At 61.0% G+C, this 57671-nt stretch carries 41 protein-coding genes (1 of these 41 running past the window's edge); 25 read left to right on the top strand and 16 right to left on the bottom strand.

All coding sequences use genetic code 11. The features are described 5' to 3' along the window. From ppc to VL130_RS00945, 15 genes are all read left to right on the top strand, one after another. Positions 1 to 597, top strand: the 3' portion of a protein-coding gene (ppc, locus tag VL130_RS01015) for a phosphoenolpyruvate carboxylase (protein WP_325360175.1). The gene continues 2091 nt to the left of window position 1, outside the view; 597 of the gene's 2688 nt are visible here — the last part of the coding sequence; the start codon falls outside the window, past its left edge; it ends in the stop codon at positions 595 to 597. Positions 598 to 1012: 415 nt separating this feature from the next. Beyond that, on the top strand, positions 1013 to 2503 hold the full coding sequence (gene zwf / locus VL130_RS01010) for a glucose-6-phosphate dehydrogenase (RefSeq protein WP_325360171.1): 1491 nt from the start codon (positions 1013 to 1015) through the stop codon (positions 2501 to 2503). Continuing rightward, positions 2496 to 3299, top strand: coding sequence for a 6-phosphogluconolactonase (pgl, locus tag VL130_RS01005; RefSeq protein WP_325360168.1), 804 nt, complete (start codon positions 2496 to 2498; stop codon positions 3297 to 3299). Before zwf ends, pgl begins: the two co-directional genes overlap by 8 nt. 11 nt (positions 3300 to 3310) lie before the next feature. Beyond that, positions 3311 to 5125, top strand: a complete 1815-nt coding sequence (gene edd, locus VL130_RS01000) for a phosphogluconate dehydratase (protein WP_325360167.1) — start codon at positions 3311 to 3313, stop codon at positions 5123 to 5125. Between the two features lie 4 nt (positions 5126 to 5129). Continuing rightward, positions 5130 to 6146 (top strand): glucokinase, encoded by a 1017-nt coding sequence (locus tag VL130_RS00995; RefSeq protein WP_325360165.1) that lies wholly within the window; start codon positions 5130 to 5132, stop codon positions 6144 to 6146. 176 nt (positions 6147 to 6322) lie between these two features. Then, positions 6323 to 6955 (top strand): bifunctional 4-hydroxy-2-oxoglutarate aldolase/2-dehydro-3-deoxy-phosphogluconate aldolase, encoded by a 633-nt coding sequence (gene eda, locus VL130_RS00990; RefSeq protein ID WP_325360163.1) that lies wholly within the window; start codon positions 6323 to 6325, stop codon positions 6953 to 6955. Positions 6956 to 7152: 197 nt separating this feature from the next. Next, positions 7153 to 8220 carry a LacI family DNA-binding transcriptional regulator gene (locus VL130_RS00985; RefSeq protein WP_325360161.1) on the top strand — a complete coding sequence of 356 codons (1068 nt, stop codon included), beginning with the start codon at positions 7153 to 7155 and terminating at the stop codon, positions 8218 to 8220. Between the two features lie 758 nt (positions 8221 to 8978). Then, a complete protein-coding gene (locus VL130_RS00980) occupies positions 8979 to 11573 on the top strand; it encodes a glycoside hydrolase family 3 protein (RefSeq protein ID WP_414636193.1) in 2595 nt (864 codons plus the stop codon). A 298-nt stretch (positions 11574 to 11871) separates the two neighbouring features. Next, a complete protein-coding gene (locus VL130_RS00975) occupies positions 11872 to 13536 on the top strand; it encodes a sodium:solute symporter family transporter (RefSeq protein ID WP_325360159.1) in 1665 nt (554 codons plus the stop codon). A 260-nt stretch (positions 13537 to 13796) separates the two neighbouring features. Then, complete coding sequence (locus tag VL130_RS00970; protein ID WP_325360157.1) at positions 13797 to 15365, top strand: carboxylesterase/lipase family protein; 1569 nt, start codon at positions 13797 to 13799, stop codon at positions 15363 to 15365. Between the two features lie 206 nt (positions 15366 to 15571). Next, positions 15572 to 17794 carry a TonB-dependent receptor domain-containing protein gene (locus VL130_RS00965; RefSeq protein WP_325360155.1) on the top strand — a complete coding sequence of 741 codons (2223 nt, stop codon included), beginning with the start codon at positions 15572 to 15574 and terminating at the stop codon, positions 17792 to 17794. A 135-nt stretch (positions 17795 to 17929) separates the two neighbouring features. Continuing rightward, on the top strand, positions 17930 to 19441 hold the full coding sequence (locus VL130_RS00960) for an MFS transporter (protein WP_325360153.1): 1512 nt from the start codon (positions 17930 to 17932) through the stop codon (positions 19439 to 19441). Positions 19442 to 19462: 21 nt separating this feature from the next. Continuing rightward, the gene (locus tag VL130_RS00955; protein ID WP_325360151.1) at positions 19463 to 20551 is read left to right on the top strand and encodes a Gfo/Idh/MocA family oxidoreductase; all 1089 of its coding nucleotides are present in this window, start codon (positions 19463 to 19465) and stop codon (positions 20549 to 20551) included. Next, positions 20548 to 21600, top strand: a complete 1053-nt coding sequence (locus tag VL130_RS00950) for a sugar phosphate isomerase/epimerase (RefSeq protein ID WP_325360149.1) — start codon at positions 20548 to 20550, stop codon at positions 21598 to 21600. Before VL130_RS00955 ends, VL130_RS00950 begins: the two co-directional genes overlap by 4 nt. 1 nt (position 21601) lies before the next feature. Continuing rightward, the gene (locus VL130_RS00945; protein WP_325360146.1) at positions 21602 to 22588 is read left to right on the top strand and encodes an alpha/beta hydrolase; all 987 of its coding nucleotides are present in this window, start codon (positions 21602 to 21604) and stop codon (positions 22586 to 22588) included. Between the two features lie 125 nt (positions 22589 to 22713). On the opposite strand, the gene VL130_RS00940 is transcribed toward VL130_RS00945, so the two are convergent. From VL130_RS00940 to VL130_RS00920, 5 genes are all read right to left on the bottom strand, one after another. Further along, a complete protein-coding gene (locus VL130_RS00940; protein ID WP_325360142.1) occupies positions 22714 to 24405 on the bottom strand; it encodes a GMC family oxidoreductase in 1692 nt (563 codons plus the stop codon). A gap of 9 nt (positions 24406 to 24414) precedes the next feature. Next, a complete protein-coding gene (locus VL130_RS00935; protein WP_325360140.1) occupies positions 24415 to 24987 on the bottom strand; it encodes a gluconate 2-dehydrogenase subunit 3 family protein in 573 nt (190 codons plus the stop codon). A 2-nt stretch (positions 24988 to 24989) separates the two neighbouring features. Next, positions 24990 to 25793: a DUF1080 domain-containing protein gene (locus tag VL130_RS00930; protein WP_325360138.1), complete on the bottom strand. Its 804-nt coding sequence runs from the start codon at positions 25791 to 25793 to the stop codon at positions 24990 to 24992. Positions 25794 to 25833: 40 nt separating this feature from the next. Beyond that, a complete protein-coding gene (locus VL130_RS00925) occupies positions 25834 to 26247 on the bottom strand; it encodes a c-type cytochrome (RefSeq protein WP_325360134.1) in 414 nt (137 codons plus the stop codon). Between the two features lie 136 nt (positions 26248 to 26383). Beyond that, a complete protein-coding gene (locus VL130_RS00920) occupies positions 26384 to 27391 on the bottom strand; it encodes a LacI family DNA-binding transcriptional regulator (RefSeq protein WP_325360131.1) in 1008 nt (335 codons plus the stop codon). Positions 27392 to 27691: 300 nt separating this feature from the next. Here VL130_RS00920 and VL130_RS00915 point away from each other — a divergent pair, with 300 nt between their 5' ends. Then, on the top strand, positions 27692 to 29986 hold the full coding sequence (locus VL130_RS00915) for an alpha/beta hydrolase family protein (protein ID WP_325360129.1): 2295 nt from the start codon (positions 27692 to 27694) through the stop codon (positions 29984 to 29986). Positions 29987 to 30068: 82 nt separating this feature from the next. Continuing rightward, entirely contained in the window at positions 30069 to 31202 is a 1134-nt protein-coding gene (locus VL130_RS00910) for a M14 family metallopeptidase (protein WP_325360126.1), read from the top strand. Here VL130_RS00910 and VL130_RS00905 read toward each other — a convergent pair. From VL130_RS00905 to VL130_RS00880, 6 genes are all read right to left on the bottom strand, one after another. Further along, on the bottom strand, positions 31192 to 31719 hold the full coding sequence (locus VL130_RS00905; protein ID WP_325360124.1) for a hypothetical protein: 528 nt from the start codon (positions 31717 to 31719) through the stop codon (positions 31192 to 31194). The genes VL130_RS00910 and VL130_RS00905 overlap by 11 nt on opposite strands. 8 nt (positions 31720 to 31727) lie before the next feature. Then, entirely contained in the window at positions 31728 to 32450 is a 723-nt protein-coding gene (locus VL130_RS00900) for a C39 family peptidase (protein WP_325360122.1), read from the bottom strand. 10 nt (positions 32451 to 32460) lie between these two features. Further along, entirely contained in the window at positions 32461 to 32856 is a 396-nt protein-coding gene (locus VL130_RS00895; RefSeq protein ID WP_325360120.1) for a hypothetical protein, read from the bottom strand. A gap of 103 nt (positions 32857 to 32959) precedes the next feature. Further along, positions 32960 to 33886, bottom strand: coding sequence for a hypothetical protein (locus VL130_RS00890; protein WP_325360118.1), 927 nt, complete (start codon positions 33884 to 33886; stop codon positions 32960 to 32962). A 189-nt stretch (positions 33887 to 34075) separates the two neighbouring features. Continuing rightward, on the bottom strand, positions 34076 to 35443 hold the full coding sequence (locus VL130_RS00885; RefSeq protein WP_325360116.1) for a transporter: 1368 nt from the start codon (positions 35441 to 35443) through the stop codon (positions 34076 to 34078). A 4-nt stretch (positions 35444 to 35447) separates the two neighbouring features. After that, positions 35448 to 36122: a sigma-70 family RNA polymerase sigma factor gene (locus VL130_RS00880; protein WP_325360114.1), complete on the bottom strand. Its 675-nt coding sequence runs from the start codon at positions 36120 to 36122 to the stop codon at positions 35448 to 35450. A gap of 677 nt (positions 36123 to 36799) precedes the next feature. On the opposite strand from VL130_RS00880, the gene VL130_RS00875 reads away from it, so the two are divergent. Continuing rightward, positions 36800 to 38716 carry a glycine betaine ABC transporter substrate-binding protein gene (locus VL130_RS00875; RefSeq protein ID WP_325360112.1) on the top strand — a complete coding sequence of 639 codons (1917 nt, stop codon included), beginning with the start codon at positions 36800 to 36802 and terminating at the stop codon, positions 38714 to 38716. Continuing rightward, complete coding sequence (locus VL130_RS00870) at positions 38709 to 39515, top strand: betaine/proline/choline family ABC transporter ATP-binding protein (RefSeq protein WP_325360110.1); 807 nt, start codon at positions 38709 to 38711, stop codon at positions 39513 to 39515. The genes VL130_RS00875 and VL130_RS00870 overlap by 8 nt, the downstream gene beginning before the upstream one ends. Here VL130_RS00870 and egtB read toward each other — a convergent pair. Continuing rightward, positions 39499 to 41646, bottom strand: coding sequence for an ergothioneine biosynthesis protein EgtB (egtB, locus tag VL130_RS00865; RefSeq protein ID WP_414636187.1), 2148 nt, complete (start codon positions 41644 to 41646; stop codon positions 39499 to 39501). The genes VL130_RS00870 and egtB overlap by 17 nt on opposite strands. Positions 41647 to 41890: 244 nt before the next feature. Here egtB and VL130_RS00860 point away from each other — a divergent pair, with 244 nt between their 5' ends. The 3 genes from VL130_RS00860 (at position 41891) to VL130_RS00850 (ending at position 44874) form a co-directional block, all read left to right on the top strand. Further along, entirely contained in the window at positions 41891 to 43249 is a 1359-nt protein-coding gene (locus VL130_RS00860; protein ID WP_325360108.1) for an FAD-containing oxidoreductase, read from the top strand. After that, positions 43246 to 44610: an MFS transporter gene (locus VL130_RS00855; RefSeq protein WP_325360106.1), complete on the top strand. Its 1365-nt coding sequence runs from the start codon at positions 43246 to 43248 to the stop codon at positions 44608 to 44610. Before VL130_RS00860 ends, VL130_RS00855 begins: the two co-directional genes overlap by 4 nt. Before the next feature lie 96 nt (positions 44611 to 44706). After that, positions 44707 to 44874 carry a hypothetical protein gene (locus tag VL130_RS00850; RefSeq protein WP_325360104.1) on the top strand — a complete coding sequence of 56 codons (168 nt, stop codon included), beginning with the start codon at positions 44707 to 44709 and terminating at the stop codon, positions 44872 to 44874. Here the strand turns inward: VL130_RS00850 and VL130_RS00845 are convergent, their stop codons facing one another. The 3 genes from VL130_RS00845 to manD all read right to left on the bottom strand — a co-directional run bounded on the left by VL130_RS00845 (position 44875) and on the right by manD (position 51207). Further along, complete coding sequence (locus tag VL130_RS00845; protein ID WP_325360102.1) at positions 44875 to 47583, bottom strand: glycoside hydrolase family 3 C-terminal domain-containing protein; 2709 nt, start codon at positions 47581 to 47583, stop codon at positions 44875 to 44877. 102 nt (positions 47584 to 47685) lie between these two features. Then, positions 47686 to 49782 carry an alpha-glucuronidase family glycosyl hydrolase gene (locus VL130_RS00840; RefSeq protein WP_325360100.1) on the bottom strand — a complete coding sequence of 699 codons (2097 nt, stop codon included), beginning with the start codon at positions 49780 to 49782 and terminating at the stop codon, positions 47686 to 47688. 216 nt (positions 49783 to 49998) lie between these two features. Continuing rightward, the gene (gene manD, locus VL130_RS00835) at positions 49999 to 51207 is read right to left on the bottom strand and encodes a D-mannonate dehydratase ManD (RefSeq protein WP_325360598.1); all 1209 of its coding nucleotides are present in this window, start codon (positions 51205 to 51207) and stop codon (positions 49999 to 50001) included. A 616-nt stretch (positions 51208 to 51823) separates the two neighbouring features. On the opposite strand from manD, the gene VL130_RS00830 reads away from it, so the two are divergent. From VL130_RS00830 to VL130_RS00820, 3 genes are all read left to right on the top strand, one after another. Beyond that, positions 51824 to 54910 (top strand): TonB-dependent receptor, encoded by a 3087-nt coding sequence (locus VL130_RS00830; protein WP_325360098.1) that lies wholly within the window; start codon positions 51824 to 51826, stop codon positions 54908 to 54910. A gap of 127 nt (positions 54911 to 55037) precedes the next feature. Beyond that, entirely contained in the window at positions 55038 to 56678 is a 1641-nt protein-coding gene (locus VL130_RS00825) for a DUF5597 domain-containing protein (RefSeq protein WP_325360096.1), read from the top strand. A gap of 91 nt (positions 56679 to 56769) precedes the next feature. Beyond that, a complete protein-coding gene (locus tag VL130_RS00820; RefSeq protein ID WP_325360094.1) occupies positions 56770 to 57528 on the top strand; it encodes a FadR/GntR family transcriptional regulator in 759 nt (252 codons plus the stop codon). Position 57529: 1 nt separating this feature from the next. On the opposite strand, the gene VL130_RS00815 is transcribed toward VL130_RS00820, so the two are convergent. Further along, positions 57530 to 57671 (bottom strand): SDR family oxidoreductase (locus VL130_RS00815; RefSeq protein ID WP_325360596.1); only part of this gene is annotated, 142 nt, incomplete at its 5' end.

The raw sequence follows: 57671 nt of genomic DNA, 5'->3' as shown, positions 1-57671 counted from the left end.
CTCGACTTCTTCCATACGGTGACGCCGGTCGACGAGATCGGCAACCTCAAGATCGGCTCGCGGCCGGCCTCGCGCACCTCATCGGGCAAGATCGAGGATTTGCGGGCGATTCCGTGGGTCTTCGCCTGGTCGCAGACGCGCTTTATGCTGCCCGGCTGGTATGGCTTCGCGGCGGCGGTGCGGGAACTGAAGATCGCGGACAGTGTGCTGGAAGAGATGATCCAGTGGGACTTCTTCGACGTCTTCATCGCCAATATGGAGATGGCGCTGGCCAAGACCGACATGGAGATCGCGCGCCAATATGCCGACCTGGCCGGCGAGCCGGAAGAGGCCGACCGCATCTATGCTCGGATCAAGGCGGAGTTCGACGATACCGTGGCGCTGATCCTGCGCCTCCGCAAGGCGCCTTACCTGCTGTCGACGCATGAACGCCTGCGCAACCAGATCGAACGTGCCAATCCACTGCTCAATTCGCTCAATCGCTTACAGGTCTATCTGCTCGGCATCCGCCGCCACGGCAACCGCCATAAGCTGGTGCAACTGGCCATGCAACTGACGGTCAACGGTATTGCCAGCGCGCTGCGCAATACAGGATAAGGCACGGATGCCGCTGCGCGGCGACACGGATCAGCACGGATTTTGTGGGCGGCACGGGCTTCGCGGATGAGTGGAGCCTGTGCGGTTTTGCATGATTTGAATGACGGCTTCGCCGTCGAAAGCGGCCGGTTTATGCACCATTGCATGAAGATATCCTGAAATTCGTGCCTTTATCCGTGGTGAACCTTAACGATATCGGCAACAGACGCAACAGGGCGCTAAATCCCGCATCCGGCCTTGTTTTGGCAGGGGCTTTCATCCTATATGACCGGCTGGGATGGCGCTTTGGCTCCGTCCTCGATCACGCAGTTTATTTTCACGATTGACCTGCCGGAAAACAGAGGTTATGACAACGCTGTCATGACTAAAGCCCTGGGACAAAGGGCGGGTCACAGGTTCGGAACGAAAAGGTCTCATGTCGGCATCTTCTGCAAGTAATGGCGTGCGCCAACAGGTTTTTGTCCTTGTCGGGGGCACGGGCGATCTCGCCATGCGCATGTTGTGGCCTTCGCTGGCCATGCTGGATCAGGACGGATTTTTGTCCGATGACCTGCGTATTATTTCCGTCGCCCGCGAAGACTGCGGCACCGAGGCCTGCGTCGATCGTATCGGTGCGGCCGTGATGAGCCGGGTCGGCGAATGGGTCGAGCCGGCGGCGCTCAAGCGGTTCCGCAAGCGTATCGTTCACGTTGCGCTCGATGCCGCCCATGATAACTGGGGCGTCAAGCTGAAAGACGAACTCGGTGATGTTGACAAGCTCGATATCGTCTATTTCCTGTCGGTGTCGCCGTCGCTGTTCAAGCCGATCTGCGAGCACATCGAGAAGGCCGGCCTCAACAAGGCCCCCAATCGCGTCGTCATCGAAAAGCCGATCGGCCGCGACCTGGCGACCTCGAAGATCATCAACGATTCCGTCGCCCACGCCTTCGATGAAGCACGCACCTTCCGCATCGATCACTATCTCGGCAAGGAGACGGTGCAGAACCTGATCGCCCTGCGCTTCGGCAATATGGTCTTCGAACCGCTGTGGAATGCGCAGTCGATCGATCATATCCAGATTACCATCGCCGAAACGGTCGGGGTGGCGGACCGCCTTGGCTATTATGACGAATACGGCGCCATCCGCGACATGCTGCAAAATCACCTGCTGCAATTGCTCTGCCTGCTGGCGATGGAGCCGCCGTCTTCGCTGGCTTCGGATGCCCTGCGCGACGAAAAGGTCAAGGTGCTGCGCTCGCTCAAGCCGATCACTGCCGCCAATGTCGTCAATACCACGGCGCGCGGCCAGTATGGTCCCGGCTTCGCCGACGGTCATCCGATCGCCGGTTACGAGGCCGAAAAGGGTTCGCCGTCGAACACCGAAACCTTCGTCGCCATCAAGGCCGAGATCGCCAACTGGCGCTGGGCCGGCACGCCGATCTACATGCGCACGGGCAAGTGCCTGCCGTCGCGCGCCACTGAAATCGTTATCCAGTTCAAGCCGCTGCCGCACTCGATCTTCGGCGCCGAGGCGCACGCCAACCGCCTGCTGATCCGTTTGCAGCCGGACGAAGATATCTCGCTGACCCTGATGAACAAGGCGCCCGGCCTGACCGCCGAGGGGATGCACCTGCAACCGCTCGATCTCAGCCTGTCGCTGATCAAGGCGTTTGACGGCAATGATGACGGCAAGCCGCCCCGCCGCCGCATCGCCTATGAACGCCTGATCCTTGATGCGCTTAATGGCAACAACGCGCAATTCGTCCGCCGCGACGAAGTTGAGGCGGCCTGGACCTGGGTGGACGGCATCATCCAGGCGTGGACCGACACGCACATGAAGCCGCAGATGTATCCGGCGGGCACCTTCGGCCCGGTCAGCGCCTTCCGCCTGATCGAGCGCGACGAAGGGCGTGTATGGAATGACTGAGGCCGCGCATAAGCTGAACGTCTCGGAAGATGTTCTGACCTGGAACGCGCACGGCAAGACCGTAACCGTGCATTGCTTCGCCAATGCGGCGCGGGCCGGCACCTATATCGCCGACGCCATCGCCGAGGCCTTGCGCCATGCTGTTGATGTGCGCGGCCAGGCCGTGTGGATCGGCTGTGGCGGCACTACGCCGAAGCCGGTCTATCAGCACCTGATCCATGCCGAGATGGACTGGTCAAAGGTGACCCTGGCCCAGGTCGATGAACGTTTCGTGCCGATCGATGACGCCGCCTCGAATACGCGCATGATGCGTGAGGCTTTGGCGCCGGTTCTGGCTGATAGGGATCATTCCGGCCAAAAAAAGGGAATGACCTTCCTGACGCTTATTCAGGATATCGACGATCAGGCCGCCTGCGCCGAAAAAGCCGAAAAGACCCTGCGCGATCTCAATCACGGCGAGGCGCCGCGTTTCGATTTCGCCCTGATGGGGATGGGGCCGGATTCGCACTACGCCTCGATCTTTCCGCACAATCCGGTCAATGCCGAGGTCTATACGACCGAGCGCCTCGTCCTGCCGGTTCAGCCGCATACCGACGGCACCGAGCCGCAACTGCCGCGCATCACCCTTTCGGTGCCGGCCATCAACAATTCGCGCCGCATTCTGTTTTATATCACCGGTCAGGCCAAGCTCGACGCCCTGCGGGCATCGACCGAAGACACCGACCCCTATACCTCGCCGATCGGCGCGTTTATCGCGCAATGTCCGACCGACGTCGAATTCGTCTGGGCGGGCTAAGGACTAAAACCATGACTACATTGCATCCCGTAATCGCCGAAGTCACTGACCGCATCATCGCGCGCTCGAAAGATCTGCGGCAACAATTCATGGACCGCGCCGACCGCTACAAGGCGAACGAACCGCGCCGCAAGAAGCTGAGCTGCGCCAACTATGCCCACGTCGTGGCGGCGTCCACACCGGATGAAAAGCTCCAGGCCGCGCTCGACGCCGTGCCCAATATCGGCATCGTGACGGCCTATAATGACATGCTGTCGGCGCACCAGCCCTATCATGACTACCCGGAAAAGCTCCGCGGCATGGCGCGCAAGTTCGGCGCCACCACCCAGGTCGCCGGTGGCGTACCAGCCATGTGCGATGGCGTGACGCAAGGCCGTCCGGGCATGGAACTCAGCCTGTTCTCGCGCGATGTCATCGCCATGAGCACGGCCGTTTCGCTGAGCCATGACGCCTTCGATGCCGGTCTGATGCTGGGTATCTGCGACAAGATCGTGCCGGGCCTGGTTATCGGCGCGCTCAGCTTCGCCCACCTGCCGATCATCTTCGTGCCGTCCGGCCCGATGGGGTCCGGCCTGCCGAACCCGGAAAAGGCCAAGGTCCGCACGCTTTATGCGCTGGGCGAAGTTGGCCGTGACGCGCTGCTGGCCGCCGAAATGGCCTCGTATCATTCGGCCGGCACCTGCACCTTTTACGGCACCGCCAATTCCAACCAGATGCTGATGGAAATGATGGGGCTGCATGTGCCGGGCGCCGCCTTTGTGTCGCCGGGCACGCCTTTGCGTGACGCCCTGACGCAGTGCGCCGTCGAGCGTGCAGCGAAGTCGGCGGAAAATTCCAAAACCCCGTCGCGTATGGCCGATGTCATCGACGCCAGGGCCATCGTCAACGGCGTCATCGGCCTGATGGCGACGGGTGGTTCGACCAATCACGCCCTGCACCTGCCGGCGATGGCCCGCGCCGCCGGCGTGATCCTGACCTGGGAAGACATGGACAGGATCTCGTCCGTGGTGCCGCTGCTGGCGCGCGTTTACCCGAACGGCTCGGCCGATGTGAATCATTTCCACGCTGCCGGCGGCATGGCCTTCGTCATTCGCGAACTGCTGAACGCCGGCCTGATGCACGGCGATGTCCAGACCATCTGGGGACAAGGCATGGCGGACTACGCCAAGGAGCCTTTCCTTGACGGCAATACGGTCGTGTGGCGTGACGCGCCGGCGGTCAGCCATGATGAAAACGTACTGCGCCCGGCGTCCAATCCGTTCTCGCCGGAGGGCGGCCTGCGCGAAATCAAGGGCAATCTCGGCACGTCTGTCGCCAAGGTCTCGGCGGTCAAGCTGGAGCACCAGATCGTTGAGGCGCCGTGCGTGGTGTTCGACGATCAGGACGATTTCCTGGCCGCCTTCAAGACGAAACAACTGCCGGAAGGCGATTTCATTTGCGTCGTCCGCTTCCAGGGGCCAAAAGCCAACGGAATGCCGGAACTGCATAGCCTTACGCCGTCGCTGTCGAGTATGCTTGATGCCGGCCGCAAGGTGGCGCTGGTGTCTGACGGCCGCATGTCGGGGGCATCGGGAAAGGTGCCTGCCGTTATCCACCTGACGCCGGAAGCGGTCGATGGCGGACCGATTGCGAAACTGCGAAACGGAGACCTGTTGCGCGTCGATTGCGTGGCCGGAACCATCAACTTTCTCGGTGATGCCGCCGAGTTTTCACAAAGAACAAATGCCGATCGGCCCCCAGAGGCGGACGGCATGGGACGGGAACTTTTTGCGCACATGCGTCGAGCGGTAGGACCGGCCGACCAGGGTGGCGCCGTTTTTTGGTAAATATATGACAGCGCATTTCGAGAGCAGCTCCATCAAGACAACATCCGATCGCGCCCTGCGCGGCTTGGTGGGTGATATCGGCGGCACCAACGCCCGGTTCGCCATAGCGGAGCGCGTAAACGGCAAGACGAACCTGGCGAACTTCAAGTCGCTGGAAACGGCCGACCACAAGGACGTCTATGACGCCCTGAAGACCTATTTCGAGTCGATCGGCGGCCGGCCGGAGCTGGATTACGCCTGCGTCGCCGTGGCCGGACCGGTCAAGGACGGCCGGATCAAGTTCACCAATCTCGACTGGGAGGTCGAAGAAGGACTGCTGGCGAAGGCGACCGGCGCGCGTCGGGCAAAACTGATCAATGATTATGCGGCCCTGGCCTTTGCCCTGCCGCACCTGGGTGACGGCGACACCAAGTGCATAGGGCTGGTCAGAAAAGGTTTCGGCGACGTTCATGCCGTCATGGGCGCCGGCACCGGCTTCGGCGCCTCGGTGCTGGTCGGCGGAGAATTCGGCCCCTATTGCCTCTCCACCGAAAGCGGTCATATCTCGTTTGCGCCGGTCAATGACTATGAGAGCGAAATCCTGCGTTTCCTGCGCAAGAAGCACGGCCGCGTGACGGTCGAAATGCTGCTGTCGGGGCCTGGGCTGGTCAATCTCTATCAGGCGATTTCCTCCATACGGGGTGAACTGGCCGAAGACCTGACGCCGGCGCAGATTACCCATCTCGAAGGCGAGGACGCCACCGGATCGCGTTACACGGTTGAGGCCTTCCTCGATATCATGGCGTCGGTGTGCGGCGACCTGGCGCTGGCGCACGGCGCCGTGTCCGGCATGTTTATCGCCGGCGGCATCGCGCCGCGCCTGATCAAGCATATTGACGAACTGCGCTTCCGCGCCCGCATGGAGGCCAAGGCGCCGCTGGCGGGTCTGGTGGCCAGTATTCCGTCGAGCATCATCATCCATCCGTATGCGGCGCTGCTCGGTTCGGCGAATGCGCTGACGGATGTGCAGATTACGGCTTAAATTTAGAAAGTAAGACACCCCACCACCACGCCTTTCAGGCGCGGTCCCCCTCCCCACCAAAGGTGGGGAGGTATAAGAAAGCGCTTGTACCTCCCCGGCTTGCCGGGGAGGGGGACCATGAGCGCAGCGAATGGTGGTGGGGTGTCTTGCTTTCCCAGAACAAAGGAACGACCACCATGTCCACGCATCCCGATATACCGAAATTCATGACTATGGGGCCGGTGCTGCCGGTGATGGTCATCCCGTCGCTCGACCAGGCCCTGCCGCTGGCCGACGCCCTGCTGGCCGGCGGCATCAAGGTGCTGGAAATCACCCTGCGCACCGATTGCGCGCTGGAGGCCATCGCCCTGATCGCCAAAGAGCGCCCGGATGCGGTCGTCGGCGCCGGCACGGTGCTGACGCCGAAGGACGCCGAAAAGGCCGCCAGGGCCGGCGCGAAGTTCCTCGTCTCACCGGGCCTGACCAAGACCCTGGCGCATCAGGACGCCTTGCCGCTGCTGCCGGGCGTCGCCACCTCGTCGGAAGTGATGAAGGCGCTGGAGTGGGGCTTTACTCACCTGAAATTCTTCCCGGCGGTGCCGGCTGGTGGTATTCCCTACCTTAAGGGCATCGGCGGTCCGCTGCCGCAGGCCAGGTTCTGCCCGACCGGCGGGATTGATGCGAAAAACGCCGCTGATTTCCTGGCGCTCGATAATGTGCTGTGCGTCGGTGGGTCGTGGGTGGCTCCGGCCAAGGCGATGAACGAGGGCAATTGGGCTGAAATCACCCGTCTGGCCGCCGAAGCGGTGGCGACGTTCAGCAAGAAATAACGCCAAATCTCTTCGTGAGATTTGGCAAGCGCGACTGCGCGCCCGAGCCTTTGGGAGGTATGCTTGCGCGGCAGTGGAAAAAATGGAAATGGATAAGACCTGAGTGTTGAAAACACTCAGGTCTTATCCATTGACAAAGCTGTCATGACAGACGCAAGTTGAGGATACCAATTGACTATATAAAGGCTCGGATTCGAGTGACGCAGACCAAGGCTCCGGCAAAAGAACAATCCGTTGCCAATACGGTCTCCACGATCAACGACGTGGCGCGACTGGCCGGCGTATCGATCAAGACCGTTTCGCGGGTGATGAACAACGAACCGAACGTGCGCGAGGAAACCCGCACCAAGGTAAAAGACGCCGCCGCCCGCCTGCATTATCGCCCGAACCTGCTGGCGCGGTCGCTGGCTGGCGCGCGCAGTTTCCTCGTCGGCCTGCTCTATGATAATCCATCCTCCAGCTATGTCATCGACATGCAGCAGGGCGTGATCGAGCGTTGCCGCCAGAGCGGCTACCATGTGCTCAGCGAGCCGCAGGACAGTCTGGCGCCGGACATCGGCCGGGCGATCGCTTCGCTGCTGGCCACCATCCGCCTCGACGGCGTGATCCTGACGCCGCCTTTGTGCGACATGGCCGTGGTGCTCGATGCGGTCGAAGCGGCAGGCGTGCCCTATGTGCGGGTGTCGCCGTCATTGTTCCCTGGTCGCTCGGCGCTGGTCGAGATGGACGATACCCAGGCGGCCTACGAGATGACGCAGTTCCTGCTGGCGCGCGGTCATACCGATATCGGTTTTGTGCGCGGCCATCCGGAACATGGCTCCTCGCACCGACGCTATGACGGCTTCGTCAAGGCGATGCGCGAGGCGAAGGTTGAGCCGCGCACCCACCGGATCGCGCAGGGCTTCAACAGTTTCGCGTCCGGGCTAGAAGCGGCCAAGGGGCTTTTCAAGAATAGCGGCGACCTGCCGACCGCCATTTTCGCCTCCAATGACGAAATGGCTTTTGGCGTCATGGCCTATGCCCAGCAGACCGGCGTGCGTATCCCCGATCAGGTGTCGGTGGTCGGTTTCGATGATACGCCGGGATCGATGATTATCTGGCCGCACCTGACGACGATCCGCCAGCCGGTGACCGACCTGGCCTATGCCGCGGCCGATATGCTGCTGTCACGCGCGACGGTGGATGAAGACGCGCCGAACTTCAGCGATACGCGCCGCGAACTGCCGTTCGAGCTGGTTGAGCGCGAGTCGGCGAAAGCGGTTTAATTTAGCAAGCAAGATATCCCACCACCCCGCCATGAAGAATGGCGCGGTTCCCTTCCCCGAACACGTCGGGGAGGGACAAGAAAGCTGCTTATTATAGGGGGCGACGCGCCCTTGCGTGTTGGCGGCGGGGCAAAAAAAACCCGATGGACCAAAAAGGTCCATCGGGATAAAGGCCAGTACCTTCCAAATAATGCCACATTTAAGAAGGCGCTTTAAAACCACGGAAGCGAAACGGCTATGAAAAAGGGAAAGAAACCGGGCCGCATAATGGTTTTAAACACAGAACCCAATCCGCAAATTTCATGGAAACCGGCGCATCGGGGAAACAGGGTGAGACAGTCATATCAAATCTGACAACGCTGTCAAATAAATTATGAAAGCAAATATCTTTTTTGACGTGAAAGACGGGATATCCCGCACTGCAACCGTTTCGCGCCATGGGGTATCGAGACTTGACGCACCTTGATAGCGCTGTCATTAAAAGGGATTGCCCCGTCGTCACAGACTGCAAAAAGGGGCGATGTGTGGCGTGATAACCGGTGGCTTTTTCAGACCGCTGGAGCGTGCTACAGGTCAAGAGCGCTTTCCGAAAAGTGTGCTGCACTTTTCGGATTAAAAAGCGCGTAAAAGCAAAGAATTAAAGCGCCGTCCGATGCCATCGGACAGACGCGAAAAAAATGTTGTGGAAGAACGCCTTAAGGAGCCTCCAATTGTCTAATCGTGAAATGACCCGGAAGATATCTCTCAAGCCGGCCCTGATGTTTGGTGCGGCGCTTGGCGTATTGTGCGCGCTCAGCTTCGGCCTGCCCGATGTGGCGGAAGCGAAAGCCAAGCCCGCTGCGCACAAGTCGGTCAAGAAAAAAAACGGCGTAAAGAAAAAGGCGGTCGCCAAAAAGGCCGCGGCGAAAGCGCCGGCCGTGATCGCTGTCGATCCCGCCTGGCCGAAACTGGCCCCGGCCGGTCTGGTCGATCCCGCCACCGAGGCCAGGATCACCGAGATCATGAGCCAGATGACGCTTGAAGAGAAGGTCGGCCAGACCATCCAGGCCGATATCAACTTCATCAAGCCGGAAGAGCTGAAAACTTACCCGCTGGGGTCTATCCTGGCCGGGGGCAACTCCTCGCCGGGCCAGAACGAACGCGCCACGCCCGACCAGTGGCTGAAACTGGCCGATGACTACTGGCGCGCCGCCGCCGAGCGCCCGACCAAGGCGCCGATCCCGCTATTGTTTGGCATCGATGCTGTTCACGGCCATTCAAATCTCGTCGGCGCCACTATTTTTCCGCACAATGTCGGTCTGGGCGCGACGCATAATCCGGACCTGATCGAGAAGATCGGTGAAGCCACCGCCGCCGAAATGGCCGCCGCCGGCGTGGACTGGACCTTTGCCCCGACCGTGGCCGTGGCGCGCGACAAGCGCTGGGGCCGCGCCTATGAAAGCTATTCGGAAAACCCGGCCGACGTCGCCGCCTATGCCGGCAAGATGGTCGAGGGGCTGCAAGGCGTCGGCGGCGGGCGTGACGGCATCAAGCCGGGCCATATCATGTCGACCGCCAAGCATTTCCTCGGTGACGGCGGCACGATGGACGGCAAGGACCAGGGCGACGCCGAGATGAGCGAAGCCGATCTGGCGCGTATTCATGGCGCCGGTTATCCGCCGGCTATCGAGGCAGGCGCCCTGTCGGTCATGATCTCGTTTTCGTCGTGGAACGGCCAGAAGATGGCCGGAAACAAACGCCTGATCACCGGTGCGCTGAAACAGCGGATGCACTTCGACGGCTTCACCATTACCGACTGGGACGCCCATCGCCAGTTGGAAAGCTGCGCCAAGGACGATTGCCCGGAGGCGATGAACGCCGGCGTCGATATGTTCATGGCGCCGGATTCGTGGAAGCCGATGTATGAGAATACGCTGGCCGATGTGAAGGCCGGCACCATCCCGATGTCGCGCCTCGATGACGCCGTGCGCCGTATCCTGCGCGCCAAGATCAAGGGCGGGTTGTTCACGCTTGGCGCGCCGCTCGACCGGCCGCTGTCCGGCAAGTGGGACCAGTTAGGCTCGCCCGAACATCGCGCCATCGCCCGTCAGGCGGTGCGTGAATCGCTGGTGCTGATTAAGAATGAAAATCACACCCTGCCGCTCGATCCGGGCGCGCGCATCCTTGTCACCGGTTCCGGCGCCAACGATATCGGCAAGCAGGCTGGCGGCTGGACCATTACCTGGCAGGGCACCGGCAATACGCGTGCTGATTTCCCGCATGGCCAGTCGATCTGGGAAGGCATTGCCGAGGTGACGGAAAAGGCCGGCGGCGTGGCGTCGTGGAGCGAAAACGGAGTCTATAAGGAAAAGCCGGACGTGGCCGTCGTCGTCATCGGCGAAGACCCCTATGCCGAATTCCAGGGCGACCGCGCCAATCTTGATTACCAGACCGGAGACCGCACCGACCTGGAGCTGATTCACAAGCTGAAAAGCCAGGGCATCAAGGTGGTCACCGTCTTCCTGTCGGGCCGCCCGCTGTGGACCAATCCGGAAATCAATGCCTCTGACGCCTTTGTCGAGGCCTGGCTGCCGGGCACAGAAGGCGGCGGCATCGCAGATGTCATCATAGGTGATCTCAACAAGCAGCCGCGCTATGATTTCAAGGGCAAGCTGACCTTCTCGTGGCCGAAAACCGCCAATCAGGGACCGCTCAATGTCGGCACCGCCGGCTATGATCCGCTCTTCCCCTATGGCTATGGCCTGACCTATAAAGATATCGGCGATGTGCCGCAGTTGTCGGAAGATTCCGGCCTGCGTGATGTCGCCGTGGTCAATGTCGATACCTATTTCGCCGCCGGCCGGGTTAAGGCGCCGTGGCAATCGGCGGTGATGGACAGCCAGGGCATCACGATGATCAGCGGGCCTTCGGTCGAAAGCGCGAGCGGCAATGTCACCCAGACGACGGTGGACGCCGACAAGCAGGAAGCCGGCCGGTCGGTGGTCTTCAAGGGCAATGGCATAGGTGCGGTGGCCATTTTCGGTGCGCCGGTCGATCTCAGCCGCCAGACCACGGGCAAGATGGCGCTGGAGGTCAGGTATCGCCTCGATTCCACTGTTTCCGGACCGGTCATGCTGACCATGGGCAAGGACGAAAAGACCTATAGCTCACTGGATATCGGCTCGAACCTCAAGGGGCAGGTCGGCCAATGGGCGACGCTCAAGGTGAAGCTGGACTGTTATGAAGCGGCCGGTCTCGATGTGAAGCAGGTCGGCGTGCCGTTCTCGCTGTCGACGACGGCGCCTCTGTCGATCAGCTACAGCGAGATCAAGCTGGCTTCGGACGAGGGCGACGCCGTCTGTCCGGCGAAGTAAGGAAATGATCCTCCCCTGCGTAGCGGGGGAGGTGTCAGCGCGAGGCTCGAAGAGCCGGTGTCGCTGACGGAGGGGGGGAACGGACGGTAGAGATTGCCCCCTCCGGCTCGACAGGCTCGCCACCTCCCCCGCTACGCAGGGGAGGATCTTTGAAGAACAGAGCGGCGAATGCAATCGCCGCCGTTTCACCTCGCTTGAGGCGATCGTTGGGATTCGGGATTGATTCAGCCGCAAAGCTGTGTCAATTGTATGATAATATAGATCAAGAGCGTTGCGTAACGCGCTCAAGAGGGGAAACATGCCTGATTTAGCAACACTGCTGCCCGCGAGCAGCTTTCTGAAGAGCCTCGATATCTGGATCGTGCTCTTTTACGCCGTCTCCATTTTCGTCCTGGCCCAGGTCGTTTCGCGCCGCAAGGCCGGCGAGGCGGTCACGTCCAACGGTTACTTCCTGGCCGGCAACACCCTGCCGTGGTGGGCCATCGGCGCCTCGCTGATTGCCGCCAACATCTCCGCCGAACAGATCATTGGCATGTCGGGATCGGGTTACAAGATCGGCCTGGCCATCGCCTCATATGAATGGATGGCGGCCATTACCCTGATCATCGTCGGGAAATATTTCCTGCCGGTCTTCCTGCGCAATGGCGTCCAGACCATGCCGGGCTTCCTGCAACAGCGCTTCGGCCCGTCGGTGAAATACCTGATGGCCATCTTCTGGCTGATCCTCTACGTCTTCGTCAACCTGACCTCGATCCTGTGGCTCGGTGGCACGGCGGTGACGACCGTAACCGGCCTCGATACCCTGACCGTGCTGATCGGCCTGGGCACCTTCGCCCTGCTGTATCAGTTGTCGGGGGGCTTGAAAGCCGTGGCACTGACCGATATCGTGCAGGTCACGCTGCTGGTACTGGGCGGGCTGATTATCGCCGGCCTGACGCTGAGCAAGATCGGTGGCGCGGCCAATATCACCGGTTTTGCCGATGGCTTCAACAAGCTGCGCGCCAGCTTCCCTGACCACTTCCATATGATCCTCGACAAGTCGTCCGAGCACTACAAGGATCTGCCTGGCATCGCCGTGCTGGTCGGCGGCATGTGGATCATGAACATCTCCTACTGGGGTTTCAACCAGTACATCATTCAGCGCGCCCTGGCCGCCAAGTCGCTGGCGGAAGCGCAAAAGGGCATCGCCTTTGCCGCCTACCTCAAGCTGCTCATGCCGCTGATCGTCGTCGTGCCCGGCATGGCCGCCCTGATCCTGGCGCCCGGCCTGCCCAAGCCAGACCAGGCCTATCCGCAGATGATGACGCTGCTGCCAACCGGCCTGCTCGGTCTTGTCTTCGTGGCGCTGACCTTTGCGGTCATTTCCTCGACGGCCTCCAAGATCAACTCCATCGCCACGATCTTCACCATCGATATCGTGGCGCCGCTCAAGCGCGACCTGAGTGAAAAGACCCTGGTGATGGTCGGCCGTGTCGCCGCCATTGTGGCGGTGGTGATCGCCATTGTCGTCGCCAAGCCGCTGGTCGGCTCCTTCGACCAGGCCTTCCAGTATATCCAGGATTTCACCGGCTTCTTCACGCCGGGCATCGTGGTTATCTTCGCGCTGGGCATGTTCTGGAAGCGCTGCTCGACCGCAGGGGCTTTCGCCGCCGTGGCTGGCGGCTTCCTGATGTCGTGCTTCTTCTACGTGGCGTCATACCTCCACACCCATCCCGATTTCCTCGGCTTCAGCAACAGCTTCATGGCCACGACTGTGCCGGATATGCCGTTCATGAACCGCGTCGGCTGGGTCTTCTGGATCGCGCTCGGCCTGTGCGTCGCCGTCTCGCTGGTGGTGCCGAACAAGAAGGAAGTCTCGACGCTTACGCTGGAAGGCGTCAGCTTCAAGACGACCCCGGTGGTCAACGCCCTGGCCATCGGTGTGATCGTCATCCTGATCGGCCTTTACTGGTACTTCTGGTAACGAAGCTCGTTGGTGGTCTGCGAACCGTCATCTGCCGGGATACGTTCTTACATATCGCTTTCACGATACTAGCGATGCGGTGCTCACGTACTCAAGTACGCTGCGCTTCTCGCCAGCTAACGGTTTTCGACTCGCCACAGCGCTTCGTCTTCCGTTCGTAAAAAGAAACGCGGCAGGAGCGATCCCGCCGCGTTTTTTTGTGTCTATTGCCCGTTACGGGTTCCGGGCGTAAATTACCGCCATAATCAAGGGAGGCTGTCATGGTATCTGGTTTTCGTGGCGCGCTGGTGAGCGCGGCGGTTCTGGCGGCAGTTGTTGCGTTTCCGGCCTTGGCCCAGATCCCGGTGAAAACCGCCAGCGGGCCGGTGTCCGGCGTGACGGCCGATGGCGTCGAAAGCTTCAAAGGCATTCCGTTTGCCGCGCCGCCGGTCGGTGATCTGCGCTGGCGCGCGCCGCAGCCCGCCGCGCATTGGATGACCCCGCTGAAGGCGGATCACTACGGTCACGACTGTATGCAGGAACCGTTCGGCGGAGATGCCGCGCCGCTGGGCACCACGCCTTCAGAAGACTGTCTGGTGCTCAACGTCTGGCGTCCGGCGGGACATCACGACAAGCTGCCGGTGATCGTTTGGATCTATGGCGGTGGCTTCGTCAATGGCGGGTCTTCGCCGGCGGTCTATGACGGCTCGGCGTTCGCCCGCAAGGACGTCATCATGGTCAGCTTCAATTACCGACTGGGGCGGTTCGGCTTCTTCGGCCATCCGGCCCTGACGGCTGAGGACAAGGATGACCTGCTCGGCAATTACGGCTATATGGACCAGATCGCCGCATTGAAATGGGTGCAGGCCAACATCAAGGCGTTCGGCGGCGATCCGGCCAATGTCACCATTTTCGGCGAATCGGCCGGCGGCGGCAGTGTCCATATGCTGATGACCTCGCCGCTGACCAGGGGGCTGTTCGCTAAGGCAATTGTGCAATCGGGTGGTGGGCGTGGCAATCTGATGGGCGAGCGCCGCCTGCACGAGGACATGCCGGGCCAGCCGTCATCGGAAACGCTCGGCGTGGCGCTGGCCAGGGCGAACGGCATCGACGGCACGGACGCGGCGGCCCTGGCGAAACTGCGCGCCTTGCCGGCGGAAGTGGTGACCAACAAGCTCAGCCTCGCCAACATGGCGTCCGATACCTATGGCGGGCCGATGGTCGATGGCAAGATCGTGGTCGAGACCCCGCAGGCTGCTTACCTAGCCGGGCGCTACAACAAGGCGCCGTTGATCATCGGGGCCAACAGCGCCGATATCGGCTTCAATTTCGCCCAGACCAAGGAGGCGACCTTCGCGCCATTCGGGGCCAATATCGCCGCCGCTAAAGCCGCCTATGATCCGTTGGGCAAGTTTACGGTCGAGGTCATCCGCTACTTCATGGGCATGGATGCGATGATGATCGAGCCAGCGCGTTTCGTGGCCTCGACCCTGGCGACGCAGGGCGTGCCGAGCTATGAGTACCGTTATGCCTATGTGGCGGACTCGATGCAGGCGGAGTGGAAGACGGGCACGCCGCACGCCACGGAAATTCCCTATGTCATGGATACGGTGGCGGCCAAGTATGGTGACAAGCTGACCGCAAAAGACGCGAAAATTGCCGACCAGACCAACAGCTATTGGGCCAATTTCGCCAAAACGGGCAATCCGAATGGCCAGGGCCTGCCGGAGTGGCCGCAATATGATCCGAAGGCGGATGTGCTGCTCAATTTCGCCTCGGATGGCGTGCCTGTGGCTATGCCCGATCCGTGGAAGGCCAGGCTGGATGTGACCGCCGGCTTGGCCCAATAAAACTTGAGATGTAAGAATTTACCGGACGTTCAGGTCTGGTTCACAACCGCACCCGCTATGTATCCCCAGCAAGGTTTTGATCTTCCGTGTGGCTTCCCCGACGGATTGTCAGACATTTTGCGTTATAGAAACAGTTCCGCCTTCTAACGGTCGCTTTCCCCCGTTATCCGAGCGGATCGGGGATTATCTATATTTCAGGCAACATAATGCGTTCGACCAAATTCATGACCACGGGCCTGTATGGCCTGATCCTTTTCGGCTGCGTGGCCGGCGCCATGCCGGTGATGGCGCAGGAGGCTGCGCCTCCCCAAGCTGCGCCTGAGGCGGCCGCAAAGCCGGATGACGCGCCGACAACAACCGTGACCGTCGAAGGCAAGAAGGCGCAGAACAAGATCGACCGTCAGGTCTATGACAACACCAAGGATATCGACAGCCAGACCGGTACGGCGGCGGATGCCCTGAACAAGGTGCCGTCGGTCAATATCGACCCGACCGGCAATGTGACGCTGCGCGGCAATTCCAGTGTCCAGGTCTATGTCGATGGTAAGCCGTCGGTGATGATGCAGGGCGATAACCGCGCCGGCGCGCTGCAATCCATGTCGTCCGGCGATATCGATTCCATCGAGGTCATGACCAATCCCGGCGCGCAGTTTTCCTCGGAAGGCTCCGGCGGGATCATCAACCTGGTGATGCGCAAGAACCGCAAGCCCGGCAATACCGGCGCCGTCAACGTCAATGTCGGAGACGGCCGCTACAACGCCTCGCTCAACGGCGCGCGCAATACCGGCAAGTACACGATCAGCGGCGGCCTGAACATTCGCCATGACAATCGTCCGAGCCGTTCGGGTTCGGTCATGACGCGCCTTGACGCCAATGGCGACCCGGTGATGTCCACCGAGCAATCGGGGCAATCCGAAGGCCAGAACGACAATATCTCGGCCAATGCCGGGATCGATTACAATCTCGGTGACGAGGACTCGATCGGCTCGCAGATCGCCTGGTCGCGCCGCGAAATGGACAGTGACAGTCAGGAAACCTTCGCCAATTACGCCGCCGCCGGCGCTTTTACCAATGGTTATACGCGCAATTCGCACAATACCGGCCCGCGTGACGATTTCAGCTTCGATCTCAACTGGAACCACACCGGCGCCCTGACCGGCGAGAGTCTGAAGACCGACCTGCGGTTTGGCCGTTCGACCGGCAACACCGCGACGGAGGCGGCCAACACCAACAGTGACGGCTCGGTTGATACGGAAACCCGCACGTCGCAGAGCGATTTCCACAATGCCGTTTTCAGCGTCGATTATGTGCGGCCCTATGGCGAGGCGCAGATGACGACAGGTGTCCAGATCACCCAGGACAACAACAGTTTCCACAATGATGCCACCGGCGACAATGCGGCGGGCCTGATCAATGATTTCGCCTACGCCCAGACCCTGAGCGCCGCCTATATCACCTGGCAGCAGCCAATCGGCGAGAAGTGGACCGTGATGGGCGGCGTGCGCGTCGAGGCGCTGTCGCTCGATACCGACGCGATCAGCAGCCACACGACGAGCCAGATTGATTATACCAAGTTCAGCCCCAGCGCCTTCGCCACCTATGCGCTGAACGACAGCGCCAAGCTGCGTTTTTCGTATTCGCACCGCCTGCGTCGTCCGCAACCGCAGGATCTCAATCCGTTCGTCACCTATCGTGATCCGCAGAATGTCAGCGCCGGTAATCCGGACCTGAAACCGGAAGAAACCGACTCGTTCGAAGCTGGTTACGAAAAAAGCGCCGGCAAGATCAATTACCAGGTTCGCGCCTATTACCGGAAAACCGACAACAGCATCACCGACTACAGCTTTTACGATCCGGCGGACCCGTTGGTGCTTGTTACCACCAAGCGCAATTTCGGTGATAGCCAGTCGGGCGGGCTTGAAGGCAATTTCGATGGCAAGCTGACGGACAAGCTCTCCCTGCGCCTCAACGGCAACCTGGCCTACACCAAGCTGAATGCGGCTTCCCAGACGCGCGACACCGAGGCGACGACGCTCAGCGGGCGGATCAGCTTCGACTATACCGCCACGGCCAAGGACCGCTTCCAGCTCAGCTATTTCGCCCGCGGCAAGCAATTGACCGGCCAGGGGTATCGCGCGCCCTTCGGTATGGGCAATATGTCCTATCGCCACCAGGTAACGCCCAAGGCGGCGCTGGTCGTGACGGTGCAGGATCCGTTCCGCACGGCGAAATTCAAGACGGTTGTCGATACGGATACCGTCTACAGCGAATCCTCGCGCAGTATGCAGGGACAGGTCATTATGGTGGGCCTGAGCTATACGCTCGGCGGCGCCAGCGCCAGCAAGGACGGCGAAGGCAAGTGGGATGGCCGGCGCGGTCCCGGTGGCGGCGGTTGGAGTGGTCCCGGCGGCGGTGGCGGACCGATGTAAGAACAGGAAGGGCAGGGGGCAAACCTTGCCCTTTTTCTTTGCATTTTTTCTGTAATCGATTACACTTTGTGACAGCTATCAAAAAGACCGGGGCGGGGGCGATATCCGTGATCGGCCATATTCACAGGGGTTTTCATGGATACGACGACACGTAAAGGGCAGGGCTGGCTTTTCGCCACCGCCTTTGCCGCCATCACCGCTACCTCCTTCTGTTTCATTCTGCGCGCGCTGGTTATCGATAACTGGGGCGTCGCCTTCGCCCTGACCGAAACGCAAAAGGGCGAACTGCTCGGCGTCGGCCTGTGGCCGTTCTCGATCACCATCGTGCTGATGTCGCTGTTCATCGACCGGATCGGTTTCCGTGTGACCTTGTGGTTCGCGGCGCTCTGCCATATTGTCGGCCTGGGGCTTCTCTTCACCGCCACCGGCTACTGGTCGCTTTACGCAGGCACCTTTATTATGGCGCTGGGCAATGGCGCGGTCGAGGCCGCCGCCAATCCGCTGATCGCCACACTTTTCAGCCACGACAAGTCGAAATGGCTCAATCGCCTGCACGCCGCCTGGCCGGGCGGCATGATCCTCGGTGGCCTGCTGGCGATGGGGCTGGACAGCCTCGGCGGTTTCGACTGGAGAGTGAAGGTCGGCCTCATGATCATCCCGGTGCTGGTCTATACGGTGCTGCTGATCGGCCGCAAATTCCCGGTGTCGGAACGTGTCGCGTCGGGTGTGTCCTATCGCACCATGCTGGGCGAGGCGGGCTTCATCTCGGCCTTTATCCTGGCGGCTTTGATCATGCTCGAAGTCGGGCGCGTTTTCGCCCTGCCGCCGATGATGTCGTTCGGCGCCGCGGTGGTGCTGGCCCTGGTCTATGCCTTCTTCGCCCGTTCGCCGGGACGTCCGCTGTTCATCCTGCTGGTGCTGGTGATGATGCCGCTGGCGGTCACCGAGCTTTCGACCGATAGCTGGATTTCCTCGCTGATGACGCCGGAAATGAACAAGCTTGGCCTCGCCGCTGGCTGGGTGCTGATCTATACCTCGGCGCTGGTTTTCGTCATCCGCATCTTCGCCGGCACCCTGATCAAATGGCTCAATCCACTCGGCGTGCTGGCTATGGCCTCGGCCCTGGCGGCGGCAGGCCTGTTCCTGATGTCGGGCGCGACGGGCATGGCCATTCTGGCGGCGGCCACCTTCTATGGCATCGGCAAGAGCTTCTTCTGGGGCACGGCGCTGGGCGTCGCTTCGGAACAGTTCCCCAAGGGGGGCGCGGTGACGCTTAACATGCTGGCCGGTGGCGGTATGCTGGCGGCGGGTATTGTCGGCTCGGTGCTGCTGGGCGCGGCGCAGGACAATTCGACCCGCGCAGGGTTGATGCTGCATGACGCCACGCACCAGACCGCGCTTTCCGAGCAGTACCTGACGGAAAAAGTCAGTGTGTTCGGCCGCTACAAGGCGCTCGACGAAGCGAAGGTGGCTGTGGCTTCGGAGGCTGATAAGGCGGTGCTTGATGGCCTCGCTGGCAGCGCCAAGAAAGACGCCCTGAAAGAGGTGGCCTTGCTGCCGGTGATTACCTGTCTGATCTTCCTCGGCCTGATCCTGTGGTTCCGACGCCGGGGTGGTTATAAACCGGTGGTGATCGGGGATCACTGACTAACAATAATATGAGAAGATATGACTAAGCTAAGACTAGGCATGGTGGGAGGCGGGCCGGGCGCGTTTATTGGTCCGGTTCATCTGATGGCGGCGCGGCTGGATGACAGGTTCACCCTGTCCGCCGGCGCTTTCAGCCGTAACACGGAGAAGAACCGGCAGGCCGGCGCGGGCTATGGTTTGTCGCCGGATCGTGTTTATACGGATTGGCGGGACATGCTGGCGGCGGAAAAAGGCCGGCTCGACCTGATCGCCATCGTTACCCCCAACGACACCCATTTTCCGATTGCAAAAGCGGCGCTTGAGGCGGGGTTTAATGTGCTGTGCGACAAGCCGGCGACGCTCAATCTCGAACAGGCGCTTGCATTGCGCGAGGTCGTGCGAAAGAGTGGCAAGGCCTATGGCCTGACCTATACCTATAGCGGTTATCCGCTGGTGCGTGAGGCGCGGAAGCTGATTGCCGAAGGCCGGATCGGCCGGGTGCGCAAGATTGTGGTCGAATACTCTCAAGGCTGGCTGTCGCAGGAACTGCACAACAAACAGGCCGACTGGCGGGCTGATCCGGCGCAGTCCGGTCTCGGCGGCTGTATCGCCGATATCGGCGTCCACGCCTTTCACCTGAGCGAATTTGTCAGCGGGGCTAAGGTGGAAAGCCTCTGCGCCGATCTTGGTATCGTGGTGCCGGGCCGCGCCCTCGATGACGACTGCAATGTGCTGCTGCGCTATTCCAATGGTGTTCGCGGCGTGCTGGTGTCGTCGCAGATCGCGGCGGGCGACCGCAATGGCCTGCGGCTGCGGGTCTATGGCGAAACCGGCGGGCTTGACTGGTCGCAGGAAACGCCCAACACCCTGACGATCAACGGACATGATCAGCCTTCGCAAATCCTGCACGCCGGCACGCCTTACCTGACCTATGGCGCGCGGGTGCCGGCCGGTCATCCGGAAGGCTATCTCGAAGCCTTCGCCACGCTTTACCGCGATTTCGCTGACGAGATATCAACCGGCGCACCGTCGCTGGTGCCGGGCATCGAGGACGGTGTGCGCGGTATGGCTTTCGTTGAGACAGCGGTCACATCTAGCCGCAAGAAAAGCTGGGAGACACTGCTGTGAAGACACTCAAAGGACCAGGTATCTTCCTGGCGCAATTCCTCGGTGATAGCGCTCCGTTCAACAAGCTGGAAAGCATGGCGCAGTGGGCGTCAGGCCTTGGCTATAAGGGCCTGCAAATCCCGACCTCTTCGCCGGCGATTTTCGACCTGGAAAAATGCGCGCAGAGCCAGACCTATGCCGATGAGATCACCGGTATGCTGGCGCAATACGGTTTGTCGGTGACAGAGCTTTCGACGCACCTGCAAGGCCAGCTTGTCGCCGTCCATCCGGCCTATGACACCCTGTTCGATGGCTTCGCGCCCCTGGCCCTGCACGGCAAACCGAAGGAGCGTCAGGCGTGGGCGGTCGAGCAGGTCAAGCTGGGGGCCAAGGCCTCGCAGCGACTGGGCCTGAAAGCGCACGCCACTTTTTCCGGCGCCCTGGCCTGGCCCTATATTTATCCGTGGCCGCAACGCCCGGCGGGTCTGGTGGAAGAAGCTTTCGCCGAACTGGGCCGGCGCTGGCTGCCGATCCTCAACGCCTTCGAGGATGCCGGCGTCGATTGCTGCTACGAAATCCACCCCGGCGAAGACCTGCACGACGGCGCCACCTTCGAGCGTTTTCTCGATGAGGTCGGCGGGCACAAACGCGCCAATATCCTGTTCGATCCCAGCCATTTCGTGCTGCAACAACTGGATTACCTGAGCTATATCGACATCTATCACGACCGCATCAAGATGTTCCACGTCAAGGACGCCGAGTTCAATCCGAATGGCCGGTCAGGTGTTTATGGCGGCTATCAGGGCTGGGTGGAGCGGCCGGGGCGCTTCCGTTCGCTAGGTGATGGACAGGTTGATTTCAAGGGCATTTTCAGCAAGCTGGCGCAGTATGATTACGCCGGCTGGGCGGTGCTGGAATGGGAGTGCTGCCTGAAACATCCGGAAGATGGCGCCCGCGAAGGCGCGCCGTTTATCCGCGATCATATTATCCGCGTCACCGAAAAAGCCTTTGACGACTTCGCCGGCAGCGGCGTATCCAAAGACGCCTTACGTAATCTGATGGGACTTTGATATGGATCGCCGTTCACTCTTGCTGGCACCGCTGGCCCTGACTGCCGGAGGGGCTATGGCCCAGACACCCGCCCCCGATACCGCGAAAACCGTCGCCGGCTGGCCTGCGCCTGCCGGAACCATCGACCTGTGGCCGAAGGGCGCGCCCGGCCAGTTGCACCCGCAGATGAAGGAAGTGGTTGAAGAAACCTCGACCGATCCGGCGGTGAAATTTCGTCGCGTTCAGGGTATATCGAAGCCGCGCATGGCGGTTTTTCCGGCGGCGAACCCCAATGGCGGGGCCATGCTGATTATCCCCGGCGGCGGCTTCTGGTGGAACTATTTCGACCATGAAGGCTATGCCCTGGCCGACTATCTGAATAAACAGGGCGTCACCTGCTTCGTGCTGTTCTACCGGCTGGCCAATGACGGCTGGGACAATCGCGCCGATGTCGCCACGATCGATGCCCAACGCGCCATGCGCCTGATCCGCAAAAATGCTGCGCAATATAAACTGGATGCGAAGCGCGTTGGCGTGGTTGGATTCAGCGCGGGCGGCTTCGTCACGGCGTCGCTGGCCACCCGTCATGCGCAGGCGCTTTATGCGCCCGTCGATGACGCCGATCAGCTCGATGCCCGCCCGTTTATCGCCGCGCCGATCTATCCGGTTATTTCGCTGGATCCCGCCATTGCCTACGAAGGCACCGCACCGTCCTTGCTCGGCGGCCCGGCCACGCCGGAACAGATCGCTCGCTATGCGCCGGACCACAATGTCGATGCGCAAACCCCGCCGGTGTTCCTGGCCCAGGCTGAGGACGACACGACCGTGCCGGTGGCCAATTCGGTGGTGCTGCGCGATGCTCTGAAAGCGAAGGGGATTGTGGTCGAAACGCACCTTTTCGCCAGCGGCGGGCATGGCTTCGGTATGAAGCCCGACCTGGATCGGCCCTATCACATCTGGCCGCAGTTGTTTGTCAATTTCGCCCGCAGCCAGGGGCTGATGGGGTAGGGGCTCCCAAAAAAGAACCCTGAGGCACCGCCTGCGGTGCTCAGGGTTTGAGCCGTAACCTGGAGGAGATGTTACGGCTTGCAGCGGCGCCTCCGCAGGGGGAGCGAAAGACCGCGCAAGGACAATCAGATCGCGCCCGCCTTTACCAGCTTCACGGCCTGATCCGCCGCGCGGGCGGTAAAGGCCATGAAGGTCAGGGACGGATTGACGCAACTTGTCGACGCCATTGCGGAGCCATCTGTGACGAAGACATTGGGCGCGTCATGAAGCTGGTTCCACTTATTGGTGACCGAGGTGCGCGGGTCCTTGCCCATGCAGGCGCCACCCATTTCGTGGATCGCATCGCCGGGAATATGCGGCTTTTCTTCCGACCAGACATTGACCAGACCGGCGGCCTTCATCATGGCCTCGCCCTGGCGCGCGCCATCGGCCATCATCTTGCGCTCGTTTTCGCGGAAGGTAACATTGAAAAGCACCTGCGGCACGCCGAAGCGATCGACCTTGGTCGGGTGCAGGGTGAGGGTATTGTCGATATAGGGCAGGCATTCGCCGAAGACGTTGAAACCGATCGACCACGGGCCGTATTTGCGCAAGCCTTCCTTCATCGAGGCGCCGAAACCGACGGCGCCGGTGACGCCGCGATGACCGCCGCCCTGGCAGCCGTAGCCGCGCAGGAAGTCGGCGTCGGCGTCCTGGCCGTTGAGATTGCGGAAGCGCGGAATATAGACGCCGGTCGGCTTGCGGCCATATTCGATCAGGTCTGAGTATGTCCCTTCCGGCAGGTTGCCGGAGAAGGTGGTCAGCATGGCGTGATCCATTATGTAACGTCCCAGCTTGCCGCTGGAATCGGCGAAGCTGCGGTCGCTGCCGGCGAGCTTTGAATTGAGCAGGATCTGGTTCGACGCCATAGCTGAGGCGCACAGGAAGACAATGCGCGAGCGATAGGTATGGGCGGCGTGGCTGTTGGCGTCGATGGTGCGGACGCCGGTGACGCGCTTTGTCTTCGGATCATATTCCAGCGAGGTCACCACCTGATCGGCCAGCAGGGTCAGGTTATTGGTGGCGCGCGCGGCAGGCAGGGTGACGGCTTGCGTCGAGAAATAGGCGCCGAACGAACAGCCGCGGTTGCACTGCGACCGGCTCTGGCAGCGCGACCGGCCCTGTTCGGGCTTGTCCTCGGTCATGTTGGAGCAGCGCGTATGGATCAGCTTGCGGCCGGGCATGGCCTTTTCCAGCCGTTCCTTGGTCCAGGTCTCGGCGACGTTCATCGGGTGCGGCGGCTGGAATTCGCCATCGGGCAGTTGCCACAGGCCTTCCTTCTGGCCCGAAATGCCGGCGTAGGATTCGACGTAAGAATACCACGGCGCGATGTCTTCATAACGGATTGGCCAGTCATTGCCGTGGCCGTCCCTGCCATTGGCCTCGAAATCCTGCGGGCCGAAACGAAGCGATACGCGGCCCCAGGTCAGCGACTTGCCGCCGACTGTGCCGGGGCGCACCCAGCGGAATTCCGGCCCGTCCTTGAAGGCATAGGGGTTGAGGCGGTCATTGTTCATGAAGCCTTTCACCGCCGTTTGGGCTGCGCCGCCATAACGCGCGGCGTAATAGTCGCTTTCGACCAGGGCCGGCGGTGTCTGGCCCCGGAAGGGCTGCTCCCACGGACCGGTGCCTTCATAGGTGTAGTCCGTGCTGTGCTCGACCATACGCCCGCGATCGAGCATCAATACCTTCATGCCCTTTTCGGTCAGTTCCTTGGCGGCCCAGCCACCCGAAACCCCGGAGCCGATGACGATGGCGTCGAATTCATATTCAGACATGGCGGACCTTTACGAAGAGAAGACGCGGTTGACTTCGGCATAGGGGTAGGCGCCGTCGTACTTGCCCGGCACCGGCAGATAGATGCGCTCGACCGTGCAGCCGATCTCGGAACTATAATAGCCAAAGATGACGAGCTGCCGCAGATGCTCGAAGCTATCTTTCGGCGCGTCGGTCAGGGTCTGCTGCATGGCAAGCGTCAGGATAGCATCCTGCTGTTCGGGCGTAATGGCAGCGAAGGGCTTGCCGTGGGTTTTGTGCGAGAAAGCATCCATGGCGGTCAGGCCACTCATCACCATGTCGCGCTCGGCTTGCCAGTACCATTCCGACAGCATCATCTCGATAAAGGCCGGGACCTCGGCGGCGATGGCGCCCGGCGTATCGGTGGTGGGAATGATGCGTTCGGATACGGCGGCGGTCAGGGCGCGCTGGCCGGCGGTCATGTAGGGGGTGGCCGGCTTAAAACCGGGGTCCATGCCGGCCTGCATGGCGCGAGCCATGGGGGCTATGGCCACGCCGCCGACCATGGCGACAATGCCGGTCAGCAGGCTTCTGCGATCCAGACGGCTATGATCATGGGCCATGTTTATTCCTCCCGTGCCGCGAGTTTACGCACCCAGATATTGCGATAAGAGACCGCGCTGCCATGATCCTGCAAGGTGAAGGGCAGGGCGTCGGCATGGGGGTGATAGGTCGCCAGCGTCTTCCAGTCGGTCTTGCCGAGGATTTCCTGATGGTTCTGTGTCAGCACGCCATTGTGCAGCACTGTGACGTAGGCCGGCTTCAGTACCTTGCCTGCGGAATCGAAATGGGGCCGCTCGAAAATGATGTCATAGGTCTGCCAGTCGCCGGGTTTTCGCGATGCGTTCACCAGCGGCGGCTGCCAGGCATAGATGGCCGAGGCCTGGCCGTCGGCATAGGTCACATTGTTGTAGGAATCGAGCACCTGGACCTCATATTGACCCATGAGGATGACGCCGGAATTACCGCGATTTTGCGAGGCGCCGGCAACGTCGGCCGGTTCGCGGAACTCGATGTGAAGCTGCATGTCGCCGAAAGCGTCTTTGGTGGTCAGGCTGCCGTCGCCATGCGGGCCGTCACGGTGAGGTACGGTCATGGCGCCATCGGCGAGCGTCCAGTCGGCCGGCTTGCCGTCGGCAGTGACGAAGGCGTCGAGGCTGGAGCCATCGAACAGGACAATGGCGTCGGAAGGCGCGTCGCTGGCCGTCTTGCCGGGCGTGACGACAGGCGGGTGCGGCCGCGCCGGATCATGAACGTGCCATTTGCCGCCGGGCAGCATGGGGGTGTCGGTAAAGCCGAGATCTCCGGCGGGTGCCGGCGTGGCAAGCAATAGGCAGACTCCAAGCGTCATCAGACTCAAGCGCATCATTTCCATCCCTTTTGGCAGGTCCGTTTTCGGACTCTGTGTATTATTCCGCCGACTTGACCTTAAGGTAGTAGATCAGAGCGGCGCGTTTCGCGTCGTCCTTGACGCCGGCATAGGTCATCTTCGTTCCCGGCATGGCCTTCATCGGCGCCAGCAGAAAACTGTTCAGCATGGCGTCGTTCCAGGTCTCCCCCGAAGCCTTCATGGCGGCGGAATATTTGAAGGTGGCGGAATGTGCGCCCGCCTTGCTGCCGTAGACGCCATAAAGATTGGGGCCGACGCCATCGCGGGCGCCCTTGGCGATCGAATGGCAGGCCTTGCATTGGGCGAAGGCTTTTTCACCGGCGGCCAGTTGAGCGGCGTCAACCGCCGGTGCGGCCTGAACGGCGGGCGCGAAGGCCGCCGCCGCGATGATAAAGGAAATAGCGGGCCGGAAACGGCTCGAAAACACTGGCACTGATCAGCTCCTGCGACCTGTTTTTGGACCTTACGATCATGCCGCAGTATCCGCTTTTGTAAAATGGGTAACATGACTTGAAATCGATTACAATAGACTCATCACGAGAGAATCGTTCGCAAATCTACCGCGGTATTTAAGCCTTTGGCGCGGCGGTGCTTTCGCGGAAAACCAGTTCGTGGTCGAGCGTGATATTGACCCGTTCGGTGACGCCGCCATCGATGATGCCCAGCAGCAGTTCGACGGTCTTGCGGCCGATTTCGTGCATTGGTTGGCGCACGGTGGTCAGCGACGGCGCGGAAAAACGCGACAGGTGGACATCATCGAAACCGGCCACCGACATATCGGCCGGGCAACTCAAACCGGCTGCGCGGATGGCATGGAGCGCGCCGAAGGCCATGTCGTCGCTGAAGCAGAAGATGGCCGTCGGGCGCCTGGATTGCGCCAATAGTTGCGCGGTCATCGTGGCGCCGCATTCGATGGAGTAGTCGCCCGTCAATATAGTCAGGTCATTGCTGCGGCCGTGCTGGTCGGCGCTGGCCGTGACGCCTTGCAGGCGGTCGCGGCTGATTGGGCTGCGCAGGTCGCCGGTGATGACGCCGATGCGGTGGTGACCGAGAGCATAGAGATGATCCATGATCTGGCGCGCCGCCAGAGCATTGTCGATATGGACCGAGGAGACACTTAAGGAGTCGCTGAATTCGCAGCCATTGACGATCGGCGCGCTGGCGCCTTTTTTCGCCACAAGATCATTGAGCGACACCGGCAGGGTGTGGCCGAGGAAGATCATGCCGTCGGCCTCTTTACGTCGCAGCAGGCCGGCATAGGCATCTTCGCTGGTGCCATGAAATCCCACGTCACCGAGCAGCACGGTATAGCCCGCCGCCAGGGCTGCTTCTTCGACGCCGCGGATGATATGGGCGAAGAAGGCGTTGGCGATATTGGGGACGGTGACGATCAGGCGCGAGGTCTTCAGCGTGCGCAGGTTCTTGGCCATCTGGTTCGGCTCATAGCCCAACTGGTCGATGGCGCCCATCACCTTATCCAGCACCGCCGGCGAAACGTGGGCGTAGTCGTTGAGGACGCGGGAAACGGTGGCGGTCGAAACGCCGGCCAGTTTGGCGACGTCGTTGATGGTCGACATGTTCAGCCCTGAAAAGATTCTGTTGCTCTCTCAATACGGCCTTATCGGCTGCGTTGCCAAGAAAAATGCGGATAGGCCGTTCGCTTATCCTGAAATTTAAACTCAAACGAATTGGCTGAGTGAAAATCGTAAAGGTGATCGCCAGGCCCCTGTACACTGGTTTTTTGCGGTATGATATCCGGGCTGACGATATGCCTTGCATCCCGTCTGAATTCGCGGTGTAGTGGATAAAATGCCAGTGTGGATTGCGAACCTGCCGGAGAGCGGGAAGCGGCAAGACCTGTCGAGGGGACGTTTAGGATGTCACGTATTTATTTGGCGGGTTTAAGCCTGGCCGCTCTGGTTTGCGGTGTCACTGGCCCTTCGGCCCAGGCCCAAACTCAGGCCCAAACCCAGGCACCGACCGAGGTCGTGGTGCGGGGCGCTTTACGTCTGCGCCCGGTCGATGCGCCGCCGCCGCTCGATATCTTCGTCAAGCGGCCGCGCATCGAGCAGGTCGCCCTGTCACAGGATGGGACGCAGATCGCTTTCGTCACCTGGCTTGAAGGCTATCGCGTGCTGGTGGTCTATCGCGTCGCGGATCAGACCAAACGCGTCATCAAGCTCAATCCGGGTGATATTTCCAGCATTTCCTGGGCGGATGACAATCATGTCCTGATCTCGACCACGCTGACCGGCCTGCGCGGCACCTGTGGCAGCGGTCCGATCCAGAAGAAAGCGGATTCCGCCAGCCTTAGTGGAAGCACCGCACAGACAAACAGTATGCCGTCGCCCAGGCAAGGCAATCCGGCGAGTAACGCTGCCGATAACAGTGCCATGTTGAGTGTGCTGAATTCCCTCAGCACGCCCGGTTGCGCCTATTACGGCGTGCGCGCCCAGACCGCCGTAACCTCGGTCAATATCGCTGAGCGCGAAGGCGTTGGACTCGGCACGCGAATGAGCGAGTACGCCAATCTCGCCCTTGGCACGCCCGAACCGGTGACGCTGGACGGCAAGGTGCAACTGATCGGTCCGTATCTCGAACTGCGCGGCCTGTCGATGAGCGGCCAGCCGACGAAACGCGTCTACCTGTGGCGCAGCGATCCGGAAACCGGGCAGGGCAAACTGATCAATGACGGCGGCGGCGATCTGGATCGGGAGAACCGCTATGTCGATGACTGGCTGCTCGACAAGCAAGGCAATATCGTCGCCCGCTCGGTCTATAGTTTCAGGAACGAACAGTTCAGCATCGAGCGCAAAACGGATGGCAAATGGAAGCCGGTCCTGACGCGCAAGATCGTGACACGCGACGGCACGTTCGCGCCGTTCATGGCGGGGTTGGGGCGTGATGGCCAGTCGATCGTCATCTTCGACGTTGAGGCCGGCACTACGGCCCAAGGCGCTGACCGGCGTTTCCATTATTACGAACTGACGGCCGATGGCACGTTCTCCGCGCCGCTTGAACCCGGTGACGCGACGCGGGACCGGCCGATTTTCCATCCTGAAACCGGATGGTTGGCGGGCTTTGTCGAAACCGGTGAGGCGCCGGAATATACCCTGACCGATCCGGTCCTGCACAAATTATACCAGCGGGCGCAGGACGCAGCGCCGGGGCAGGCGGTCAAAATTGTCTCCACGGCGCGTGATCCGCACCGCATGGTCATCTTCGCGCAAGGCGGCGAAGAGCCGGGCGCCTACTATTTCATTGATTTCACGACGGGCAAAACCCTGGAGATCGGCGATATCCATCCGGAAGTGCCGTCGGAATGGGTCGCCTCGCAAAAGGTGGTCAGCTACAAGGCCCCAGACGGTCTGGATATCGGCGCCTTGGTGACCCTGCCGCCAAAACCGGAACCGAAACATTTACCACTGATTGTCCTGCCGCATGATGGCCCGCAGGCGCACGATCAGCGCGGGTTCGACTGGCTGGCCCAGGCGCTGGCGTCGCGCGGCTATCTGGTGCTGCAACCTAATTATCGCGGGTCGGATGGGTCTGGCCCAGCCTTCATGGCGGCAGGCAGGGATCAGTGGGGACGGCGGATGCAGTCGGATCTGGCCGATGGTGTGCGTTATCTGGTGGGCGAAGGCCTGGCCGATCCGGCGCGTGTCTGCATCATCGGTAGTGGCTATGGCGGCTATGCGGCGCTGGAGGGCGCAACGACGCCCGGCGCCTATCGTTGCGCGGCATCGTTGGGCGGCATATCCGATATCGACGATTATGTGAGTTGGGTGAAGGGCAAACGGCCCCTGCCGGATCCGGACAAGATCGCCAGCCTGACAGCCGATGCGCAATGGCCCCGCGCCTTCTCGCCCGATCCGGGATCGGTATCGATCGTCACTGGCTATCTCGGCGATCCGGCGGGCTGGGCGGCGCTTTCGCCACGTAATCAGGTGGCGGATATCAAGACACCGGTTTTGCTGGTCCATCAGACGAATGACAGCGCCGTTCCAGTTCGTCAGAGCAAGCAGATGCGTGATGCCTTGCAGGCGGCAGGCAAGGCGGTGACCTATGTCGAACTGCCCGGCAGCGATCACGAACTGGCGACAGAGGAAACACGGTTGGCGGCAGCGGAAGCGGTGCTCAACTTCCTGAAGATCTATAATCCGGTGAATTGATTTTTCTGGAAAAAGTGATGGGCGTTATAGGTTGATTTCGGATAGATACGCAGGAAACAGTCTTGCGCGCCGGAGGTCCCCCATGTCAGCTTCATTGCCAGTCACGTTCTCAGCCGATTTCGACGGCGGCAATATCGAGGTTTTGAGCGGGGAAGGCGGTCAGTGGGATCTGGCGATCAGGCCGGACAACGGCTCGCACTATTACCAGTGGTTCTATTTCCGCGTCGATGGCGCGGCGGGCGTCGACCTGACCCTGCGCCTCACCAATGCCGGCGGTTCGGCCTATCCGGGCGGCTGGGAAAACTACCGCGCTCGCGTCAGTTCGGATAATGCCGACTGGCTGTGCACGGATACCAGCTATGAAAACGGTGTCCTGACCATCCGCCACACACCGGCCGGCGATACGGTCTGGTTCGCCTATTTCGCCCCTTTTCAAAGTGAACGGCACCGGGCGCTGGTAGCGCAGACGGCGGCCTTGCCGGGTGTCGGGCATAAGGTGCTCGGTCAGACGCTCGATGGCCGCGACCTCGACCTGTTCACCCTTGGCAGCGGCGCGGCGAAGGTCTGGCTCTATGCCCGTCAGCACCCCGGCGAAAGCATGGCCGAATGGTGGATGGAAGGCGCGCTGGCCTTCCTGACCGGCAATGAACCGGCGGCGGTCAAACTGCGTGAAACGGCGACTTTTTACATCGTGCCTAACATGAACCCGGACGGCAGCGCGCGCGGGCATCTGCGCACCAATGCCGCCGGCGTCGATCTCAACCGCGAATGGGCCGGCCCCACGCCTGAACGCAGCCCGGAAATTCTGTATGTGTTGCAGGCGATGACCACCAGCGGGGTCGATTTCGCCATCGATGTGCACGGCGACGAGGCGATACCGCATGTTTTCATGGCCGGTTTCGAGGGCACGCCCTCATGGACCGAGGCGCGCGGGGCGCTTTATCAGGCCTATCTCGATCGCTTGCTGGCGCGCACGCCCGATTTCCAGACGAAATTCGGCTACGATATTCCGGCGCCGGGCGCGGCCAACCTGGCGATATCGACCAATGCGGTGGCGGAGCGTTTCGGCGCCATCGCCATGACTTTGGAAATGCCGTTCAAGGATCACGACGACGCGCCGGAACCGGTGCGGGCGTGGTCAGCCGCCCGGTCACGCGCGCTTGGCGAAACCTGTCTGCTGGCCTTGGCTGATATCGTGGACAAGCTTAGTGATTAACGTTCGTCAGCGCTCTTGAAAGCGAATCCTGGAGGTTCATTTCCAGCTTCTGGTTGGCGAAATCCTGCTGGAGGTTCTGTAGCTGCGGAATATCGAGATTGATGACGGTTTCCTGGCGAATATCGCGGTTGTCGGCGGTGTTGAGGACAACGCTGCCGATACGTCCGTCACCCAGATCGTGCAGCACGACGGTGCCGCCATTTTGCCCCGGCAGATACAGGCCCGGCACGGATCCATCGACGTGAATCCCCGCGCCGGCCGCGCCGGCAAGCGAACCGCCGTCCGTCGTTTCCACAACGCCCTGGTCCGTCCAGGTGAGGTGAGATTGCAGCGCCTGCTGGCCATCGACATAGGTGGTGATGATGGCGCCGAGACCAAATTCGATGCCGGTGGGGGTGCGCAGCCCGCCGACCTGTTCCCTCAATTCTTCGGGGGTGAGCGGAGTCAGGGTGTCCTCGGCCATAACCGGAAACGCGATCAGGGTGGCGAAAAGGCCGATGATAAGCACTCTGGACATGGATATACTCAAGGTGTGGTGGGCGGATTGCCGTTGATCATGCTGGTAATCTGATAGATCGGCGGCAGTTCGCGGGTGAAACTGGAGAGGGAAGAGTCGCCCATCGGCTGGCCCAGCGGCGCCACGGCCCAGGGACTCCATTCCTCGTCACGATTATAGGGGGTTTTGACATCGGCAGAGGCATGGATGGCGAAGATGACGCCATTCCAGATTTGCGAGAACTCGGCATTGCTGTAGGTGCGCAGGCCGCCCGCCGGATCGCCGATCAGCACCTTGCCGTTGCGCGCGCCTTTGACGACGACGAAATGGCGATAGGCGCCGGCGGTCACGACGGCAATGGCGGGGCGATTAATCTTCACGAGCTGGTCGAAGGTCAGTTTGTAGCCATCGGCCTGAAAGCCGCGGGAGGCGAGATAATTCTTGATGTCGAGCAGGGAGAAGCCGACCTTGCGGATCTTTTCCTGATCGCCCGTGGCGTACATGGCTTTGAAAACTTCCGCCTCGGTGACCGGCATGTTGTAATGGTAGTGCAGCAGGGTCGCCAATGCAGCGGAGCCGCAACTGTAATCATACTGTTGGCGAACCACGGTGCGGAAGGGGATATCCTTCATGCTGGTGACGGGAACCGAAAACATCATGCCGCCGTCAGTCAGCACGGCCTGGGCATGCGCCAGCGGCGCGACAGATCCCAGGGCAAGCAGACAGGCAGCAATGACGGTAAGCTGTTTCATTGGACCCGATTTATTGAGACAGCGGCGCGCCGGTGATGGTGACGCTGATGCTGCCTTGCAGGTTATTGTTGTTGCCGGTGTTGGTGACGAAATTACCGACGCCGCTGAAACCGGTCAGGGCATTGCCGGAAAAATTGATGTCGCCGTTCTGAACCGTGCCGGCGGTGATGGTGTTGCCGCTGTTGGTCGCGGTCAGGTCCTGAGTGGTGACGACATTGGTGACGGCGCCTTCGGCGCTGACTTCGCCGAGTTCTTCCAGCGACATCGGGACGGAGACCGGCGTTTCCCGCGTGGCGGTGGGCGGTGGCGCGACCGGCGTTTCCTGCGCAAAGGCGGGGGCGGAGAGGCTGGCCACGATTAACGGCATGACCGCCAGGCTGCGTAGGCTCAGGCATATCGTGTACATGGCGCGCACTTTCAATTAAAGGGAAGTCGGGAGGGATCACTGGTTCGAAGCAGACGTGAGGCCGGGTGAACCTTCGCGCACCCGGCCTTCAGCGAAGGTGCGATTAAGGTTGGCCGCCACCGGTGAAGCTGATGTTGGCGTTGGCCGACAAGGCCGTGGCGGCCTGGTTGATGGAGCCGACGCCCGTGTTCGAGCTGGCCGTCTGAACGCCGGCGAAGTTGGCGTAGGAACCGCCGCGGGCGACGATATTACCCGTCGTCAGATCGCCGCTCTGGCCTGTGTCGCCGCCGGTCAGGGTGACGCTGGAGCCGGTGACGTTGGCGGCCAGGTCCTGATTGGTCAGGCTGAGCGTGAGGGTCGTGACGTCCGCGCTGGAGTTGTTGGAATCGGCAACTGAGTTGTCCGAATTGTCGTTGTAGGAATCAGCGACATTGGTCGAGCTGTTGTTGTTGGAGTCGTTCGTCGAGTTGTTCGAGTTGTCGGAGTTGTCCGAATTGTCATTGCCCGAATCGGCGATGCTGGTGTTGGTCGAATTGTTCGAATCATCATGAGTCGAGTTATTCGAGTTATCATTACCCGAGTCGGCGATACTGGTATTGACCGAATTATTCGAGTTGTCGTGGGTAGAGTTGTTCGAATCGTCATGAGTCGAGTTGTTCGAGTTGTCGGAGTTGTTCGACATGTCATTGCCGGAGTCAGCGACGCTCAGTGACGTATTGGTGGAATTGTTCGAGTTATCGGTGGCCGAATTGTCGTTCGTCGAATTGTCATTGCCGGAATCGGCGATGCTGGTATTGACCGAGTTGTTAGAACTGTCGTTGGCGGAATCGGCCGTATTGACCGAATTGTTGGTATTGTCGTTGGCGGAATCAGCGACGGATACAGCGGCCGAACCGTTATTAGCCGCATTAGAACCGTTGTCGGCCGTATTGGTGGTATCCTGCGCAGCCGCTGACATGGCCCCGCCGATCATCAGACCGAGGGCGATCGCGGATGCGGACGCGAATAATTTTATGCTTTTGCTGGTCATTTTGGTAAACCTCGAATTCATGAATTCTGAAGGACCGTCCTTCAGATCATTAAATCGGGATTTGAAAAAAAGGTTCCGGCAAAAATCACCGCACCCGGCATTTATTTTCTCTTTTTAAGCAAGGAGATGGCCGGTATCCAATATGCGCAAGAATTAACCCTGTTCTCTGCAATCAGAAGTGCATTTTCATTAAAAGCTCATGGGCGCGGCGACGACCATCCGCATGTCCGGCGCATCGCTGGTGACGCCGAATTCAAAGTTATTGGTCAGGGTCATGCGGTCGCTGAGCCGGTAAGACCAGCCCATCAGCAGCGAGCCGACTTGCAGGCTGTTGGATTCCTGGATCGTCGTGCCGATCTGCGTCTTCGTCGGGAAGATGTAGCTGTGGCTGTAGCCGAACGACACGGAGAAGCGGGGGTTGAGCGCCAGGCCAAACCCCAGGCTGCCGCTGATCGAACCGCCCGGTTCGACACGCCCGACATGGGCGCCACCGATATCCTTATCGATATCGCGCGATAAGTTATGCAGGTAGCTAATGCTGGCGAAGATAACCGCCGGGTCGCTCGGATAGAGCATGGTCAGGCCGCCCTCGACCGCCCAGAAACCGGACCCTGTGGCCAGGCTTGTCGCCACGCCGAACTGGTCATAGCCGACATCGTAAGGGCCAAGCCCCGTTGGGGGTTTGATGCGGGCGTTGGCGACGAAGATCGGCCGGCCGGGGCGGACCTCATTAAGTTGATAGCGCGCTGAGATTTCGACATCGCCGATCTGCTGGCCGTCCAGCTCGGTGGTGCGGTTGATGGTTTCGTCGCGCTGCGCCAGGGTGGTGATGCGGTCGTGGCGGTAAACGTAAGGAATGCGGGCCTCGACCTCCAGCCGGCTGGTCAGGCCGTAGCGCATGGCCACCGTGGCGACGGCTGAATCGCGGTCGGCGTCATTGGCCTCGATAACGCCCAACTGGATGCCGGGCACGATTTCGACGCCGCGGAACACCAGGCGGTTGGAACTCGACCGGACATAATCAAGCGACGGGGTGAAGACAAGCCGCCCCTTCGGCGTGAGAACCCCGACGTGTTCCGGCAGGGCGGCGACTTCCTCGACCTGACGCTTGGGTGGCGGCGCTGTGCCGACCGGTTGCTGCGGCAGGGGATCAGGCCTGACCGGCTCGACCTGAGCGACGGTTGGTGCAGGGGCGCCGGGTGGCGTGCCAAGCAGGGGGGCGCTGTCAGAAGACAGGCTGGCATAGGGCGCCGCCGTATCGTTGGGCGCGTCGCTGCGGCCGGCGCGGATGTCGGCGAGCAGGCTGTTGCGTTCCGCCCGTAATTTATCGATTTCCGCCTGTTGTATCGCCAGGGCTTGTTGCTGATCGGCGAGACGCTTTTCCTGCGCGCTCAGGCGATTTTCCTGCGTTTGCAGAGTCTGTTCGATCTGGGTCAGGCGCGGATCGGCCTGATTGGCCGCCAGAGCGGGACTAGCCAGGGCGATCAGGCTGGCGCCCGTCATCAGGGCCAAAAGACCGGCGTTTACGGAGACCTGTTTTCCTCGGATATGCCACATGTGATTAGTCCTCGGAAGTTTGCAGGCTTGGCTGGCCCAAAACCTTGGCGGGAGGTTGCGGCTGGATATCGAGTGCGTTATCGATCAGGTTCGCCAGCTTTTCCCGTGCGCGATTGACCCGGCTTTTCAGAGTGCCGACCGGGCAATGCGCCAGTTCGGCGGCCTCTTCATAGGAGCAGCCGGAGGCCCCTATCAGGACAAGGGCGGCGCGGGCGTCGGGCGGCAGCCGGTCGAGGGCGGACAGCATGTCGTTATATTGCAGGCGCCATTCCTGCGCCGGAGCGACGCTCAGCATCGCCGCCCAGCGCCCTTCAATATCCTGCACCGTATCGCGCTGGCGCGAGAGGTCGTGATAGAAGCAATTCTGCATGATCTTGCATAACCACGCCTTGAGATTGGTGCCTTCCTGAAAGCTGCCGCGATAGCACCACGCCCGGACAAGGGTTTCCTGCACGAGATCGTCAGCTTCACTGCGTGACCCGGCGCGTGTGGCGGCGTGGATACGCAGGGCGGGGATCAAGGCGATGACGGCATCACGGAAGACGTCCGGTGTACGCCGTTCTTGAGTCCGGACTGATGTTCGCGATTCTGGTCCGGACAGGTCCGGCGCTTCAGAAACATGTGTCAGATCGGCGCTCTGGCTGCCGTTTTGGCGCCAGGTATTTGTATCGACTCTCATTGTTCTTCCCGCGTTTTTACTGCTTCTGGGGCGTTTTTACGCGTACAAATTTCCACGCCGGCGAAATCATCGCAGGGCATGTATATTCGGATCGGCTAAAGCATAAATGGCTTAGACTAATGCGAATATTTTACTGAAATGGGATAAACTTGGCGAATGCGTTACAGGTACGCTGAATATAGATATTCCGACGCTGAACTGGGTATCACCCGCGACATTAAAATACGGCAGGCGAGAAGGCCGATTAAGTAAATATTGTATAAATATAACGCAGTTTTCGATTTGACGGAAGAGCTTTTATTTCGAAAATTCAACCAAATGGGGAATTTTCTATATAATTGGAACTGGAGAGTAAAAAATCGGCGTTTTCCGGCCAAAAGCGTTCAGGCAGGTTATGTCTTCATTTGTTTTTTGTCATTTTTATGAAAAACGAAAGCAATGTGACGCAATATAAAATTAAAAATTCACAAATATTAAATATTAACTGCGAACGCGAAGAAGCTAAATAATTGTAGGCGAAACGTAAACGTTTTGGGGTTGCCATCATCGTGCCGCCGCACATATTTTTTATAGCCCCGGATAATAACCGGATAATAACAACGCGATTGCGTGAACCGAAGGCCTCTGATTGAGTGTCTGGGCGGCATATTCATCCGCGTGGCCGGCAGGAGCAGACCTTGAGGCGCTTTTCAGACAGGCTTGAAGCGGGGATGATCGGGATGTGTGGGCTTGTTTTGCTCGCTGGCTTCCTGTGTTTCGCAACCAGGCTTGAGGCCGCGCCGGCGTGCCCGGTGGACGGCCCGGTCCGGTTCGCCGGCGTTAATTGGGAAAGCGGCGAATTCATCACCGCCGTCATGCAGGAAATCCTCGAACGCGGCTACGGTTGCGCCACCGAAACCGTGCCGGGCAATACCGTTACACTCGAACAGGCCCTGGCCAATGACGATATCCAGATTCTGGCCGAAGAATGGGTCAGCCGCAGCGATGTGTGGAAAAAGGCCGAGGCGGAAGGATCGGTGCGCGCCATCGGCCATCCGTTCACCGAGGCCAGCGAAGGCTGGTATGTGCCGAACTATATGGTGCATGGCCCGAAGGCGATCGCCCCTGGCCTGAACAGTGTCAGCCAGCTTGCCGATCCACGTTACATTGCCCTGTTCCGCGATCCGGAGCAGCCGGACAAGGGACGCTTCCTCAATTGTCCGTCCGGCTGGACCTGCGAGGGCGTCAACAGCGCCAAGCTGAAGGCCTATGGCCTGACCGGCGCCTATGTCGATTTCCGCCCCGGCACAGGCCCGGCGATGGATGCGGCCATTACCTCGGCCTACATGCAGAAACAGCCCATTCTTTTCTATTACTGGTCGCCCAGTCCGATCGCCGGGCGGCTCAAACTGGTGCAATTAAAAGAACCGGTCTGGTCCGCCGCCTGCTGGGCCGATCTGACCAGCAAGAATGGGCGCCATAGCCAAGGCTGCGCCGCGCCGCCGGCTGATGTCGCCTATGGGGTGTCCACACCCTTCGCCGCCAAGGCGCCGGCCATAGCCGCTATGCTGGCCCAGGCGACCTTCCCGATGGAAGACCTGAATGCCAACCTGGTTCGCCGCGCCGATAGCAAGCGGACAGCGCGGGCGCAGGCGGTCAGGTTTCTGCAAGACCGCCCGGACCTGTGGCGTGGCTGGGTGGATGCGGCGGTAGCCGGACACATAGAGGCCAGTTTACAGGCAGGACCGGTCAAGGCGGCGCCCTCAGCCTTTCCGGCCGGCTGGACGCTCTCGATCCGTCAGCCGGTCAATGAGGCGGTGAACGGGCTGGTGCGCGATCATGGCGCCGGCTTCCGGGCGGTATCCAATGCCGGTCTGGGGGTTATCGTCGCACTCGACAAGCTGTTCACTATCATCCCGTGGTGGCTGTTGATCGCTGTTTTCATGGGCCTGGCGTGGCTGGGGACGCGGCGCATCGGCCTGACCGTGGTGGTCGGTGGGCTGATGTTCGTCATGGGGCTGCTCGGCCTGTGGAGCCTGATGACCCAGACCCTGACCCTGATGCTGATCGCCAGTTTCCTGGCTCTGTTGATTGGCCTGCCGGTGGGCATCGCCGCAGCAAAGTCGCGCTGGATCAAGGCGGGCAGCCTGCCGGTGCTTGATATTATGCAGACCCTGCCGGCCTTCGTCTATCTCATTCCGGCGCTGATGCTGTTCGGCCTCGGCAAGGTGCCGGCGATCCTGGCGACGGTCATCTACGCTCTGCCGCCAATGATCCGGCTGACGACGCTGGGCATCGAACGCGTCGACCGGGAAGTACGCGAGGCGGGGGAATCGTTCGGCCTGACGCCGTGGCAGATGCTGTGGCGCGTCGAACTGCCGCTGGCGCGCCCGACCCTGATGGCGGGTGTCAACCAGACGATCATGCTGGCCTTGTCGATGGTCGTCGTCGCCTCGATGATCGGGGCGCGCGGCCTCGGCGAACAGGTGCTGAACGGTATCCAGACGCTCGATGTCGGCATGGGGCTGGAGGCCGGCCTGGGGATCGTTATCCTGGCCTTTGTGCTCGATCGTATCACGCAGGGCTTTGGCGGCAAGGAGAGCGCGCATGATTGAGCTGCGCCATCTCACCAAGCTGTTCGGCCGTAAGGAAGGCGCCGCCCTGGCCATGGCAGGACAGGGCGCCGGCAAGGCGGAGATTCTGGCGGCGACCGGCTGCACCCTGGCCTTGCGCGACGTGACACTCGATATCGCCGCCGGTGAGGTCTGCGTTCTGATGGGGCTATCGGGATCGGGCAAATCGACCCTTGTGCGGCATATCAACCGCCTCATCGAGCCGTCCGCCGGTGATATCCGGGTCGATGGCGTCGATGTCCGGTCATTTGATGCCAAGGCGCTGCGCGATTTCCGCCGTAGCCATGTCAGCATGGTGTTTCAGGGCTTCGGCCTGTTGCCGCATCTCGATGTGCTGGAGAATGTCGCCTTCGGTCTTGCAGCGCGGGGGGAAGCGGCGGAGACGGCCCATCCGAAGGCGATGGAATGGATCGCGGCAGTCGGGCTGGAAGGCTACGAAAGGGCCAGGCCGGAGGCGCTTTCCGGCGGCATGAAGCAACGCGTCGGGCTGGCGCGGGCGCTGGCGGTCGATACCGGCATCCTGCTGATGGATGAGGCCTTTTCGGCGCTTGATCCGCTGACCCGCGCCGATATGCAGGACCTGCTGCTCGACCTGCAAAAGCGCCTGCGCAAGACCATTGTTTTCGTGACGCATGATCTGGATGAGGCCGTGCGGCTGGGCAGCCGCATTGTCATCATGAAGGACGGCGCCATCGTGCAAACCGGGACGCCGGACGATATCCTGAACCATCCGGCGGATGAGTATGTGGCGCGTTTTGTGCAGATCAGGAACCGAGACTGAAGATGCCGAATTCCGGCGCCGGACTGATCCATTGCCTTTCGATCTTCCAGCCGGATTCCGCCGCCAGCCGCGCCAGCGAGGCCGGCGTGAACTTGTGCGAATTTTCGGTGTGGAAACGCTCGCCGGCCTTGAAAGCAAAGGCATGGCCCGCCGCTTTCACGATCTGGTCCTTGCGCGAGACGAGGTGCATTTCCATGCGCTCGAAATCGGGATTCCACACGGCCAGGTGGTCGAAGGCGTCGAGGTCGAAATTGCCGCCGAGGTCCCGGTTGATGCGAACGAGCAGGTTCTTGTTGAACTGCGCCGTCACGCCCAAAGCATCGTCATAGGCGGCGACCAGCGTCGCCTCGGCCTTGACCATATCGGCGCCAAGGATCAGCCGTGCGCCTTGGCCCAGCAGCCCGCGTACGGTGCGCATGAAGGCTGCGGCCTCGGCACGGGTGAAATTGCCGATGGTCGAGCCAGGGAAGAAGCCGACCAGCGGCCGGCCCTTCAAGGCGCTTGGCAGCTTAACTTCAGACGTAAAGTCGCCGGCCACCGGCGTCACCGACAGTTTCGGATAGGCGGTCTTGAGGCGTAGTGTGGCGTGACGCAGGGCGTCCTCGCTGATATCGATCGGCACATAATGGGTGATATGCGGGGCGGCATCGAGCAGCAGACGCGTCTTATCGCTGGCGCCGCTGCCGAATTCGACCAGTACGGCATCGGCGGGGATATCGGCGACCAGTTCCGCCGCAATGCGGGTGAGCAGGGCGGTTTCGGTGCGGGTCGGGTAATATTCTTCCAGCCGGCAGATGGCTTCGAAAAGGTCGGAACCCGCGGCATCATAGAAATATTTCGGCGACAGGGATTTCTGACGCGCTGACAGGCCGCGCACCACATCGGCGGCGAACCCGGCGTCATGGCCGTCCGCCGCATGTCTGTCGGCGAGATCGCGCGCCAGCCGCACGCCGGCGCGCATCCAGCGCTGTTCGGGCTTGAAAAAGTTGCGGTAGGTCGGCCGCGTATGACCGGCGGGCGTGAAGCTCGACCCGCCGCGCAAAACCATCTGGCCGCTCATGAACTTGCCGTTATATTCTCCGACCGCGCCGGCGCCGGGCTGAAAGCCGGGATAGGGCAGGTAGGCGCTGCCGGTCCATTGCCAGGCGACATTATCTTTCTGGTCGAGCACGCCGTCACTGGCGGCCAACTCCCATTCGGCCTCGGTCGGCAGGCGCGCACCGGCCCAATGGGCGAAAGCGTCGGCCTCGTAATAGCTGATGTGAGTCACGGGCGCATCGGGCGCGATAGGGTGCAGGCCGCGCAAGCTCATCTCCTGCCAGCTATCGCCGTCCGCCTGCCAGTAAAAAGGCGCGGTCCAGCCCTGCGCCTGCACCTGCGCCCAGCCGTCCGATAGCCAGAGATCAGGCCGGCTGTAGCCGCCGTCCTGCATGAAGGCCAGCCATTCACCATTGGTGACGAGGCGGTCGCTGATCTCGAACGGTTGCAGCCAGGTGCGATGACGCGGGGCTTCATTGTCGAAGGCGAAACCCGCGCCTTCGTGGCCGATATCGACCAGTCCGCCCGGCCGAAGCTGGAAGCGCCCCGGCTTGCCGCCGGCATCGGGATTGGCCCTGATGTCATAGGCCGGTTTCAGCGGCGATTGCGCCAGCAGGTGCAGCACGTCCATCAGGATCAGTTCCTGATGTTGCTCCTCGTGGGCGATGCCGAGGCGGATCAGGCTCTCGGTTTCGGCCGGTAAATCAGACTGTAACAGACGCTCCATGCCGGCGTCGACATGGGCGCGATAGGCCAGGATATCGGCGAGCGGCGGGCGGGTCAGCAGGCCGCGCTGCGCCCTGGGCTGGCGTGGGCCGAGCGCCTCATAATAGGAGTTAAACAGGAAGGCATAGGCGGGGGCGAAGACCGTATAATCCGGCAGGGACTTCAACAGGAAGGTCTCGAAAAACCAGGTCGTGTGCGCCAGATGCCACTTGACCGGGCTGGCGTCCGGCATGGACTGGACGACCATATCTTCCGGAGACAAGGGCGCTATGAGGGTCTGGGTCTGCTGGCGGAGCGTCGCATAGGCGCAGGCCAGCGGGGTGTCATCAGTCATCTCGCCCGTTATCGGGTAGGGAACGGTGTCCATAGGCCTGGCCTCCGGTTTCGGCTGACTATCGCCGTGAAATTATAAGTTTTAAATGAGCAGGTAATAGGCGCGCTTCACGCCGGTTCGACAAGGCCTAGATAGGTGGTCTATATGAACCTGCCAGGGCCGGGGATGTCACTGCTGACAGGTTCTGGTATATGGCGCCGCCGCCCGGCGTTTTTCGGCTGTATTTTTATTTTCACCCGCGTAACGATCTTGAACCGTTCATTCAGGGAAGGCCGTCATGAAAACCTTCGACGCCATCATCATCGGAGCCGGCCAAGCCGGTCCATCGCTGGCGGAGCGCCTGAGCCAGGCGGGACAGTCCGTCTGCCTCGTTGAGCGCAAGCTGTTCGGCGGCACTTGTGTCAATACCGGCTGTATGCCGACCAAGGCCCTGGTGGCCAGCGCTTATGCCGCCCATCTGGCGCGGCGCGGCGCGGATTTCGGCGTAATCACAGGCGATATTGCCATCGACATGAAGGCCGTGGCGGCGCGCGCCCATAAGGTGACGATGGATGCCCGCAGCGGTGTCGAGAACTGGCTGCGCGGCATGAAAAACGTGACGATAATGACCGGCCATGCCCGCTTCCGGAACGCCACCACCTTGCAGGTCGGCGATGAGATGATTTCCGCGCCGAAGATCTTCCTCAATGTTGGGGGACGGGCGGCGATTCCGCCCATTTCGGGACTGGCGGAAGGGCCCTATCTCACCAACAGTTCGATTGTCAGGCTCGATCGCGTGCCCGCGCATCTGATTGTTCTCGGCGGCAGTTATATCGGTCTGGAATTCGCCCAGATGTATCGGCGTTTCGGGGCGCAGGTGACGGTGATCGAGAAGGGGGCGCGTTTGATTGCGCGCGAAGATGCGGATATCTCGGAGGCCGTCCGCCAGATATTGCAGGACGAGGGCATCACCGTCCATACCGGTGTTGATATTCTCGGCATGTTGTCCGATGCGGTGGGGATAACAGTACGCCTGTCAGACGGCGAAGTCACCGGCTCCGACCTGCTGGTCGCCACCGGCCGCAAGCCCAATACCGACGATCTCGACGTGGCGGCCGCCGGCGTAAAGCTCGATCAGCGCGGCTATATCGAGGTCGGTGACGATTTGCGGACGAATATACCCGGCATCTGGGCTATGGGCGATTGCAACGGCAAGGGCGCTTTTACCCATACCGCCTTCAATGATTTCGAGATCATCGCCGCCAACCTGCTCGATGGGGAAGATCGCAAGGTCAGCGATCGCATCCTGGGCTATGCGCTCTATATCGATCCGCCGCTCGGCCGGGTCGGCATGGGTGTGGCCGAGGCTGAGAAAGCCGGCCACACGGTTTTGGTAAGCACCCGGCCGATGACCCGCGTCGGGCGGGCGGTCGAGAAGGGCGAGACCAAGGGATTCATGAAGGTGGTCGTCGATGCCCACACGAAGAAAATCCTCGGCGCGGCCATTCTTGGCACCGGTGGCGACGAGGCGATCCACGGTGTGCTCGACATGATGAACGCCGGCGTCACCTGTGACGTGCTGCAATGGGCGGTGCCGATCCACCCGACGGTTTCGGAACTCCTGCCGACCGTCCTGAAGGGCCTGAAACCGGCATGACCGCTGCACAGCCTCGCCATGCGGGCCTGATCCTGCTGACCACCATACTGGCGTCGAGCCTGTCCTTTATCGATGGCTCGGTGGTCAATGTCGGCCTGCCGGCGATCGGCGCGTCGTTCGAGGCCAGCGCGGGCGACCTGCAATGGATCATCAACGCCTACCTGCTGCCGCTCGGCGCGCTGCTGCTGCTCGGTGGCGCAGCCGGTGACCGGTTTGGGCGAAAGCGTCTGCTGGTCCTGGGCACGGCCCTGTTTGCCGTGGCCTCGCTTGGCTGTGCGTTGGCGCCCAGTCTTTTTTGGTTTCTGACAGGCCGTGTGGTTCAGGGCGTTGGCGCGGCGATCCTGCTGCCGAACAGCCTGGCCATTCTCGGTGGATCGTTCAGCGGCGAAGCCAAGGGCCGGGCAGTCGGCATCTGGGCGGCGGCCGGGGCGGTGATGGGGGCGGCGGGACCGGTGCTTGGCGGCTGGCTGATCGATACCATCGGCTGGCGGTCGATCTTCCTGATCAACCTGCCGCCGGCCTTGGGCGCCATCGGTCTGGCGATGGTCTACATCAAGGATACCGCCCGCGGATCGCAAGCGCTCGACGTGCCGGGCGGGGTGCTGGCGACAGGGAGTCTCGGCGCCATCACCTTGGGACTGACCATCGGCACCGGACCTTCGGGCTGGACTCCGCCGGCGATCATCGCGGCCAGCGCCGGTGTGGTTCTGGCCGGTGCGTTTCTCTATGTCGAGAAGATGCGCGGTGACCAGGCGATGATGCCGCTGGCGCTGTTCGGTTCGCGTACCTTCGCCGGCCTGACCCTGTTGACCCTGCTGCTTTATGGGGCGCTCGGCGCGCTGCTGGTGCTGGTGCCCTATGTGCTGATCAAGGCCGCTGGCTATTCGGGCACCGGGGCGGGCGCGGCCCTGCTGCCGTTCGCCGCCCTGCTGGCGTTGGCCTCTCCGATGATGGGCAGCGTGGCGGAAAAGACCGGCCCGCGCCTGCCGCTGACCATCGGCCCGCTGCTGGTGGCCGCCGGTTTTGTGCTCTTGCTGCGCATTGACGAACAGGCCGCCTACTGGACAGAGGTCTTTCCCGGCATCCTCGTCCTGGCTATCGGTATGGCCGGTGCGGTCGCGCCCCTGACGACGGCGGTATTGTCTTCGGTTGATGACACGCATACCGGCTCGGCGTCAGGCCTGAACAGCGCCGTGGCGCGGACGGCGGGCATGATCGCCACGGCCCTGCTTGGTGGCGTCCTTGGGGCGTCGGGCCATGACCTGATCACGGGGTTTCATGGGGCTGTCCTCCTGTGCGCCGTGGCCTGCGTTCTGGCTTCCGCCAGCGCGTTCTGTCTGGTTTCGGGCCAGACAAAATAGGCCCCGGCTTTGTCAAAACCTTATGGTGGCGGCGCCGATCCCGTCCGGATTCTTACAGCCGGCGCGTTAGGATGGCCGGCCACTAAGGAGGCTGCCATGACTGATGCCCGTAAGCCCAACCCGCCATCCGGCGGCACACCCGCTCTCGACAATGACCGCAACACGGTGGCCATACCCCGGCCGGCCAATGAACTGGACGGCCAGTCGGGGTTTAAAGGACGTGTTGAGGAAGAGCCGGACGACGATCCGCAAAAGGCCGGTTGATTATTTCGCCACCTCCGCCGTTCCCGTCACCGTCAGTTTGGCGGAAACGGTCTTGCTGAAGCCGGGCTGGCCGCCGCCGAGCGTGACGACATAATCGCCCGGCAGAACCTTGCGGCTGCCGTCCTGACCGACCTGCGACAGAGCGCGGGCATCGAGCGGCAAGGTCACCGTCTGGCGTTCGCCGGCTTTCAGGTGTACCCGCGAGAAACCGGCCAGCACCGGATTGGCCGCATCGCCCGGCTTGGCGAGATAAAGCTGCACCACTTCGTCGCCGTCGCGCTTGCCGGTATTTTTGACCGCAACCTGAGCCGTGGCTGTGTCGCCCGCCTTGAGTGTGCTGGCCGACAGCATCGGCTTGTCATACGCGAAGGTTGTATAGCTCAGGCCGTGACCGAAGGGATAAAGCACCTGGCCCTTGAAATAGCGGTAGGTGCGATCTTTCATCGAATAGTCTTCGAACGGCGGCAGGTCGGCGACATCACGATAGATGGTATAGGGCAGGCGTCCGGCGGGATTGGCCTTGCCGATGAGCGTGTTGGCGATGGCCTCGCCGCCCGCCTCGCCGGGATACCAGGCCTGGACTACCGCATCGGCGTTGGCCTTCACCCACGGATCGGAAATCGCGCCGCCGGTCATATAGACAACGACGAGTTTCTTTCCGGTGGCTTTAACCGCTTCAAGCATCTTTTGCTGGGCTTCCGGCAAACCAATCGCCGTCCGGTCGCCGCCTTTGAAGCCCGGCAGATTGACGGACATTTCCTCGCCTTCGAGATCGGGTGACAGGCCAACGAAGGCGATGACGACATCGCTCTGTTTCGCCGCCTCAACCGCCCCGTCGATCAGCGGCTGCGTCGGGGCCACCCAGTCGAGCGAGATGGCGCGGTCCTCGGTGGTGCGCACATAATCGATACGGACGGTGTGCGGCCTGGTGTCGGCGAAGGTGATGGCAACGGGCGCCATCGGCGGCTTGGCGCAGGCCCCGCCGCAATAGGCTTCATCGCGGCCGGCGGCGCTGGCAAGTTCCGGTGTCACCACCAGCTTGCCATCGACCCACACCTTGACATCGGGCGCTGGCTGGCCGGGGCGCGGCGTCTGCATCCGGAAGCCGAGCTTGTACTCGCCCGGCGCCGGCGGGGTGATGACGCCGCTCCAGCGCACGCTGAAACCGAGCGGCTTGAAGCCGTCCGGCGCGGTTTGGTAAAAGTCGAAATTGATGACCGGATCGGTGCGCGTCATCTTTGGCGCGCCAGCGAAGGTCAGGTTGTCGAAATACTCGCCCTTGAGGCCGTTTTCAGCGCTGTCGGGCGACACTTTCAGGAAGGTGGCCGGCACCGGCATCCGCATTCCCACGGTCAAAGGCGCGCCGGGGGCATAGACCACATGGTCAGCGCCGAAAGCGTTTCTCAGGGCGTCGAGCGGGAAGGACGGATCGACCGGCACCCCGGTATAGTTGCCTTCCAGGCTTTGCAGCAATTGCGCATTGGGGCCGATGACGGCGATCTTTTCGGTGCCTTTCAGCGGCAGGGTGTTTTTGCCATTACCCAGCAGCACAATGGCTTCTTCAGCGGTTCTCAAGGCCAGGGCGCGGTGCGCCGGCGAGTTGATTTCGCTGGCCGGGATGCTGTCGTATTTACCGCCGTCGATCAGGCCCATGCGGATGCGCGCCGCCATCAGGCGCTCCAGCGAGACATCCATGTCGGCTTCGGTGAGCAGCCCCTGTTTGACCGCATCCGGCAGGGCCTTGTAGGTGGGGCCGCAATCGAGATCGGCGCCGGCCTTGACCGCCGCCGCCGAGGCCGCCGCGCCATCGGGGTATTTCTTGTGACCGGTCACCATGTCGTCGATGGAGTCGCAGTCCGTCACGATGAAACCCTTGAAGCCCCAGTCGCTGCGCAGGCGGTTTTGCAGCAGCGGACTTTCGCAGGCCGGATAGCCGTCAATGGCGTTATAGGCGCACATCAGCGAATCTGCCTTGCCGTCGACAATGGCCGAACGGAAGGCGGGCAGATAGGTGTCTTCCAGATCGAATTTTGAGACATCGACATTGAAGCCGTGACGCAGGGGTTCCGGGCCGGAATGAACGGCGAAATGCTTCGGCGTCGCAACGCCCTTGTAATAGAGCGGATCGTCGCCCTGAATGCCGTGAATGAAGCTGACGGCCATGTGGCCGGTCAGGAACGGGTCTTCGCCATAGGTTTCCTGACCACGGCCCCAGCGCGGATCGCGGAAGATATTGATATTGGGCGACCAGTAGTTGACGCCGTGATAGCGATCGGTGCCGGAGGGATCGCGGGCGATGGCGACATTATAGACAGCGCGGCCCTCGGTGGCGATGGCGTCACCGATCTCGCCCATCAGGTTGGCGTCCCAGGTGGCGGCCAGGCCGATGGCCTGCGGATAGACCGTGGCGCGGCCGGCGCGGGCGACGCCGTGCAGCACTTCGTTCCACCAGCCATAGCGTGGCAGGCCGAGGCGCGGGATGGCGGTGGCGTTGTCCTGCATCTGCGCCGTCTTTTCCTCCAGCGTCATGCGCGACACCAGATCCCTGGCGCGGGCTTCCGGCGTCAGGCTTTTATCGAGAAAGGCGCAAGACGTGCTCTGACAGGCTTCCGGCACCGCCGCATTGGCCGGCTGAAGCAACATGAAGGCGAGGGCGAGCGGGGCGGCTGACGCCAGAAGGCGGCCCGTGAAAGCGTGGGAACGGTTCATGTGTAGTCCTCTCTGGGGCATTTCCTCAGTTTTGGTGCGCTCTGGAGGCGCCGCTATGTTAGCGGTATCATCGAAAGCGAACCGTCGTCAAGTCAGGCCGGATCAATGACCCGGCGCGTAAGGAAAATCGAGTGACTTGTAATAGTCGAGATCGTGTTCCGGTGGCGCGATGCCGGCAGGAAGCGCCAGGCCGGACTTTGACTGGAAGTAGCTGATCGAGGCGTCGCGCCACCATTTGGCTTCGCGGGCCTGAATGCCGAGATTGGCCGAAACGGCAGTGAAACGTTCCGGATCGACATAGGGCTTCATCGCGGCCCAGGTCTGCTGCATGGCCGCAACCTGTTTTGCGCCCATGTCGTAATTGGTGATCAGTTCGTCCCATAGGGTACGGCCGGACTGGACCTTGAAATTCCATGGCAAATGGTGGAACCACAGCAGGTAGCGCTCATCCATCTTTTTGGGATCGGCCCATTGTTTGGCGGCGGCCGGCGTATATTGCGCGATGGCGTCGGAGCCGGTTTTGGTGCGGTCGAAACCGATGCCTTTGGCGTCGGCCTTGGCGTAGTAACACGGGTTCCATTCTGGACGGGCCAGATCGCAGACCCACGGGCCAGGACCATAGTGGTGACCGGTCGCCATCTGGTGCGCCAGACCGAGCGGCGTCATGTAATTGGCGGCGGTCTCGCGCGAGGCCATCATCATATCGACCACCGGTTTTACGAAAGCCGGATCATCGGAGAAGGTCATCTTCACCCAGTCGCTGGCGATATCACGGCTTGAGGCTTCCGGATTCCAGGCCAGCCGGCCGAAGGCGTACCAGTCGGCCTGGCTGAAATCATTGCCGGTCCAGTTGCGATCATCGCCCACATTCGACACGCCGGCCATGCCGGTGAACGTGTGGTTATCGAGCGACCCATCGATGATTTTCGCCACTGTTGATCCCTTGCCCTCTGAGAAGGTATCGGCCTTCAGGGTCTCTTCGTAGAGCGGTCCCTGATAGACAAGGTGCGTCCCCTGACCGAGATATTCCTTGGTGATCTGCACCTCCAGCATTTCGTTGGTCTTGGGCATGGCCCCAAACAACGGATGGAAGGGTTCGCGCGGCTGGAAATCGATGGCGCCGTTCTTGATCTGTAGCAGGACATTATCGGCGAACTGGCCCTCGACCGGCTTGAACTCATTATAGGCCTGCTTGGCGCGGTCATTGGCGTCGTGTTCGGAATAAACGAAGGCGCGCCACATGACGATGCCGCCGTGCGGTTTCAGCGCGGCCGCCAGCATGTTGGCGCCCTGGGCGTGGTTGCGCTTGTAGTCACCGGGACCGGGCTGGCCTTCGGAATTGGCTTTCACCAGAAAGCCGCCGAAATCGGGGATGATCCTGTAAATTTCGTCCGCCTTGGCGTTCCACCACGCCTGCACGGCCGGATCGAGCGGATCGGCGGTTTTCAGACCACTGAGTTCGATCGGCGCCGACCAGCGCGCCGACAGATAGACCTTGATGCCGTAGGGGCGGAAGACCTTGGCGATGGCCTCGGCCTTTTCCAGATAAGGAGCGGTCAGGCTGTCGGCCTTGGCGTTGACATTATTCAGCACCACGCCGTTGACGCCGATCGAGGCCTCGGCGCGGGCATAGTCGGTCAGGCGGGCATCGACCAGATCGGGCAGCCGCCACCAGTCGAAGATCGAGGTGCCGGAATAGCCGCGCTCGACCGAACCGTCGAGATTGTCCCAGTGGTTGATGACGCGGAGCCTGATCTTTGGCGCATCGGCGATGGTGGTGATCGGCTGGCGGGTCTGGATCTGGCGCAGGTAGCGGAAAGCGCCATAGAGCGCGCCCTGGTCGGTATTGGCGCTGATGACCGTGACCCGATGGCCGTCAATGCTTTTGGCTTCAATGCGAAAGCCGTCCTCGGCGATGTCTTTATCACCGGTCTGGAGAACAATCGCGCCGTTGGTTACGGCCTGGGCGACCGGCGTATCCTGACCTAACAGCCCATCCAGCCCGCGCTTCAATTCGGCCTTGGTGCTGTTGAGGATCGGCGTATCGTCACCGATAATCGCTGTGGCCTGCGGTTTATATTGCGCAGCATAAGAAGCCTCGACCGGCTTGTAGCGCAGCCACAGATCATAGCCATCTTCCGCGAACGCGGGCGAAGCGAAGGCGATAGCGAAACAGACAGCGGCAATGAGACGACGCATGACAGACTCCGTACTGAACCTCCCCTGATTTCAGGGGTGAGTAAAGCGAAAGTATATCTTTCGCAAACGAATGGCCCGGAGGGCCGGGTGGGGTTAAATCTGGCATATCAACCTGTCCGGACGGCGGTAATGCCCCCGGCGCAAGAGCGCCCATGATTTGCAAACAGATATGTTTGCTGCATCTCCCCCTGATATCAGGGGGAGTTCTTTTAGATTCTACCAGTTAAACATCGTACCATCTTGCAGGCGATTAACCGGCAGGTAGGCGCGTTTGTAGGGATATTTCGCCGCCTTTTCCTCATTGATATCGACGCCAAGGCCAGGCGTTTCCGAAGAGTAAAGGAAGCCGTTCTCGAAGCGGTAGCCGTGCGGGAAGACCTCATCGGTCGCCTCGGTATGGCGCATATATTCCTGGATGCCGAAATTGGGGATCGAGCGGTCGAAATGCAGGGCTGCCGCCATGGTTATCGGCGACAGATCAGTGGCGCCGTGGCAGCCGGTGCGGACATTATATATGTCGGCAAAACTGGCGATGCGTTTCAGATGCGTGATGCCGCCGGCATGGACGACCGTAGCGCGAATGTAGTCGATAAGCTGGTTCTGGATCAGGTCCTTGCAGTCCCAGATCGAGTTGAAGATTTCACCAACGGCCAGCGGAGTCGTCGTGTGCTGACGGATCAGGCGGAAATTGTCCTGGTTCTCGGCCACGACCGCATCCTCCATCCAGAAGGGGCGGTAGGGTTCGAGATCGCGGCCCAGGCGTCCGGCCTCGATCGGTGTCAGGCGGTGGTGGACATCGTGCAGCAAATGGACCTCGTCGCCCAGGGCGTCACGGGCGGCGGCAAACAGCTTGGGCACCACGCGCATATAGGCTTCGGTGTCCCACAGGTTCTCCGTCGGCAGATCAGCATCGGCCGGTTCGTAGAACATCTTGTCCTTGGAAACACCGTAGGTGCTGGAAAGGCCGGGTACGCCGCATTGCAGGCGGATCGCCTTGTAGCCTTGCGCCTGGTAGCTCTGCGCCACCTCGATCGTATCCTCGATACTGTTGCCGTTGGCGTGACCATAGACCGTGATCGGTTCGCGGCAGGAACCGCCCAAAAGCTGATAGAGCGGCAGGCCGGCCACCTTGGCCTTGATGTCCCACAGCGCCATATCGACGGCGGCGATGGCCGACAGGGTGACCGGGCCGCGCCGCCAGTAGGCGCCCTTGTAGAGATATTGCCAGATGTCTTCGATGCGGTGGGCGTCACGGCCGATCAGGCAGGGAATCACATGATCTTCGAGATAGCTGGCGACGGCCAGCTCGCGGCCATTGAGCGTGGCGTCGCCAATGCCGTAGACGCCCTGATTGGTCTCGATCTTTAAGGTGACGAAGTTGCGGCCGGGGCAGGTGATGATGACCTTCGCCGACCGGATAACCAGGGCGTCCTTCGCCCCGCTGGTTGCAGATTCCCTTGATGTCGTGGCCTTGCCGTCAGGTTTGACAGGAGATGTCTTGGGGGAATCCATAGGTACACGTAGCCTTTCACTCGCCTGCATTTATATATTGGTCATACCAATAATCTATTTTGACCTGATGTAAACCGCAAATGCGGATTCTTTTTCCGCAGGTCCGGCGTGCCTGAAAGTTATCGTGGGATTTTCTGATAAAATTCTCTGTACGGGCGATATGGGCGAAGCGGGTTTTCCCTATTGTCTGGAGAATGTGGAGGGCTGGAACCGTTTCAAAAGAGACACACATCTGACCAATAAGCGAAGATGATCTTACAGTGCGGAAATGTTTGCGGCATTTGTGTTTTAAATTATATTTAATAATATCAGTTATTTATTGGTAGTTATTTATAATGACAGCGTTTTTCTAAATCTTTCCGCGTGTCAATAACGACATAAAGCGATGCGTTTGTGTCAAAATTGGTAAGGCCTTTATTGACAAGTTCGGGCAGGCCAATTACCAAGGCGACATGTGACCGCTGTCAGATTGAAGGGCGCGGCGCCAAAGAATTGCACACGAATTGCAAATCCAGACAGGGAAAACATCATGCTCAAAGGTTCGGGTAACGCCCGTAATACGTTCAAGGTTGCGCTGCTCGGCGCCACTCTGCTCACCGGTTTCGCCGGCATCGGCCTGACCGCCGCCATTGCCCAGGAAGCCGCGCCCGCCGCAGCCCCGGCAGCCGATGACAGCACGGTCGTCGTCGTCACCGGTTATCGCGGGTCACTGCTGAATTCGGCTTCTGCAAAAAAACGGGCCACCGGCTTCGAGGATTCGATTTTCTCGGAAGACATGGGCAAGTTTCCCGATACCAACCTGGCGGAATCGTTCAATCGCATCCCCGGCATCACCATCGCCCGCGAAATCACCGGCGAGGGCACGACCATAGCCATCCGCGGCCTGGGTTCCAGCTTCACGAAGGTGCTGCTGAACGGTGCGCCGGTGGCGGTGGCCTCGACCGGCGATGTCAATACCAGCAACACCAACCGTGAAGTCGATCTCGACATCTTCCCGCCTGAACTGTTCACTCAGCTCACTGTCACCAAGTCGGCCTCGGCCAGCCAGGTCGAAGGCGGGGCGGCCGGCGTCGTCAATATGCGCCAGGCCCGTCCGTTCGATTTCAAGGGTGACAAGGTTCAGTTCTCGCTTGAAGGCAGCAAGAACAACCAGGCCGATGATATGGGCTATAAAGGCTCAGTGATGTTCTCGAAAAAGTGGGGCAATTTCGGTGTTCTCGCCGGCGTCGCCTATCAGCACAGCCCGATCAATGCCGAAGGTTTTGAGTCGGTCGGCTGGACAAACGCCAACCTGAATGCCGCCATGAACCCGGCTTCTACGCGTAACAATACCGGTGGCGGCAACTGGACCATCCCGGCCACCGTGCCCGCCAATGCCGGCAATGGCCTGACCACCGGCGATACCATCGATGAAGCCCTGCTGCTGGCCCTGAATCCTGGCCTCACCATCGAAGCCATTGATAACGGCATCATCCCCCGCCTCGGCCGCCCGATGCACTATTACGGTTCGCGCGACCGCACCAGCGGCATCCTGAGCCTCGAATACCGGCCCTCCGAGACGCTGCGCTTCTGGATCGACGGCATGGCGGCGCAAAAGGAAAACGACCAGCAGCGCACCGACATGAATTTCGTCGGCCGCAACGGTTCGTCCATTCCGCTCAACATGAAGGTTGATCGCTCGGATTGCACCAATGGCTGCGTGGTCACCGACGCCACCTTCGCCAATGCGCAGTTCTTCCTCGAATATCGGCCCTTCATCGAAACCAACAAGTTCTATTCGATCAATCCCGGTTTTGCCTGGAACATCAATGATCAGTTGAAATGGACCTTCGACGCCAACTACACACACAGCGATTTCCGCCGCGATTCGCCGACCGTCCTGCTGATCACCCCGGCCAGTTCCGGCGTCACCGCCACCTACAGCAATCATGGCGGCAACCCGGTCTTCACGTCCAATGTCGACCTGAACGATCCATCGAGCTTCGGCTGGGCGGGCGGCCGCCTGAACATCCAGTCCGAGGCGCGCACGACCATGACGCGCGGCTTCCATACCAATATCAACTGGGGCACGCCGGAGTTCAACATGGAGCTGGGCCTGGCCTATGACGACACGTCGCGCCGGATCACGCCTTACGATAACTCGCAGGCCTGGCAAAACGCGGCCTGCGGCAATAATCCGAACGTCTTCCTGCCTGGTCCGAATTCGCAGCCGGCCTGTAAGGGCGAGGTCATCACCGACCTGGCCGCCGCGACCGCTGCCGGTTATCCGGCCTATCCGGGCCTAGGCACCGGGTTTTCCGCCGGTATGCCGGCCCTGGCCTATGGCGGCTCGCTGATCCCGCAATCCAGCCTGCCCGACTATCTGGTCCCCGGCCCCTATGGCTACGTCAATATCGACTGGTCGAAGTTCGCCGCCGATTCGCACTATAACGACTTTCTGGCCAGCGCGCCGGTGGCCGGCGGCTCGAACATCAATTCGCCGCGCTCCTTCCTGCGTGAAAAGGTGCAGGGCGCCTATATCCAGATCAATGGCGACCGCGATCTCTTCGGCCACCGCCTGCGTTACGATTTCGGTGTTCGCGCCACGACGACGGACCAGATCATCGGCGGTCAGAACTCGATTCCCGATCCGCGCAACACCTCTACAACGCTGGATGGCGCCAAGTATCCCAATATCGTCGTCTTCACCTACAATACGACGCGCTACAAGAACTACCTGCCTTCGGCCAATTTCGCCTATAGCATCAAGGATAACCTGATCGGCCGCTTCGCGGCGTCAACCACCATGACCCGGCCGAATCCGTCGAGTATGTTGCCCGGCCTGAGCTTCGGCGATATCTCGGCCTTCAACGGCAGCCTCGGCAACGCCGCTTTGACCCCCTACATTTCCAAGAACCTCGATTTTGGCCTGGAGTGGTATACGGGCAAGGAAGGCTATGTCTCGCTGGCCGCCTTCAACAAGAAGATCAACGGCTTCACCCTGAACCAGAATACCCTCTATCCGTTCTCGTTCCTGGGGCAGTATGGCGTCACCTACGACACCCTGAACCAGTCGCAGAAGGACGCCATCGACCTGCGCGGCGGTCCTTCCGTAGCCCAGGTCAATATCAGCCAGCCATTCAATGCCAGCGGCGAACTGAAGATCGATGGTCTTGAATTCGCCTGGGTCCAGCCGCTCGATCAGTTCTGGGCGCCGCTGGAAGGCTTCGGCTACAGCGCCAACTATACCTATATCAGGCAGAAGGGCACGGGCGCGGCCCCGGCCATCGCGCTCAATGTGCCGGAAAAGACCTGGAACCTGACCGCTTTCTATGAAAAGAACGGCTGGTCGATCCGCCTGTCGGATACCTACCGTGACGGATCACAAGCCACGCTGAACAACCAGCAGGGCATTTCGGCGGCGACGCTGTTCAACGAAAGCTACGAACAGCTCGATCTGGCAGCCAGCGTCAATCTGCATCAGGCCTTCGGCTTCAGCCGCGATATGGAACTGACGCTCAACGCCACAAACCTGACCGACGCGACCCTGACCCAGAACTTCCAGTTCACCGGTGCGCCGAACTATTACTACAAGGCGGGCACCACGATCTCCGTCGGTATCCGCGGCAAGTTCTAAACCTGACCAGGCGGCGGGCGCATACCCCGCCGTCCTTTCTTCCGAACCTCCCCTGATCCTTTGTGGTGTGCCCTGTGGCGCACCACGCTTTTTTTGGGCTATGCTGCCTGCATTGCGAGGAAACCCCATGACCGCTTCTTTCCGATTTGCCGCCACTGCCTTATGCGTCGTTTTGTTCTCGATCCCGGCCGGGGCTGCTGAAATGCCGCATTTGCAGGCGCATGGCACAACAAAACAACTGGTTGTGGATGACAAACCCTTCCTGATTTTGGGCGGAGAACTGGCCAATTCCACGGCGTCCAGCCTCGATTATCTTAATGCGAAATGGCCGATCCTGAAATCCGTGGGGCTGAATACGGTGATCGCCCCGGTCGAGTGGGACCAGATTGAGCCGCAACAGGACAGGTACAATTTCACCGTTCTCGACGGCATGATCAAACAGGCGCGGCAAAACGACATGAAGCTGGTGCTGCTGTGGTTCGGCGCGTGGAAGAACTCGATGTCCACCTATGTGCCGGCCTATGTGAAGCGTGACTATGCGACCTATGCCAAGGCGCAGGATGACAAAGGCCAGCCGCAGGATATCCTGTCGCCGTTCGATCCCGATACCCTGGCCGCCGACGCCCGCGCCTTTTCCGCCATGATGGCGCACCTCAAGCAGACGGATACGGCGCACACTGTCGTCATGATCCAGGTGGAAAACGAGATCGGCATGTTGCCGGTGGTGCGTGATTACAGTCCGCAGGCGCAGGCCGCCTGGAATGGCCCCGTGCCGGCCGAACTGATCGCTTATCTGAAGGCGCATCAGGCGTCGCTCGATCCCTATGTGCGCAGCCTGTGGGAAGCGAACGGCCTGAAGGAAAGCGGGAACTGGCCTGAGGTTTTTGGTGAGTCCATCCAGGCCCAGGAGGTTTTCCAGGCCTGGTATTTCGCCGCCTTCGCCAATGGCCTGGCCAGAGCCGGGAAGGCGCAATATCCGCTGCCGATGTATGTCAATGCCGCCCTGATCCGGCCGGGCAAGACGCCGGGCCAGTATCCGAGCGCCGGGCCTTTGCCGCATCTGTTCGACATCTGGAAGCCCGCCGGTCCGGATATCGATTTTCTGGCGATCGACATGTATTTCCCGAATTTCACGGACTGGGCGGACAAATTCAAGCGCCCGGACAATCCGTTTTTCATCCCGGAAGCCAATCAGGCGGGCAAGCCGGAAGCCGGCGCCAACGCCTTTTACGCCATTGGCCAACTCGACTCGATCGGCTTTTCGCCCTTCTCGATCGACAACATCAAGCCGGAGAACAGCGCCAATCTCACCGGCGCCTATGACGTGCTGAAACAACTGACGCCGCAGATCCTGGCGGCGCAGGGCACCGGAAAAATGCGCGGATTCCGGCCACGCGTCTCATTCGACGGCGTGGTCGATGAAACGCCGCAGTCGTTCGTGCTGGGCAGCTACAAATTTACCGTCAGTTTTGTCGATCCGTGGACACCAAAGGACAAACAGGACATCGCCTCTAATGGCGGCCTGATCATCCAGACCGGCGATGACAATTTCATCGTGGCCGGCAAGGGGGTGGTCGTGACCTTTGAGGACGCCGCGCCGACGAAACAAGCCGTCGGCATCGAACAGATTGTCGAGGGCAGCTATGTCGGCGGCGTATGGAAGCCCGGCCGCTGGCTGAATGGCGATGAAAGCCACCAGGGGCGTCACCTGAAAATCAACGCCGATGGTTTCGGCATTCAGCAGTTGAAACTGTACAAGTTCAGGTAGGGGCCAGGGGCGGGACGCCACTCTTTTTCATTGAACCGGAACACGTTAACGGTCATATGATTCCGTATTGGTCCAACACTTTTCCGCACAGATGTCAGACTCCAGAAAGCTTTACCGCAAGATCGCCGATTCCATCGCGGCCGAAATTGAATCGGGGCGATATAAGCCGGGCGACCGGCTGCCGACCGAGCGTGAACTGGCGTTGCAATATGGCGTCAGCCGGCCCTCCTTGCGCGAGGCGATGATCGCGCTGGAAATTCTGGGCCTGATCGAGGCCAAGCATGGCCTGGGCATCACGGTTTCGCACAAGAAAAAGCGCGTGCCGGCCTTTACCGACGCCGAGATCGGCGCCTTTGAACTGATCGAGGCGCGCCGCCTGCTGGAAGCCGAGGTCGCGGCGCTGGCCGCCACCCTGATCAGCGAGGAACAGATCGCCGAACTGGAAGCGCTGGTGCAGAAGATGGGCGACGCCGATCCGGTGAAGGCCGAAAAAGCCGACCGCGAATTCCACATCCTGATCGCCCAGAGCACCGGCAACGGCGCCCTGACCACCTGCGTCGAAAACCTGTGGGACTGGCGTTATCATTCACCGCTGGCGCGCAATGTGCTGGCGCGCGCCGCCGATCTCGGCATGAACGACCGGATCGCCGAGCATACCGATATCCTGACCGCTTTGAAAAACCGCTCGGTCGCGGCGGCGCGTCAGGCCATGCACGAGCACATGGACCGGGTGATCGAGCATCTGCTGCGCGCCACCGAGATCGTGGCGGTCGAGAACGCCCGCAAGGCCAGCAGCGAGCGCCGCATGGCTGTGGCGACGCGGATGAAGGCGCTGTCGAAGGACCGCTGAGTTACCTTGCGAGCCATCCGCCATCGACGGGCAGGGTGATGCCATTGACATAATCCGAGGCTTTGGATGCCAGGAACACCGCGGCCCCGGCCATGTCGGAGGGGTTGCCCCAGCGTCCGGCGGGGATGCGCTCCAGGATGGAC

Origin of the sequence: Asticcacaulis sp., assembly GCF_035497195.1 — a bacterium.
Taxonomy (GTDB): domain Bacteria; phylum Pseudomonadota; class Alphaproteobacteria; order Caulobacterales; family Caulobacteraceae; genus Asticcacaulis.
The sequence above is the reverse complement of the archived record's forward strand: the minus strand, read 5'-3'. Positions and strand labels throughout refer to the sequence as shown.

What these genes read in the sequence shown, in the direction of transcription:
- VL130_RS00850 (WP_325360104.1), top strand. Translation starts at nt 44,707, where the DNA reads ATGACTGATGCCCGTAAGCCCAACCCGCCATCCGGCGGCACACCCGCT.
- VL130_RS00980 (WP_414636193.1), top strand. Translation starts at nt 8,979, where the DNA reads ATGTTTGGTGCGGCGCTTGGCGTATTGTGCGCGCTCAGCTTCGGCCTG.
- pgl (WP_325360168.1), top strand. Translation starts at nt 2,496, where the DNA reads ATGACTGAGGCCGCGCATAAGCTGAACGTCTCGGAAGATGTTCTGACC.
- egtB (WP_414636187.1), bottom strand. Translation starts at nt 41,646, where the DNA reads ATGGACACCGTTCCCTACCCGATAACGGGCGAGATGACTGATGACACC.
- VL130_RS00915 (WP_325360129.1), top strand. Translation starts at nt 27,692, where the DNA reads ATGTCACGTATTTATTTGGCGGGTTTAAGCCTGGCCGCTCTGGTTTGC.
- VL130_RS00940 (WP_325360142.1), bottom strand. Translation starts at nt 24,405, where the DNA reads ATGTCTGAATATGAATTCGACGCCATCGTCATCGGCTCCGGGGTTTCG.
- VL130_RS00975 (WP_325360159.1), top strand. Translation starts at nt 11,872, where the DNA reads ATGCCTGATTTAGCAACACTGCTGCCCGCGAGCAGCTTTCTGAAGAGC.
- VL130_RS00840 (WP_325360100.1), bottom strand. Translation starts at nt 49,782, where the DNA reads ATGCGTCGTCTCATTGCCGCTGTCTGTTTCGCTATCGCCTTCGCTTCG.
- VL130_RS00920 (WP_325360131.1), bottom strand. Translation starts at nt 27,391, where the DNA reads ATGTCGACCATCAACGACGTCGCCAAACTGGCCGGCGTTTCGACCGCC.
- VL130_RS00845 (WP_325360102.1), bottom strand. Translation starts at nt 47,583, where the DNA reads ATGAACCGTTCCCACGCTTTCACGGGCCGCCTTCTGGCGTCAGCCGCC.
- VL130_RS00935 (WP_325360140.1), bottom strand. Translation starts at nt 24,987, where the DNA reads ATGGCCCATGATCATAGCCGTCTGGATCGCAGAAGCCTGCTGACCGGC.
- VL130_RS00910 (WP_325360126.1), top strand. Translation starts at nt 30,069, where the DNA reads ATGTCAGCTTCATTGCCAGTCACGTTCTCAGCCGATTTCGACGGCGGC.
- VL130_RS00995 (WP_325360165.1), top strand. Translation starts at nt 5,130, where the DNA reads ATGACAGCGCATTTCGAGAGCAGCTCCATCAAGACAACATCCGATCGC.
- VL130_RS00955 (WP_325360151.1), top strand. Translation starts at nt 19,463, where the DNA reads ATGACTAAGCTAAGACTAGGCATGGTGGGAGGCGGGCCGGGCGCGTTT.
- eda (WP_325360163.1), top strand. Translation starts at nt 6,323, where the DNA reads ATGTCCACGCATCCCGATATACCGAAATTCATGACTATGGGGCCGGTG.
- edd (WP_325360167.1), top strand. Translation starts at nt 3,311, where the DNA reads ATGACTACATTGCATCCCGTAATCGCCGAAGTCACTGACCGCATCATC.
- VL130_RS00870 (WP_325360110.1), top strand. Translation starts at nt 38,709, where the DNA reads ATGATTGAGCTGCGCCATCTCACCAAGCTGTTCGGCCGTAAGGAAGGC.
- VL130_RS00830 (WP_325360098.1), top strand. Translation starts at nt 51,824, where the DNA reads ATGCTCAAAGGTTCGGGTAACGCCCGTAATACGTTCAAGGTTGCGCTG.
- VL130_RS00860 (WP_325360108.1), top strand. Translation starts at nt 41,891, where the DNA reads ATGAAAACCTTCGACGCCATCATCATCGGAGCCGGCCAAGCCGGTCCA.
- VL130_RS00905 (WP_325360124.1), bottom strand. Translation starts at nt 31,719, where the DNA reads ATGTCCAGAGTGCTTATCATCGGCCTTTTCGCCACCCTGATCGCGTTT.
- VL130_RS00930 (WP_325360138.1), bottom strand. Translation starts at nt 25,793, where the DNA reads ATGATGCGCTTGAGTCTGATGACGCTTGGAGTCTGCCTATTGCTTGCC.
- VL130_RS00965 (WP_325360155.1), top strand. Translation starts at nt 15,572, where the DNA reads ATGCGTTCGACCAAATTCATGACCACGGGCCTGTATGGCCTGATCCTT.
- VL130_RS00880 (WP_325360114.1), bottom strand. Translation starts at nt 36,122, where the DNA reads ATGAGAGTCGATACAAATACCTGGCGCCAAAACGGCAGCCAGAGCGCC.
- VL130_RS00960 (WP_325360153.1), top strand. Translation starts at nt 17,930, where the DNA reads ATGGATACGACGACACGTAAAGGGCAGGGCTGGCTTTTCGCCACCGCC.
- VL130_RS00895 (WP_325360120.1), bottom strand. Translation starts at nt 32,856, where the DNA reads ATGTACACGATATGCCTGAGCCTACGCAGCCTGGCGGTCATGCCGTTA.
- VL130_RS00885 (WP_325360116.1), bottom strand. Translation starts at nt 35,443, where the DNA reads ATGTGGCATATCCGAGGAAAACAGGTCTCCGTAAACGCCGGTCTTTTG.
- VL130_RS00855 (WP_325360106.1), top strand. Translation starts at nt 43,246, where the DNA reads ATGACCGCTGCACAGCCTCGCCATGCGGGCCTGATCCTGCTGACCACC.
- VL130_RS00825 (WP_325360096.1), top strand. Translation starts at nt 55,038, where the DNA reads ATGACCGCTTCTTTCCGATTTGCCGCCACTGCCTTATGCGTCGTTTTG.
- VL130_RS00820 (WP_325360094.1), top strand. Translation starts at nt 56,770, where the DNA reads ATGTCAGACTCCAGAAAGCTTTACCGCAAGATCGCCGATTCCATCGCG.
- VL130_RS00890 (WP_325360118.1), bottom strand. Translation starts at nt 33,886, where the DNA reads ATGACCAGCAAAAGCATAAAATTATTCGCGTCCGCATCCGCGATCGCC.
- VL130_RS00970 (WP_325360157.1), top strand. Translation starts at nt 13,797, where the DNA reads ATGGTATCTGGTTTTCGTGGCGCGCTGGTGAGCGCGGCGGTTCTGGCG.
- zwf (WP_325360171.1), top strand. Translation starts at nt 1,013, where the DNA reads ATGTCGGCATCTTCTGCAAGTAATGGCGTGCGCCAACAGGTTTTTGTC.
- VL130_RS00900 (WP_325360122.1), bottom strand. Translation starts at nt 32,450, where the DNA reads ATGAAACAGCTTACCGTCATTGCTGCCTGTCTGCTTGCCCTGGGATCT.
- VL130_RS00945 (WP_325360146.1), top strand. Translation starts at nt 21,602, where the DNA reads ATGGATCGCCGTTCACTCTTGCTGGCACCGCTGGCCCTGACTGCCGGA.